Origin of the sequence: Actinospica robiniae DSM 44927 (assembly GCF_000504285.1) — a bacterium.
In the GTDB taxonomy this organism is placed as follows: domain Bacteria; phylum Actinomycetota; class Actinomycetes; order Streptomycetales; family Catenulisporaceae; genus Actinospica; species Actinospica robiniae.
Genome location: NZ_KI632511.1, coordinates 3618341 through 3676011, shown reverse-complemented (window position 1 = coordinate 3676011; position 57671 = coordinate 3618341). Strand labels below are relative to the sequence as shown.

General features: G+C 70.7%; 37 protein-coding genes (2 of these 37 running past the window's edge). 20 read left to right on the top strand and 17 right to left on the bottom strand.

Annotated elements, in window-relative coordinates; genetic code table 11:
* The 3 genes from ACTRO_RS15555 to ACTRO_RS15545 form a co-directional block, all read left to right on the top strand.
* A protein-coding gene (locus ACTRO_RS15555; protein WP_034263791.1) for a phosphotransferase family protein crosses the window boundary here: on the top strand, nt 1-501 show its 3' portion. It extends 351 nt beyond the left edge of the window; 501 of the gene's 852 nt are visible here — the last part of the coding sequence; its start codon lies beyond the left edge, outside the window; the stop codon is at nt 499-501.
* A gap of 207 nt (nt 502-708) precedes the next feature.
* The gene (locus tag ACTRO_RS15550) at nt 709-1092 is read left to right on the top strand and encodes a hypothetical protein (RefSeq protein WP_051450891.1); all 384 of its coding nucleotides are present in this window, start codon (nt 709-711) and stop codon (nt 1090-1092) included.
* A 173-nt stretch (nt 1093-1265) separates the two neighbouring features.
* Nucleotides 1266-2060: a hypothetical protein gene (locus ACTRO_RS15545; protein WP_211244266.1), complete on the top strand. Its 795-nt coding sequence runs from the start codon at nt 1266-1268 to the stop codon at nt 2058-2060.
* A 1487-nt stretch (nt 2061-3547) separates the two neighbouring features.
* Here ACTRO_RS15545 and ACTRO_RS15540 read toward each other — a convergent pair.
* Together ACTRO_RS15540 and ACTRO_RS15535 are read right to left on the bottom strand one after the other, a co-directional pair.
* Complete coding sequence (locus ACTRO_RS15540; RefSeq protein ID WP_034263789.1) at nt 3548-4345, bottom strand: aminoglycoside 3'-phosphotransferase; 798 nt, start codon at nt 4343-4345, stop codon at nt 3548-3550.
* A gap of 64 nt (nt 4346-4409) precedes the next feature.
* A complete protein-coding gene (locus ACTRO_RS15535) occupies nt 4410-5267 on the bottom strand; it encodes a hypothetical protein (RefSeq protein ID WP_157436238.1) in 858 nt (285 codons plus the stop codon).
* Between the two features lie 255 nt (nt 5268-5522).
* Here ACTRO_RS15535 and ACTRO_RS15530 point away from each other — a divergent pair, with 255 nt between their 5' ends.
* Complete coding sequence (locus tag ACTRO_RS15530) at nt 5523-5738, top strand: hypothetical protein (RefSeq protein ID WP_157436236.1); 216 nt, start codon at nt 5523-5525, stop codon at nt 5736-5738.
* Nucleotides 5739-5800: 62 nt separating this feature from the next.
* On the opposite strand, the gene ACTRO_RS47225 is transcribed toward ACTRO_RS15530, so the two are convergent.
* The 3 genes from ACTRO_RS47225 to ACTRO_RS15520 all read right to left on the bottom strand — a co-directional run bounded on the left by ACTRO_RS47225 (nt 5801) and on the right by ACTRO_RS15520 (nt 7023).
* On the bottom strand, nt 5801-5956 hold the full coding sequence (locus ACTRO_RS47225; protein WP_157436234.1) for a hypothetical protein: 156 nt from the start codon (nt 5954-5956) through the stop codon (nt 5801-5803).
* Nucleotides 5957-6044: 88 nt separating this feature from the next.
* Nucleotides 6045-6452, bottom strand: coding sequence for an Imm10 family immunity protein (locus tag ACTRO_RS43365; RefSeq protein ID WP_051450890.1), 408 nt, complete (start codon nt 6450-6452; stop codon nt 6045-6047).
* A 37-nt stretch (nt 6453-6489) separates the two neighbouring features.
* Nucleotides 6490-7023, bottom strand: a complete 534-nt coding sequence (locus tag ACTRO_RS15520; protein WP_211244265.1) for a hypothetical protein — start codon at nt 7021-7023, stop codon at nt 6490-6492.
* Between ACTRO_RS15520 and ACTRO_RS15515 the strand changes: the two genes are divergently transcribed.
* Nucleotides 7000-8175: a DUF4037 domain-containing protein gene (locus ACTRO_RS15515; RefSeq protein WP_051450889.1), complete on the top strand. Its 1176-nt coding sequence runs from the start codon at nt 7000-7002 to the stop codon at nt 8173-8175. The genes ACTRO_RS15520 and ACTRO_RS15515 overlap by 24 nt on opposite strands.
* Before the next feature lie 89 nt (nt 8176-8264).
* On the opposite strand, the gene ACTRO_RS15510 is transcribed toward ACTRO_RS15515, so the two are convergent.
* Entirely contained in the window at nt 8265-9227 is a 963-nt protein-coding gene (locus ACTRO_RS15510; RefSeq protein ID WP_157436232.1) for a hypothetical protein, read from the bottom strand.
* A gap of 143 nt (nt 9228-9370) precedes the next feature.
* Nucleotides 9371-11071, bottom strand: a complete 1701-nt coding sequence (locus ACTRO_RS15505; protein WP_051450888.1) for a SpoIIE family protein phosphatase — start codon at nt 11069-11071, stop codon at nt 9371-9373.
* A gap of 143 nt (nt 11072-11214) precedes the next feature.
* Between ACTRO_RS15505 and ACTRO_RS15500 the strand changes: the two genes are divergently transcribed.
* Both ACTRO_RS15500 and ACTRO_RS15495 read left to right on the top strand, forming a co-directional pair.
* A complete protein-coding gene (locus tag ACTRO_RS15500) occupies nt 11215-11523 on the top strand; it encodes a hypothetical protein (protein ID WP_157436230.1) in 309 nt (102 codons plus the stop codon).
* A gap of 53 nt (nt 11524-11576) precedes the next feature.
* A complete protein-coding gene (locus ACTRO_RS15495) occupies nt 11577-12170 on the top strand; it encodes a DUF4304 domain-containing protein (RefSeq protein WP_034263777.1) in 594 nt (197 codons plus the stop codon).
* Between the two features lie 20 nt (nt 12171-12190).
* Here ACTRO_RS15495 and fabG read toward each other — a convergent pair whose 3' ends face one another.
* From fabG to ACTRO_RS15450, 9 genes are read right to left on the bottom strand one after another with little or no spacing between them, the layout of a single operon-like run.
* Nucleotides 12191-12937, bottom strand: coding sequence for a 3-oxoacyl-ACP reductase FabG (gene fabG, locus ACTRO_RS15490; RefSeq protein ID WP_034263775.1), 747 nt, complete (start codon nt 12935-12937; stop codon nt 12191-12193).
* A 10-nt stretch (nt 12938-12947) separates the two neighbouring features.
* Nucleotides 12948-14459, bottom strand: coding sequence for a class I adenylate-forming enzyme family protein (locus ACTRO_RS15485; protein ID WP_034263774.1), 1512 nt, complete (start codon nt 14457-14459; stop codon nt 12948-12950).
* Nucleotides 14456-15394: a hypothetical protein gene (locus ACTRO_RS43360; RefSeq protein WP_051450887.1), complete on the bottom strand. Its 939-nt coding sequence runs from the start codon at nt 15392-15394 to the stop codon at nt 14456-14458. Before ACTRO_RS43360 ends, ACTRO_RS15485 begins: the two co-directional genes overlap by 4 nt.
* Before the next feature lie 13 nt (nt 15395-15407).
* On the bottom strand, nt 15408-16346 hold the full coding sequence (locus tag ACTRO_RS15475; RefSeq protein WP_034263773.1) for a 3-oxoacyl-[acyl-carrier-protein] synthase III C-terminal domain-containing protein: 939 nt from the start codon (nt 16344-16346) through the stop codon (nt 15408-15410).
* Nucleotides 16343-18046: a phytoene desaturase family protein gene (locus ACTRO_RS15470; protein ID WP_034263771.1), complete on the bottom strand. Its 1704-nt coding sequence runs from the start codon at nt 18044-18046 to the stop codon at nt 16343-16345. Before ACTRO_RS15470 ends, ACTRO_RS15475 begins: the two co-directional genes overlap by 4 nt.
* Nucleotides 18043-19200: an acyl-CoA dehydrogenase family protein gene (locus tag ACTRO_RS15465; protein WP_051450886.1), complete on the bottom strand. Its 1158-nt coding sequence runs from the start codon at nt 19198-19200 to the stop codon at nt 18043-18045. The genes ACTRO_RS15470 and ACTRO_RS15465 overlap by 4 nt, the downstream gene beginning before the upstream one ends.
* Before the next feature lie 2 nt (nt 19201-19202).
* A complete protein-coding gene (locus ACTRO_RS48900) occupies nt 19203-19841 on the bottom strand; it encodes an acyl-CoA dehydrogenase family protein (RefSeq protein WP_034263770.1) in 639 nt (212 codons plus the stop codon).
* Nucleotides 19842-19844: 3 nt separating this feature from the next.
* Entirely contained in the window at nt 19845-20099 is a 255-nt protein-coding gene (locus ACTRO_RS15455; protein WP_034263768.1) for an acyl carrier protein, read from the bottom strand.
* Nucleotides 20100-20118: 19 nt separating this feature from the next.
* Nucleotides 20119-21393 (bottom strand): type III PLP-dependent enzyme, encoded by a 1275-nt coding sequence (locus ACTRO_RS15450; RefSeq protein ID WP_034263767.1) that lies wholly within the window; start codon nt 21391-21393, stop codon nt 20119-20121.
* Nucleotides 21394-21619: 226 nt separating this feature from the next.
* Between ACTRO_RS15450 and ACTRO_RS15445 the strand changes: the two genes are divergently transcribed.
* From ACTRO_RS15445 to ACTRO_RS15400, 10 genes are all read left to right on the top strand, one after another.
* Complete coding sequence (locus ACTRO_RS15445) at nt 21620-22591, top strand: beta-ketoacyl-ACP synthase 3 (RefSeq protein ID WP_051450885.1); 972 nt, start codon at nt 21620-21622, stop codon at nt 22589-22591.
* 49 nt (nt 22592-22640) lie between these two features.
* A complete protein-coding gene (locus tag ACTRO_RS15440) occupies nt 22641-22886 on the top strand; it encodes an acyl carrier protein (protein WP_034263766.1) in 246 nt (81 codons plus the stop codon).
* 2 nt (nt 22887-22888) lie between these two features.
* Nucleotides 22889-24328 carry a condensation domain-containing protein gene (locus tag ACTRO_RS15435; RefSeq protein WP_034263765.1) on the top strand — a complete coding sequence of 480 codons (1440 nt, stop codon included), beginning with the start codon at nt 22889-22891 and terminating at the stop codon, nt 24326-24328.
* Nucleotides 24329-24382: 54 nt separating this feature from the next.
* The gene (sbnA, locus tag ACTRO_RS15430; RefSeq protein WP_034263763.1) at nt 24383-25375 is read left to right on the top strand and encodes a 2,3-diaminopropionate biosynthesis protein SbnA; all 993 of its coding nucleotides are present in this window, start codon (nt 24383-24385) and stop codon (nt 25373-25375) included.
* Nucleotides 25369-26379 carry a 2,3-diaminopropionate biosynthesis protein SbnB gene (sbnB, locus tag ACTRO_RS15425; RefSeq protein ID WP_034263761.1) on the top strand — a complete coding sequence of 337 codons (1011 nt, stop codon included), beginning with the start codon at nt 25369-25371 and terminating at the stop codon, nt 26377-26379. Before sbnA ends, sbnB begins: the two co-directional genes overlap by 7 nt.
* Before the next feature lie 52 nt (nt 26380-26431).
* On the top strand, nt 26432-26638 hold the full coding sequence (locus ACTRO_RS15420; protein WP_051450884.1) for an MbtH family protein: 207 nt from the start codon (nt 26432-26434) through the stop codon (nt 26636-26638).
* 68 nt (nt 26639-26706) lie between these two features.
* A complete protein-coding gene (locus tag ACTRO_RS15415) occupies nt 26707-31671 on the top strand; it encodes a non-ribosomal peptide synthetase (RefSeq protein ID WP_051450883.1) in 4965 nt (1654 codons plus the stop codon).
* Nucleotides 31668-49043: a non-ribosomal peptide synthetase gene (locus tag ACTRO_RS15410; protein WP_051450882.1), complete on the top strand. Its 17376-nt coding sequence runs from the start codon at nt 31668-31670 to the stop codon at nt 49041-49043. The genes ACTRO_RS15415 and ACTRO_RS15410 overlap by 4 nt, the downstream gene beginning before the upstream one ends.
* 13 nt (nt 49044-49056) lie before the next feature.
* Nucleotides 49057-50004: an ornithine carbamoyltransferase gene (locus ACTRO_RS15405; protein ID WP_034263758.1), complete on the top strand. Its 948-nt coding sequence runs from the start codon at nt 49057-49059 to the stop codon at nt 50002-50004.
* The gene (locus ACTRO_RS15400; protein ID WP_084316283.1) at nt 50001-51365 is read left to right on the top strand and encodes an MFS transporter; all 1365 of its coding nucleotides are present in this window, start codon (nt 50001-50003) and stop codon (nt 51363-51365) included. Before ACTRO_RS15405 ends, ACTRO_RS15400 begins: the two co-directional genes overlap by 4 nt.
* A 1841-nt stretch (nt 51366-53206) precedes the next feature.
* Here ACTRO_RS15400 and ACTRO_RS15395 read toward each other — a convergent pair.
* Nucleotides 53207-55360 (bottom strand): MMPL family transporter, encoded by a 2154-nt coding sequence (locus tag ACTRO_RS15395; RefSeq protein ID WP_034263757.1) that lies wholly within the window; start codon nt 55358-55360, stop codon nt 53207-53209.
* A gap of 133 nt (nt 55361-55493) precedes the next feature.
* Here ACTRO_RS15395 and ACTRO_RS15390 point away from each other — a divergent pair, with 133 nt between their 5' ends.
* The 3 genes from ACTRO_RS15390 to ACTRO_RS15380 all read left to right on the top strand — a co-directional run.
* A complete protein-coding gene (locus ACTRO_RS15390; RefSeq protein WP_084316282.1) occupies nt 55494-56876 on the top strand; it encodes a sensor histidine kinase in 1383 nt (460 codons plus the stop codon).
* Nucleotides 56864-57508 (top strand): response regulator transcription factor, encoded by a 645-nt coding sequence (locus ACTRO_RS15385; protein ID WP_034263754.1) that lies wholly within the window; start codon nt 56864-56866, stop codon nt 57506-57508. The genes ACTRO_RS15390 and ACTRO_RS15385 overlap by 13 nt, the downstream gene beginning before the upstream one ends.
* Before the next feature lie 62 nt (nt 57509-57570).
* Nucleotides 57571-57671 carry the 5' end (the start) of a DUF4097 family beta strand repeat-containing protein gene (locus ACTRO_RS15380; RefSeq protein ID WP_157436228.1) on the top strand. Its footprint extends 682 nt past the window's final position, so the window shows 101 of its 783 coding nt (coding positions 1-101); it begins with the start codon at nt 57571-57573; its stop codon lies beyond the right edge, outside the window.

Sequence of the window (57671 nt, the reverse complement as noted above, 5' to 3'; positions counted from 1 at the left end):
ATCCACGAAGCCGCGATCGAAGTGCCCGGATTTGAGCCTTGGATCGACCCATCGCAGCTCACCGTCCCCACCAGCGCTACGCGCCCGGCGCTGTGGCGCACCTTGGCGCGCGTCCTCAGCGAGGGGGAGAGCCCTTACACGCCGCGCTTCATTCACCGGGACTTTCAACATTTCAATCTGCTGTGGTCGCGGGGGAAGCTCACCGGCGTGGTGGACTGGGGTGGTGCCACCTCGGGTCCGTCAGACATCGATGTCGGACACTGCCGGCTGAACCTGGCCGTGCTGTTCGGTGCTGACTGGGCGGAACGGTTTCGCGCAGCCTACGAGGCTCGGGCAGGGCGAGCCGTCGACCCATGGTGGGACCTGCATGCGCTGGCCTCCTACAGCGACTCGTGGCAGCAGTTCATCCCGGTCCAGGTCAACGGGCGGGCGCGCGTCGATGTGGCCGGCATGACGGCGCGCGTAGAAGAGCTCGTGCAAGTGACATTGCGGCGCTTCTAACCCTCGGGCGGAGGGCAGGAGCGCTCGCACTGCCGTATCGGGCCGGCGCTCGCCGCTCGGGAAGATTGCGCTGTGGTCACACTGCTGCGGCTGGGGCTCCGCCTATGGCAGGCTGCTGTCATGACATCTGGCCCGCCGTTCGAACCGCCTTACCAGCAGCCTTACACATCCGGACAAAACTGGCAGCAGCCTCCGTGGGGCGAGCCTATGGACGCCATGCAGGCCAACGCGCCCGTGATGGTCACCATCGGAGACATCGCGTGCACGAACACGACGGTGATCACCCCGTCCGGCCAGGCTCCGATCGGCGGCGTCGTGTGGTCGTTCACGGATATGTCGAGGACGACGCGGAGCATCCCGACATGGGCGATCGTGTGCACCGTCATCTTCTTCTTGTTCTGCCTGCTCGGCCTGCTCTTCCTCCTCGCGAAAGAGGACCGCACTGACGGATCCGTCCAGGTCGTCGTGCAGGGCCGGGGCTTCCTGCACCAGGTGCAGCTGCCGGTCTCCTCGATCATGCAGGTCCAGGACTACGCCGCGCGAGTCAACTACGCTCGCTCGCTCTCCGCGGCGGCGGCCGGGGGCATGTGACGCCTCAACCGGGCGTTCGAACTCGGTGAGCCGGACGCCAGCTCCGGAGTCCTCGGATCGGAGGCCGTCTCCGCGGTCAGCGGGACGGCCTTCCCGTTTCCACGCGACCTGGTCGCACGGTGACGGTTCCCATGTGCCTTGACCGGTGACGCGAAGCTACCGAGAATCTGAGCGTGCGGATCCTGCGAAAGGTGCGCGCGGACCTCGGTTCCGGCGAGAACATCGAGCTCTACGCGACGGTCGTCGTATCAGTCGCCTTAGCCGTGCTCGGTGCGCTCAACGTCGTGAACGGCCAAGTCCTCGCCGCGGCGATCCTCGGCACCCTAGCGCTTCAAGCCGCCGGCATGCTCGCGAGCCGCCGTCAGATAAACGACCTGTCCAAGGCGGTGAGGGACCGAGCCGTCGAAGACGCCTCGATCGCGGACTTCCTGGCCAAGACCAAGCCGCATCTCCTCGAGGAGGTGCGCGGCGCTTCAGAGATCTCGATCGTCGGCGTGACGCTCTCGCGAACGATCCGGGATCTGTTCGACGAGCTCTCGCAACGTCTGGCCGACGGAGCCACGGTCAAGATCGCGCTGATAGACCCCCGCGCCAACGTCGCAGCGGAAGCCGCCCGGCGCAGCACGGCTCCCGACCAGGCAAATCTCTTCGAAAATCGGCTGCGGCCGTCCGTCGACCTGCTGCGACTGCTCGCAGTCGAAAATCCTTCGGGTAGCTTCGAAGCGCGGTTCCTGCCCTTCGTCCCCGCCTTCGGGCTCGTAGTGATCGATCCGCAGCGGCCGAGCGGCCGTATTTACGTCGACATATATTCGCATCGAAAGGCCAGCGGCGACGCCGTCTTCTGCCTCCGCCCCCACCGTGACATGAGCTGGTACCAACACTTCCAGGACGAGTTCGCCCGCGTGTGGCAGGCCGGCCGAGCTGCCGGAGAGCAGGACGGCTTCCCCGCCGTTCCCCACCGTCCGTGACGCTCGTCGAACCGCTGGCCGGAACTGTCTGCGCCCGCGCCGTGCGTTCGGGGCTCGGGTCGGGGTGGTCGTCGGGCTGCGGGCGGCCGCTTCGCGTCGCCCGTTTCGTCTTTCCGCCCACCCACCCGTTGCGTAGCGGGACGGGCCGGGGTTTCAAGATCAAAAGCTGCCGCTGGCGGGCCCTTCTCTCGGAGAGAGTGCCGGGTTGGTGTGGTTGCTGTCGTTGGTGGGGCGGGTTGGGGTTCGGGGTGGTGGGGTTGCGGGTGTGTGCTCTCTCCTCGGTCGGTCCCCGGAGGCAATCAGGGACCTGCCGGGAGGTCAAGCGGCGGTGGCTTGGGCTGGTGGCGGATTTTGCATGGCGCCGCTTGACCTCCCGGCAGAACCCTGATCGGGCTTCGCCTGCCCGACCGAGGAGAGAGCCCACCCCCTGGGAGAGGGTCTGAGCTGCACTCGGGCCGAGCCGGGTGGCCTGGTCGCGCCTGATGTCGAATTCTGTATCGCCGTCGTGCTGTCGGTCCCGGTTCCAGATCTCGTATAGGGTCCCGTGGGTCGGCCGCGTTCGGTGCGGAAGGATTCTGCATCACCCTGATGCGACCATCCCGATCCTCGATCCGTGCGAAGAGCTAGGTGGTTGTGCTTGATGTTGGATCCTGCATCGCACTGCTCCGGCCATCCCGATCCTCGATCCGTGCGAGGAGGTCGCTGGTCCGGTCGCGGGTGATGTCGGATTCTGCATTGCGCTCATGCTGTCGATCCCGATCCCAGATCTTGCACAGGGTCCCGTGGGTCGGCCGCGTTCGATGCGGACGATTTCTGTATCGCCCGGGTCCGATCCACCCGGTGCTCACGCACTGCACGGGATCACGCGGCCCGATCGCACCCGAGGGGAATTCCTGCACCGTTTTCGACCCCACCCCTGACGCCGTCTGCCCAGCCACGCCGTTCACCGCCCTCCCGTGACAACTCCCGATTCCCGTATGTTTCCATGCTAGACGCCGCCACCGACAAAAGCTGTGAATCCGTCTTTCACGCGATAAGCAAAAATTCTGGAGATTTCCGGGCACTCGGGCGTGCGCCCCGGCGTTGAAGAAGTAGAGAGTGCGGCCCAGAACGGTGGTGCAGGATTTTTCCGGATCGGGCGCGGCCGGGCCACGGGATGGGACTCGGCCTGAGCGCAGCTCGCACCGGACCTCAGGGGGTGTGCTCTCTCCTCGGTCGGGCAGGCGAAGCCCGATCAGGGTTCTGCCGGGAGGTCAAGCGGCGCGATGCAAGATCGAGCATCAGCGCAAACCACCGCCGCTTGAGCTCCCGGCAGGTTCCTGATTGCCTCCGGGGACCGACCGAGGAGAGAGCACGCCCCCGGCACCCGACCACGCCGAACCGCAGCCCGCCCCGTTAACGCCAGCACCCCACAGACTCCGGCACTTTCTCCGAGTGAAGGGCCCGCGCCGGAGGCGAGATCTTGAAACCCCAGCCATCAACTCGCGTTAAATGCCATACAGGAGCCGGTAGTACGCAGTCCGCGCCGGGTCCGCCTTGACCCCGTAGGCGTCGAGCAGCGTCTGTTCCCAGCCGGGACCGTAGTTCCACTGCGTGCTCCACGTGGCGATGGCCAGGTCGGCCCACCGGTCGGCGAGCCCGAGTGCGCCGAGGTCGACGTGGCCGCTGCACATCCCGTCGTCACCGATCAGAGTGTTGGGGGCGCAGGCATCACCATGGCAGACCACAAGCTGGTCGACCGACGGGGTATCGGCTAGTACCTCGAGCGCACGCTCGGGAGTGCCGACGTACTGAAGGTCCGCGTGCCAGTCCGCCGGGTCGATCTGGCCAGCCGCCGCCCGCGCCTGCACCGCCTCCAGCCGCGCTTCGGCCGACCAGTCGAACGGGCAGGAGTCGACGGGCAGTGCGTCGTGCATCGCCCGCAATCCGGCGCCGATCGCGCGCACAGCGGTATCAGGGTCGCGCTTCCAGTGCTCGTCCACCGCCATGCGTCCGTGAAGGCCGGCCGTGGCGAACCACGAGCCCGCATCTTCGGTGCCCTCGTCGAAAACGTGCGGCACCGCGGTGAACGCCGCAGCCCAACGCAACCGCGCTACCTCCGCGGACAGGTCGATCCCGCTGCCGAGCGGTGTCCACTTCACGAACTGCCGCCCCGGGCCCTCACCGACCTGGAAGGTCAAGCCGCCGACATCGTTCTTCCAGACGAGCCGGATCGGACGCCCCGCCGCGATCTCGGTGACGACCTGTGGGAAGACGATCGGGCCCTCAGACGATGTGGCAATCACCGGGCCATTCTCGCCGAACTCTTCGAGGCCCGCTCAACACGTCTTCGAGCGTTTCCTTGCCTTCTCAGCAGCCGGAGACCGGGACCGTCGTCGACTTCGAGTCTGCGCCCGCCGTTACGGTCACGGTGACTGGGCCGTGGCCGCACCACGGGTTCAGGTAGAGAGTATGGGAGATCGCGTACGAATCCCGGCCCGATTCGGTCTCGCTCGTGCTCTGCGTCGCCGCGCCCGGACCGGCGAGCGTTACGGTCACCGTGATCTGCCCGGTGCCGGAGGCGGTGACGGTGCCGTAGACCTGGACCTCGGGGTAGTCGCTGGCAGGGGTGACGGTCACCTGCAATCCGGTCACCGCAGCCGTCCGAATCGACGCCGAAGAAGGCGCGGACGTCGGCACGGGAGCGGATGAGGAGTCCGATGATCCGCCAGTGCTCGACCCGCCTGTGTCCGATCCGCCGGTGCCCGACCCAGCTGGGACGCTCGCTGACGCTACCGGCGCGCTGGCCAACCCGGCTGGAGCGGGGGACTTGGACGGGTGGGAGCTGTGCGGAGCGATGAAATCGACGACGGCGAGGACGACCACGATCAGGCAGCCGGCCACCGCGAGCACCGCGGCCCGGCCGGTACGCCACCGGGCCGGTACGCGAGTGACGAGCCCGCCCGAACCACTGCGCTGCTGGATGCGGTCGCGCGTTGTGGCCGGCCGAGACGGTGCCGGGTCGCTCTCGCCAGGCGGCGGGGCCAGCGAGATGACGGCGGCGTCGCGCAACCGATCGAGCGCGCTCAGCTGCGCAATATCCTGCTCCCAGTCCGCCGAGGCTCTGCGGCAGTGCGCCGCGAGTTCGGCCAGCGCTCGGTGCGCCCAGAAGTCGCGGGGCACCTCCGCGAGACGGGCCTCCAGTTGCGACCCCAGCTCGCGCAGCATCCCAGCCGTGGCAGCGGCAGAGCGCCCGCGTACAGGGCCGCTGCTCCACACGGCCTGCCCGGCAGCGGCCCTCAGTGTCCTGCGCGTCTCCTGCGTCATCCCCACTCGACCATCTTGACGCACGACGCGCGTGATCGACACCGTCCGGCCGGCCCTGTCATACGAATCGGCTTCAAGGGGCATGCGAACGGCGAAGACGGTCACTTTGCCTCTGTTGATCCAACGAACAGGGACCGCAGGGAAGGGGTCACGACGATGACTGTCGGCGAGCCGCATGGGATGACCTCGAAAGACCACATCGACGAAGCCAACGACCAGCTGACGAAAGCGCACGCGGCCGGGCACGGAACGACTGCCATGTACGAGCACACGCAGTTGTCCATCGCGCACGCCACCATCGCCGTCGCACTGAACACGATGGCGGTAGCACTCAATACCCTGTCGGACGACGGCGAGGAGGACGCGAGCTGATCGTGTCACCGCGCCCCGCAACCCGACGCGATCTCCTGCGGACGTGCCGGGATGAGCTCGCTCTACCGGACGAACATCCGGCTGAGGCGATTGGGCCGGAGCTCGAGCGGCGAGATGTCCTCCGGCATCTGGCGGAGCTCGCTGCCGAGCAGGGAGTCCGCGTCATCCTCCCGACCCGCCTGATCCTTCGTATCGATCTCGCCAACGACGGACGTCATTCCCCCGCACGCTCGGGGAGTCGAGCGCTTTTGTCGGCGAGGCGTGCAACGGCGAGCTGGAGCTGACTTCGGCATCCAGGCAGCCGACTCAGATCCCTGTCAGCAGCGGCCGGTGCGCAGGGTCCCCGTACATGAATACCCGTCGTAGCCCGGCCGCGAGTCTCGCTGCGTCGGAACCGGGCACGTCCAGCACAAGCGTGCTCGGATCGATGAATTCGAGCTCTTCCGCAAGGGCATCGTCGAAGCCCAGAGTCAGAACCGCTCCAGACAACTCGGCCGAGACGATACCGCCGTAGTGGACGGATTCGTCCTGGTCGACGAGGCAGTAGGTGTCCAGCCCGGTGGCGCGGTCCTGGTCGGAGGGGTCGGCCGCAGCACACATGAGCAAGAGGTACGATCCGCTGCCGTCCTCTTGTTCGAACAGTCCGACGACGAAGGCATCCCGGTTGTCGTCGATCGTGATCTTGACCACGGTGCCTGTGTGCGGTGCGGTCATGTCCCCGATCGTAGCCAGTGGCGGTGCGGGCCGTCAGTCAGTCCGCTTCGCAGAGGTCTGCTGCCTCGGTCAGCGCCCGCAACGCGTCATCGTGTTGGCGGCGGTCGAACCGGAACGGGCCGAAGCCCGTGTAGTCGCGCGTCTTGCGGTGAGGCTGTTCGATGCAGTCCCAGGTCACACGGTCGGCTGCCACGGTGATCTGGGTCATGAGGGGCCAGCATCCCACCTCGCCGCACTCACAGCCGAGCACGGGCGTCTTCGGCCATACCGCATCGGTGGAGCGTCCGCGAAAGTGCTCGTCCAGCGGGCCGATCCGGAAGAACAGTGGGATGAGGCCGCCGTATGCGTCGCCGGCCGGCTGCATCCCCGCGTCCGTCTCGAACCTGTCGATCAGCTCGTTGAGGGGCGCCCCGTCGATGTGCGGCATGATTTCGTACACGTCGCGATAGCCGTGCCGCCGGTAGTCGAATCGGATCTCGTTCCCAGTCACCCGTCGATTATCACTGCGCATGCGTGGTGCTCCGGCCGCTCGCCCTTGAGAAATGGGATGGACGTGGCGGGCCGGCTGCATGCAGGGTGGGCACCTGTGACTGCTGATCGCGAGTTCCTGCCCGGTCTGGAGCTGTGCCAGGCCCTGTACGAGGACGCAGTACGGCCGATTCTGGACAAGCATTTCCCAGGCCTGGCGCACTCGGCCGCCCGGATCGGTCACGGCTCGGAGGTACTGGGCTTCGACACGATCCGCTCCACCGACCACGACTGGGGCCCGAGCGTCCAGGTCTTCGTGCGCCCGCAGGACGCTGCGGCGGAGCCTGAGGTCCGCCGAGTGCTGGCTGAGCAGCTTCCTGCGTCTGTCCGCGGCTGGCCGGTGCACTACCAGCGCAAGGACGATCCGAACGACCCGGTGGAACATCTGGAGCTGACGGACGGTCCGAAGAATCACCACGTGTGGGTGGCCGAGCCGGCCGCCTGGCTCCGGTCGCGGCTGGGAGTCGACCCGGTGGCGGGGCCGCTCACTGTGGGCGAGTGGCTGGCGGTGCCGCAGCAGCGCTTAGCCGAAGTGACGGCTGGGGCGGTGTTCCACGATGGGCTCGGCGTGCTCGGCCCGGTCCGAAAGCAGCTGGGCTGGTATCCGGAGGATGTCTGGCGATTCCTGCTGGCCGGACAGTGGGTCAAGCTGGCGCAGGAGGAGGCGTTCGTCGGCCGGACTGCCGAGGTGGGGGACGGCTTGGGATCCCGGCTGGTCGCGGCCCGCCAGGTGCGGGAATTGATGCGGCTGGCGCTGCTGCAGGAGCGCCGGTACGCGCCGTACTCGAAGTGGCTGGGTTCGGCGTTTCGCCGGGACGTGCCGGGATCGGCGGAGTTGAGCGCGTTGCTGGAGGGCGTGCTCGCGGCCGACCGATACGCGGAGCGGGAGGCGATGCTCTGCGAAGCTTACGAGGAACTGGCCCGGCGTCAGAACGCGCTGGGGCTCACGGCCGAGCCGATCGACCCGACCCGGCGGCTCTACTACGGGCGTCCGTTCCAGGTTCTCCACGCCGAACGGTTCGCGCTGGCGCTGTGGGACTCCATCAAGGACCCGGAACTGCGGGCCCGCCAGCCCATCGGCGGGGCGGACCAGTGGGCCGACTCCACCGACTTCCTGGGAGACCTTCCGGCCGTTCGGGCAGCATCCGATGCATTAACAGGCCCGAAAACCGGCCGCTGGGCGCTGCCCGCGTAAACGGCTTGATGCTAATTGCCCGGCGCGGTGTCACATTCCGCGCCGGGCCGGAGTGGATACGCCATGGCTTGCCGAGGGTCTGGGCGGGGTCAGCTCTCCGTATGCTTGGCCCGCCGCCGCAGCACGAATGTCCCGCCGCCTGCCGCGCCGAGGAGTACCAGCGCACCCAGGACGACGAGCCAGGCCGACGAGCTGGAACTGGATGAAGCCGCGGGCTGTACGTCGCTCAGTACGGCCACAGACGGAGTGGGAGGAGGCGTCACAGCCGCGGCGGCCTCGGTGCCGGTGGCTGACGCCGACGCCGTTGCTGACACAGTTGCCGCCGCCGACGCCGTTGCCGAGACGACGGGGGAGGCGCTGGACGAGGCGCCCGTCGAGCTCGCGGCGCTCGGCGAGTTCACTGTGCTCGCGGCGGAGCCGGCGGATTTGGGCTTGGCGGTCGTCGGCTGCGCGGTGGGGGTCACCTGCGCGGCGACGGGTGAATACGTGAGGGGGGACAGGGACTTGCCTATGAGCGGGAGGTTCTCCGCACTGCAGATCTCGTTCTCCTGGATCCCGAACCAGTTCTTGTAGGTTCCGGTGGGCATGTCGCGGCTGAAGGTGACGCGCACCTTGAGATTGACCACGCTGCCGCTCGAAACGTTCTGCCACTCCGGCAGAACTGCCGCCCAGCTGTCGCCGCCGACCGTTCCGGAGGAATCGTAGGTGGTGCTCACGCTTTGCCAGCTGCCGCCGTTGACACTGTACTGATAGCTCGGCGGGGTGTAGGTCGGCTTGATGCCGTCGTTGCGTGTGTCGAGCGCGAACTCCGGTCCAAGGTAGTCGAAGTCCGTGTCCGCGGTGAAGGTGATCGACAGGACGGTGCTTCCGCCGCTGGTGGTGACCGTCGCAGGGCTGTCCGTCGCCGTGTAGACGGTCGACGAAGGCCCTGGCAATGTCGCGCACGTAGTCGCGTCCGCCATCGGTACCGCCGCTAGCGCCGGTGATGCCGTGCCGAGTGCCAGCAGCAGACTGAGTGCGGCCGCGCCGCGTAGACCTCGAGATGCCACCATGAACAGTCCCCTCCCGGACCCGAAGCAGTGTTCTGCCATTGCCGGGACACTGAGTCGGGGGAGTGGCGCGCCATCGTATCACCGTTGTGATCAGCGTATGCACAGGGCGAACCGCCCCATGACCCGACCCGGCTGACGTCGCGTCACATGGCTGCCGACGTGGAGTCGTCGTCGGCGATGCGGGCCAGCAGGACGGCGATGTCGTCCGCGGGATCGGGGACGAGGCGGGTGATGAGGTCCGAGATGAACTGGAATCCGAACGACTCCACGACTCCGGCGGAGAGCGCGTGGGCGAGTCTGTCCATCCCGACGTCGATCGAGGCCTCGCGGGACTCGATCAGGCCGTCGGTGTAGAGCACGAGGATGCTTCCCGGTTCGAGGAGCAGTTCGGAGGACTCGAACGCGGCGCCGCCGACGCCGAGCGGCAGTCCGGCCGGCAGGTCGGGGAACTCGACGATTCCATCCGGCCGCACGAGCGCGGGTGGCGGATGGCCCGCCCGCGCGATGACGCAGCGTCCGCTTTCGGGGTCGAGTACCACGTAGTTGCAGGTCGCGCCCGCCTCACCGGCCATCTCGGCCACGATGGCGTCGAGCCGGGTGAGGACCTCCGTCGGCGAGAGATCCAGGGTGGCGAGCGTGCGCGTGACCGTACGCAGCTGTCCCATCAGGGAGGCCGCTCGGATGTCGTGCCCGGTGACGTCTCCGATGATCAACGCCATCCGGCCGTCGGGCTGATGCGCGACGTCGAACCAGTCGCCGCCGATCTCGGCGGCCGTGTTGGCCGGCTCGTAGTGGTAGACGAGGTCGACACCGGGTGTCCGCGCGATGTTCTGGGGCAGCATGCTGCGTTGCAGCGCGAGCGCGGTGGAGCGTTCCCGGGTGTAGGCGCGCGCGTTGTCCAGGCAGATCGCCGAGCGGACGAGAACGTCGCGCGCGAGCGAGAGTTCCTGAGCCGAGAAGCCGGGATGCCGTGTGCGGAAGATGGCGATGATGCCCAGGACCGCGCCGCGAGCGGTGATCGGCAGGATCATGGCGGAGTGGGCGCCTGCCTCTTTCGCGGCGTTCAGGCGCCGTGCGAAGAACGGGCTGCCGGTCATCTCGCGGAACTCCTCGGTGGTCTCGGAGAGTTCCGCCACGAAGATGGGCTTGTCCTGGGACAGCCGCTGGTAGTACAGGCTCGCAGAGTCCAGGTACGCGACCGACCCTCGTAAGAACGCCTCGGGCAGCTCCCGGACCGTCGGCCAGCGGGTCGCGACGATCTCCATGCGCAGGTCGTCACCCTTCTCGAACTGCGGCTGCGGACCGCCGTCCAGCACGTAGGACAATAGGCTGATATTTGCCGCGTCGCCGATGTGCGGGATCAGGACGTCGAGGGTCTCCTGCGCGGTGCGGGTGATGTCGAGGGTGGAGCCGATCTTCTCGCTCGCCTCGTTCAACAGGGCGAGCCGTTGCCGGTCATGGCTGCGCTGCGTCACGTCGCTGGCGATCAGCGCCACGCCGACGACGTCCTCGCCCTCCTCGAGCCGGAAACCGCTGCAGCTCCACACCCGGTGCGTCCGTGAATCTCGAAAGCAGGGACCCCGCTGCTCGACCTCCACCACGCGTTCCCCGGATGCGAGAATGTGCCGGAGCATGGCCTCGACCGCGTCGGAGTCCAGGCCCGGCAGCATCTGGGCGAGTCGTCGGCCCACCCACTTTTCCGAGGGGCGGTCGGCGGTGCGCGCCATCGCGGCGTTGACCCAGAGGATCCGCAGATGGGTGTCGAGCGCCACGATGTGGAACGGGGACTGCTCGGGAATCTCCGCCAGGAAGAACTGCAACGACTCATTCCGCGCTGCGTCCATGGTTCTTCCCGGAATCTCGGCTGACGTGCACGATTCGATGCGGCGCTCGCGGCAAAGGTATATCACGCCCTTGTTCCAGTGCCGCGGAGAAACGCGGCTCGTGGTCTGGGTGCTCGACGTGAATGCAGGTATACGGTAATCCGATGAGAGTCCTGAGCCTCGACCTCCTCCCGGACGGCCGCTACCGCCTGGCCGTCGACGAGCCGCAGAGGGTGGGTAAGTCCCTCGCGCTCGCCTACCGGTTCCCCGAGGTCGTCCTGTCCGCGGCGGAGCTCCACGTTCTCTATTGTGTTGTGGCCACGCCCCGACTCATGATCACTTCTGAGCGGGCGTTCTGGGAACGATTCGGCTTCTACCGGGAGACCGCGTCGACGGCGTACTTCGGCCTCGTCCGCGTCGCCGGGGAACTGGACGCCGAGCCGTCCCCGACGGCGGGCACAATGTCAGCGTGATAGACACGGAATCGGCCGCTCGAGAGGCAGCGCAACTCTGGCTGGACACGAACATGCGTCAGCCGGCCGGTGCGTTCCACGTCAAGGCGGTCGCCGACATCGGACCGATCTGGCGGGCCATAGTCGGCTGGGAGGGCAGCGCCGGTTGGGCGAGCGCCGTGTGGGTCGACAAGGCCACGGGGGAGACGGGGATGGATTCCTCGTCGTCGAGCAAGATCGGACCATCGGCTCGGGACGGCTACACGGCCATGATGCGGTCGAGAGTGAGGCCCGAGTTGAAGCGGCTGGGGTTCACGGGATCGGGCAAGACGTTTACGCTCCCGTCGCCAGATCACTACGCCACCCTCTCGTTTCAGCAGTCGCGTGGGAATTCGTGGACCCTGGCGACGTTCACGGCGAACCTGTCGGTGATATCGCATGCGGAGTGGTCGGCCACGCAGCCCGCGGTGTCCGAGCCCGCGGATGGGCCGGACCCGGATTGCGGGTACGGGGTGGGCTGGAGTGAACGCCTCGGAGAAGTCAGCCACCACGGCTACGACTACTGGTGGTCGGTGTGGGCCGGGTTCCCCACTGATGACGTCGCGGATGACCTCATCGTGGCGATTCGAGACCATGCCCTGCCCGCGATGCTCGCGTTGCTCGCCTGACTTTCCCCAACCGGGCCCGCTTACAGGGCCAGGCCGCCGTCGACGACGAGGGTCTGGCCTGTGATGTAAGAAGCCTGTGAGGAGAGCAGGAACGAGACCGTGGCGGCGATCTCCTCGGGCCGCCCGGTCCGGCCGAGGCACACCTGGTCGATGATCATCGAGGCCTGCTTCTCCGGCAGGCCGGCGATCATGTCCGTGTCCACGTAGCCCGGAGCCACCGTGTTCGCGCGGATGCCGTAGCGGCCGACCTCCTTGGACAGCGCCTTGGTGAAGCCGATGATGCCGGCCTTGGAGGCGCAGTAGTTGGTCTGCATCGCGGTGCCGACCACGCCGGCGGCGCTGGAGAGGGTGACGATGGCCCCGGCGCGCCGCTTCATCATCGCGCGGATCACAGTGCGGCAGACGTTGTACGTCCCGCCCAGGTTGACATCGAGCACTGAGTTCCAGGCTTCGTCGCTCATCAGCGCGAGCGGCGTGTCCTTGATGATCCCGGCGGCCGTGACGACGGCGTCGATGGCTCCGAGGTCGTTCTCGGTGTCTTGGACGAAGGAGCGCACCTGCTCCAGATCGGCCACGTCGACCCGGTGCAGCAGCACCCGGGCGCCGTGTTCGCGGGCCTCCGCGGCGGACTTCTCGCCGGCGTCCTGGTCGGACTGGTAGCACAGGCTCAGGTCGTAGCCGTCCTCGGCTAGCCGGGCGGCCACGGCGCGGCCGATGCCGCGCGAGCCTCCGGTGACGAGGGCGACGGGGCGACGGTCGCTGTTCATGGTGGGCTCCCTAGTGTTGCTGCGGTGAGGTCGGTTGTCGCGGGTCGGCCAGGGTGGCCGCGAGCGCCTTGCGGTCGGTTTTTCCGTTGCCGGTCAAGGGAAGTTCGGGGAGCAGTTCGCACCGGTCCGGGACCTTGTACGGCTCCAGTTCCTCCCGCAGCCGGGCCAGCAGCTCCACCGGGTCGAGCTTGCTGACCGCGAACAGGACCGGATACGGGCGCTCGGCGGTGGGGGAGAGTACGGCTGCCGCCTCGACGCCGGGCACCCGGAGCGCCGCCGCCTCGACCTCGGTGGAGCTGACCCGGTAGCCGTGCGATTTGTAGACGTCGTCGCGTCTGCCGCTGAAGTACAGAAAGCCGTCCTCGTCGAGCCAGCCGTAGTCGCCCGAGTGCAATTCGGGGAACAGGCCGTGGATCCGCGGGAAGCGCTGTTCGGTCAGTTCCGGGCGGCGCCAGTAGCCGGCCATCACGTGCGGGCCGCGCACCACGAGTTCGCCGATGGTGCCGGGCGGCACCGGGTGGCCGTCCTCGTCGAGAACCAAGACCTCGGTGCCGGGCAGCGGCAGACCGCTGGCTCCGGGGCGGCGCAGGTCCTCGTCGGGGGGCATGATCGAGACGCGCTTGCACTCGGTGAGCCCGAACATCAGCTGCACCTTGAGCGTGGGGACGTGTTGGCGCAACGTGGCCAAGGTCTGCACGGGCATCGCCGCACCGGTGTTCGTCAGTAGACGAAGATGCAGATCGCCACCGTAGCGCTCAAGCATTTTCGCCAGGTTGTCGGCGAGCGACGGGACACCGGGCAGCACGGTTGCCCGGGAGCGGCGCAGGTTGCGCAGCAGTGCCGGGCCGACGTCCGAGGACGCGCCGAGCCATACGTGCGCGCCGCCGAGAGCCGCGAGGAACACCTGGTAGAGCCCGTAGTCGAAGGACAGGGGCAAGGGTGCGTAGACGGTGTCGTCGGGACGGTAGCCGAGGCAGCCTTGAATCGCCTGCGCGGCGAAGAGCAGTTGGGCGTGGGTGCTGACCACGGCCTTGGGCATGCCGGTGCTGCCGGAGGTGTAGATGAGGCAGATCGGGTCGACGGTCAGGACGGCGTCGGCGGAGAGGGAGACGCCGGGCGAGGGCGGGGGAGTCGTCAGATCTTCGAGGTCTGCGACGTGGATACCGCAGCTGACGGCGGTCTCCCTGGCGTCCGGGTCCGCGGTGACGACCAGGGTCGGCTCGGCGTCGTCGTACACGTGCCGCAGTCCGGCGCCGCGCACCTGCTCGTGTAAGAGCACGAAGACAGCGCCGATGCGGGAGCAGGCGTAGGTGAGCGCGACCGTGCCCGAGTGGTTCGGCATGATCACCACCACTCGGTCGCCGCGCTTCACCCCGGTCTCGGCGAGCCTGGTCGCGGCGTGCCGGCTGGCCTCGGCCAGCTCCGCGTACGTCAGTGTCCTGTCGGCGTGTGTCAACGCGGGCGCGTCCGGCCGGAGTTCGGCGGCCTCGTCGAGGATGTGGTGCAGCAGGGTGGAGGTCAAGACGGCGCCCCTTGCCCAGGCGGGTCCGCGACCGCCCGGAGGTTGAAGGAGACCAGGGCCAGGTAACGCAGCTCCTGGTCGTACTCGGCGACCACGGTGAGGCGGTCCTTGCGCTGGTCCGGCGCGGCGGCGAGCTCGGCGGCCAGTTCGGTCCAGACGCGGGTGCAGATCCGGCCGGGGGCCGCTTGGCGCACCCGCCACGGCCCGGGCAGTTCACCCGGGTCGGGCAGTTCGTCGGCGAGACGGCCGGTGCGCGGGCCGTGGCCGAGGATCAGGACCGGCTCGGCCGGCCGGAAGGGCGAACGCACAGGCCCTTGGTCCTCCGGCCAGGCCGACGGCGCGATCTTGGCCAGTTCCGTTGCCAGGACGGTACCGACCTGGTCCGGTTCGACCTCGGGCAACGTGCGCAGAGCGGTCAGCTCGGCGAGCCCCTCGGCGGTGAACAGCATGCCGACTGCGTGGTCGGTGGACGGGTCCAGATCGGCCAGAGCCGGGTCGCGGTAAGCGATCGTGCCCTGATCCAGGGCGAGCACCGCGATCCGCTGGTATCCGCCGCCGCGGGCGAGCGCTCCGGCCGCGCGCAGGGCGGCGAACGCGGTTGTGCGGCCCTGATCGGTGACGGCGAAGACCATCGGCTGGCCGGTCAGCAGCTGCTGGACGTGTCCGGCTACTGAGGTCGCCAGGTCGCAGTCGGGCAGCGCGTGCGCGATGACGACCAGGTCCGGCGGTGGTGCCGCCGGAACGTTCAGGGCCGCCAGTGCCTGGGTGACGAGGTACGGGTAGCTGTTGTGGTTGCCGGGCAGCGCCTGCTCGGTGTCCACGTGGACGCCGTACGGCGCGCAGCGCTCGGCGAAGAACGCGGCCAGGCCGTCGTACGGCGGGAACTCCGGATTGCGGCCGAGTTCCAGGTGCCGGGCTGTGGTCAGTCGTAACACGTGCCCCCCTGTCCTAGTGCTGGACCAGCAGCGCGGAGAACGTCGCACCCACCCCGGCGCTGACCATCAGATAGTGGTCTCCGGGGCGGATGAGTTCGGACTCGACCGCGCTGCGATAGTTGATGAACGGGTCCGCGCAGAAGCAGTGGCCGGTGACCGGGATGTTCTCGAGCAGTACCCGTTCCGTCGGTATATCCAGTAGTTTGCACAGCATCGTCCAGGAGTACCGGTTCACGTTGTGCGGCAGGATCAGCCGCAGGTCCTCGAGGCCGATCCCGGCTTCGGCCAGGGCCGCCGCGATGAGGTCGGCCAGCGACGGCACATAGGACTTCTCGAACGCGGCCACCGATTCGGCGGACAGCACCGTCATCTCCGAGTACTCGCCGTAGGTGGCGGTCTGGTAGGCGACCACCGTGTCCCGGCGGCTGCGGGTCCCGACCAGGCAGGCCGACGAGGATTCGCCCATCACCATCACGGCCGGCATGTACCTGGCCACGTGCGGATAGGTCTTCTCCCCGGCCAGGACCAGGACCAGGGCGTCCGGGTCGTCGAGCTCTGCCAGCAGGCTGCCGGCCAGGTGCACGGCGAGCAGCCCGGAGGCGCAGGCGTGCTGGCTGACGGTGAACGCCTGGGCGTGGCCCAGCCCCAGGTTCCGGACCGTCTCGAGCAGCGGCGCGGACGAGTACGGCCCGGTCGGCTCGAGGGTCCGCGCGTGCAGCACGTATCGGACTCGGTGCCGGTTGTCCGGCAGCGTGGCCAGCTGTCGGGCCGCCGCGGTCAACAGGTCCGCCTGCCGCGCATCCGGATCCCAGCGGACCCGGTCCAGGCCGAAGAACCGCCGGTAGCGGCGCACCTCCCGAGCGTTGAGGCCGAGCGGCTCGGCCACGTCCTCCAGGCTCAGGCTTGCCTCCGGCAGGTAGCCGGCCACTTCCACCAGACCGGCGCCGCTCATCGAGCCCGCCCCCGGCCCGCCGGGCCGGCCGCCGTGTGCCGGGCGACGCGCGAGCCGCGCGAGGCGAGCAGCGGGTCCCAGCCGGGCGGACGCTCGGGCAGCGCCGCGGCCGCGGCGATCTGCTCGCCGCGGCAGACCTCGGTCAGCAGCGGCCGGTCCAGGATCAGTCCGGCGCAGCGGACTGCGCCGGCCAGCGCGCCGCCGATGCCGAAGCCGCTGCGGGTGTCCGCGCCGACCAGGTACAGGCCGGGCAGCGCCGTGCGGTGGTCCGGGCGGCCGGCGCCAAACTGGGCTGGGATCGCGGCCAGCCCGTAGGGGGTGCCGCCGCCGGTCAGGGTGAATCTGCTCTGGGTCATCGGGGTGGACACCTCGTAGTGCAGGATGTGCTTGCGCAGCCCTTCCAGACCGAGTGCGTGTTCTGCCACGTCCACCAAGGCCTGGCCCATCCGTTCCTTCTCCCGCTGATATGCCGGATCGCGGCGGTAGTCGTGGGCCGGGGCTTCGGTACACGGCCCGCTCAGCGGCGCGCGGTCCGCCGGTATCAGGGTCATGATTTCGAGGGTGTGGTGCGGCGCCCGGTCGGCCGGACCGGCCGGTCCGCCCTTGGCGGTGCCGGAACTGAGGAACGCGAAGCGCGGCTCGAGTGTCGGCTCGCCGCGGTTGAGCGCCGCGTGGGTCTCGTAGACGTCTTCGGATCCGTGCCACCACAGGTTGCTCGCGGGCAGGTCCACCTCGGCCCGGTCGAGCGCGAGGAAGGCGACGACCAGCGGCAGTGCCATGGTCGCGGCCGATGCCCGCGCGACCGCGTCCGCGGGCAGGTGCTTTCCGCCGAGCAGGCAGAGGACGGTGTGGCGGTAGTCGGCGTCGGAGACGACGATCGGTGCCTCGATCCGCTCGCCGGTGGCCAGCCGGACCCCGGTGACCCGGTCCCGGTCCACCTCGATCGCGGCCACCTCGGCGCGGGTGCGCAGTTCGCCGCCGTGGGCGGTCAGCGCCTCGATCATGGTCGCGGCCAGCATCTGGCCGCCACCCTCGGGGTAGTAGGCGCCGAACATGTAGCTGCCCAGCATTCCGACGTGGCCGAGCACTGACATCTCGTCCGGGCCGACGCCGTAGTTGATCGTCTGCGCGGCCAGGACGGTTGCTGCGCGCGGGGACAGTCCGCAGTGCCGGATCAGCTGGCCCAGGGTCGCCCTGGCCCAGCGGATCAGCGGCGACGGCGGCAGCGGCGCGTCAGGAGTGATCATCATCGAGGTCAGAGCGCCGTGCAGCGAGGAGACGATCTCCACGTAGCGGGTCAGGCCCTCGGCCTCCGCGGGCAACGCCTCGGTCAGCCGCTTGGCGTACCGGTCCCAGCCTCGTGGCACGTCGACGCTGACCGAGGGCAGCCGGATCCGGTCGAAGCAGTCCGGATCGATCTCCCGGAAGTTGATCCGGTCGGTCAGGCCCAGACCGCGGTAGATGTGGTGCACCACGCCGTCCGGCCCGCAGTCGCCGATGTAGTGCGTGCCCACATCGAACTCGTATACGCCGCGGCGGCGGAACACCTGGGTGCTGCCGCCGGCGATCGAGTGCCGCTCCAGGACCAGGACGCCGAGCCCTTGCGCCGCCAGGTAAGCGGCGCAGGTCAGGCCGCCGATCCCGGCGCCGATCACGACGGCGTCCCAGTGTTCGTGGTCTGCGACGGAGTTAGCGGTCATCGGGTCACGGCCTCGGTGGGCGTCGGGCGCGCGGCGCCGTTCGCGTGGGCGGTCCGCACGGCCGGGCGGGCCTTGAGATAGCCCTGCGCCGTGTGCAGCCGCTGGATGTGGCTGGTGCCCTCCATGAACTCGAAGGCTGCGCTGTCGCGCCACCACTTCTCCAGCAACGGGTGCTCCAGGAACGCGCCGCGGCCCAGCAGCCGCGGCAGTCGTCGGCAGTGGTCGCGAGCCGTGCGCACCGCTGTCAGCTTGGCCAGCGCGGGCAGGTACTCCTGCCTCCGGTCGGCGTCGAGTTCGGCGGCCGCCTGGAGCACCAGGTTCCGGGCAGCTTCGGTCTCCGCCCGCGCGGCGTCCAGCTGCGCGAGGTCCGAGGCGTTCCAGGACACACGCTCGGCGCGGACGTAGGCGTGCACTGCGGCCGCCGTGCCCACGGCCATCGCCGCGACCTGTACCCGCACGGTGTTGAACGCCTGTTGGACGCCCCACATGCCGCGGCGCAGCGGTGTCAAGTGGTTGCCGAGCAGGTCCTCCGCGGCTATCGGCACTCCGTCGAAAGTCAGCTCACTGATCTGCGCGCCGCGCAGCCCGACGGTGTCCAGCGGCGCGGCGGTCAGCTGCGCCGGCCGGCTGGTCAACAGCGCGGCTCGCAGCGCCACCGGGCCGGGACCCGTGCGGGCCAGCACCACGCCGACGTCGCCGCGGTAACCGTTGCCGATGTAGCGCTTGCGTCCGTAGAGCAGGTGGCCGCCGTCGCCGTCCGGGCGAAGTTCGGTGGACAGCCGGGTCACGTCGCTGCCCGCGTCCGGCTCGGTCACGGCCAGGTAGCCCCAGGTGCGTCCGTCGGCGACCGCCGCTCGCAGCCGCTCGTTCTGCGCCTCGTCGCCGAGGATCCGAACCAGCACTCCGGCCAGAGCGGGCCCAGGGCAGGCGAGCACGGCGCCGGCGTCCCCGGCGGCGAGTTCGAGCAATGCCACAGCCTGGCCCAGATTGCCCAGGCGGACCGGGTCGTAGGTCTGCACCGCCTCCAGCGCGGGGTGGCGCAGGTCGGCGGCGGCGAGAGGTGCCGCGTCGATCTCCAGTGCCACCGAGCGCAATCCGCGGGCCAGTTCCCGGGCCTCGGCGCGGAGCGCGGTCAGGTCGATGTCGGCGGCCACGCCTACGCCTCGCCGACGACGTGATCGATGGCTGATCCGACCCAGGCGCTGTGTACGAGCTCTGCCGCGTACAGCTCCCGTGCGGCATGATCGAGCACGTATCCACTCGCGCCGAACAGGGTACTGATAGACCATGCAGTCCTGGCGAGGCAGGCGTGCAACGCCTCCGCGGCGGCCGGCGTGGTGGCGGTGCGCAACCCGTGGCGACAGAGCTCGAGGTCTGCCACAGCATCGGCGATCTGCGCGCGCAGCAACGGTTTGTCGATCAGCGCAGCTTCCTCGACCCGGCGGGCGGAGAGATGGTCGACGGCCAGGTCCAGCAGCCGTGAGGTCACGCCGAGCCGGACCGCGGCGAGCATGAGCGCCAGGTCCGGCACGTCGCGCGGATCCGACTGCGCAGCCGGATCGGCGAAACGGACGAGTTCGAGTCCTGCGGCGGCGACGAGCGGATCGGTCCGCGGTCCCGTCGCGACCGCTTCCGCGCCGCAACTCCCGCGCGGCACCAGGGCCAGACCGCTCGCGGTCCGCGGAGCGGGCACCGCGTTGCCGAGGATCCGGCGCAGCCCGGCGGCCAGGCCTTGCTCCCGGCCGAGGTCCGTCAGCTCGTCGAACAGGTCCGGCGGCGTGATCGTGGCTGGCACCGGTCAGACCGCCGCCGTCATCCGGACCACGAAGTCGGCCAGGCTGCCCACGCTCTCGAGCACGGAGGCGTCCAGCTCGTCGACGTTCGCCTCGAAGCCGACGGCGTCCTCCAGATCCATCAGCACCTCGAGCAGCGAGCTGGAGTCCAGGTTCAACTCGGCCAGCAGCGCGGTGTCCTCGCCGAAGTCCGGCAACTCCCGGCCGACGGCCTTCTCGACCACCAGCTTGATCTCTTCCACGGCGCGGTTGCGGTCCATCGCTGCTCCCCCTCGGGCATCAGGCGTCGAATTCGTGGTGGTGCTGCTTGCGCAGCAGGTCCTCGGGCAGGTCGCGGTCCCGTACCAGGTAGTCCCGGCCCTGGTGGAGCAGCACCTCGGCGGGGAAGCCGTGGCTCAGGAACAGCCCCGGGGACGCGGTGGGGCCGTAGGCGCCGGAGCGCAGGATCCCGATCAGGTCGCCCGGGCGCAGCTCGGGCAGTTCCACGTCCTTGGCGATGGTGTCGTTGGGAGTGCACAGCGGCCCGGTCAGCTGCCAGGCGCCCGTCGGCGGCTCATCCGGCCGGCTCAGCAGCCGCACCGGGAAGTTGCGCCGCACATAGGAGCCGACGCCGACCGCGGCCATGTGGTGGTGCGTGCCGCCGTCGGTCACCGCGAACTGACGGCCCATCGACTCCTTGACCCCGCGCACGGAGACCGCGTACACCCCGGCTCGGGCGGCGAGGTAGCGTCCGGACTCGAACAGCAGCCGTGTATCGGGGTGGCGCCGGCGGAACGACTCGACCAGCGGGCGCAGCCCGGCGCGCAACACGCCGAGGTCCGGGTCCTCCTCCTTTTCGAAGTAGGCCACCCCCAGCCCGCCGCCGACGTCCACCGCGCGCAGGTCGATCCCGGTGGCCTCGGCCACCCGCTCGGCCAGTTCGAGGACCCGGGCGGTGTTGTCCACCACGGCCGTGGCGTCCAGAATCCGGGTGCCCAGATACGCGTGTACGCCGATCACGTCCAGCGCCGGATACCGTTCGGCCAGCGGGCCGGCCGCCAGGACCTGCTCCTCGTCGATGCCGAACTGGCGCGGCTTGCCGCCCATGGTCAGCCGCGAGCCGTTTCCGGCCTCCCGCGGGTTGATCCGGATCAGCGCCGCTTGGCGCACGCCGCGCGCGGCGGCCAGCCGGTCCAGCTCGCCCAGTTCGTCGAAGGACTCGACGACGGCGGCGTAGATCCCGGCCTCCACGCACGCGGCCAGCTCCTGCGTGCTCTTGCCCGGGCCGAGGAAGATGACGTCCTGCGGCCGGAACCCGGCGCGCAGCGCGGTGCGCAGCTCGACCAGCGAGGAGACCTCGGCCCGCGCGCCGTGCACGGCGAGCAGCCCGGCCAGGGTGATGTTCGGATTCGCCTTGAGCGAGTAGAACACCTCCATCGCCGGGTGCAGCGCCTCGCTCAGTTCGCGCAGCGCGCCGGTGAGCGCCGAGCCGTCGTAGACATAGAGCGGCGTGCCGTATTTCTCGGCAAGGAATCGATAGGTGTCGGCGGCGACGGCCGGATCGTTCGCCCACATGCCGGGACACCTCCATGCTCGAATACGGACGGGTTTTCGGCGCGCGAAACGGCCGCGACCGGCACGCGAGCGCATGTGGTCGCGAAGCGCCGGGGCCAGCCTGGCCGCGCCGTCTATATCTTTGCCATATTCGGACCGTTATAGAGAACATATAGGCCCGGCGTGCACCGTTGCTTTTCCAGGGGACCGCGGAGGCGCGGCCACTGTGCGGAAAGGGAGGTGCGTCGTGCCGGGTATCAACGCCTCGAGCGTCACGGGTTCGACGATCACCGGGCTGGGCGCGTACCGCCCCACCCGGTTGATGGACAACACGCAGATAGGCCGGATGTGCGGGGTCGAGGCCGACTGGATCCTGGAGCGCACCGGCATCGAGACCCGGTACTACGGCGGGGAAGACGAGGACGTGGCCATGATGGCCGCGGCGGCCGGCACCAAGGCGCTGGCGATGTCCGGCGTCGACCCGGCCGAGGTGGACCTGCTCGTGCTGGCCAGCGCCACCCGCAGCCGGCGGATCCCGGGCGAGGCGGCCATGATCGCCTCGATGATCGGGGTGCCGGCTCCGGGCGCCTTCGACGTGAACGCGGTGTGCGCCGGCTTCGCCTACTCCCTCGCCCTGGCCTCCAACGCGATCCGGCTCGGCGAGGCGCGCAACGCGCTCGTGATCGGCGCGGAGAAGGTCTCCCACCTGCTCAACCCGGAGGACCCCGACACCTTCGTCATCTTCGGCGACGGGGCCGGCGCGGTCCTGCTGTCGCGGTCCGAGGACCCCGGCGTCTCGCCGGTGGTCTGGGGCAGCGACGGCGGCCGGCGCGACGTGCTGATGAGCAACTTCGTCGCCCCCGGGGTCGAGTACGTGTTCATGGACGGTCCGCTGGTCTACAAGTGGTCCACCGCGACCATGCCGAAGGTGGCCCGGCAGGCCTGCGAGGCGGCCGGGGTGACGCTCGCCGACGTGAAGTGGTTCGTGCCGCACCAGGCCAACCGCCGGATCATCGACACCCTGACCCGGATGCTCCAGTTCCCTTCGGACCAGGTCGTGCGCGACGTGGTCACCACCGGCAACACCTCCGGCGCCTCGATACCGCTCGCGCTCAACACCCTGTACGAGTCCGGCCGGACGCAGAGCGGCGATCTGGCCCTGCTCCTCGGGTTCGGCGCCGGCCTGTCCTACGCCGGCCAGGTCGTCCGGCTGCCCTGAAACCGGGCGGCCGCGCACGACGCACTTCATCGACAAGGGGAGAGAAAGCATGACTGACAAGCAGATCGAGGACGAGGTCATCCGGATCCTGCGATCCAACAACACCGACCTCGTCGACTGGGAGATAAGCCCGGAGATGAGCTTCGAGGACCTCGGTCTGGACTCGCTGAACCGGATCGACGTGCTGGCCGAGGCCGAGTCGGTCTTCGAGATGTCCGTCCCGGACGCCGAGGTCGGCAACATCCTGAAGGTGCGGGACCTGATCGCCTTCATCGCCTCCGTGCGAGTCGGCTGAGCATGGCCGAGCGCTCGGCGGCCGACGGACGGCCGCGCGCCGTCCCGGGCGACCGCGTCCGGGAGTTGTCGGTCGGTCAGCAGGCGCTGTGGCTGCTGCACCGGACCGCCCCGGAAAGCTCCGCGTACAACGACGCCGGCGCTGTGCTGTTCAACCCGGCACCGCGGCCGGATGTGCTGGAGCGCGCCGTCGAGGCGCTGGTGGGCCGGCACGAGCTGTTGCGCTCGCGCTTCGTCGACCTCGAAGACCGGCCGGTGCGCGTCGTGCATCCGGCCGGCCCGGTGCGGATCGAACAGCGGCAGGTGCCTGGCCTCGACGACGTGGAACTGGTCGCCTCGGCCCGAGACCTGGCCCGCAGCCCGTTCCGGCTCTCCGATGAAGAGCCGTTCCGGGTGTTCGTGCTGCACCGCGAGCAGGACGCCGCGGTAGTCGTGGCCGCGCACCACATCGCCACGGACGCGTACTCGATGCACCTGATCTGGCGCGACCTGCTCGAGGCCTACCGGGCGTACGACGTGGAGTCCGAGCCGGATTGGCCGGAACTGACCGGTACCTACGACGACTACGTCACCCGGGAACGTCAGCTGCTTGATTCGCCGCGGCGGGCCGAGCTCGCCGCGTACTGGCGGGATCTGGCCGCGGGTGGCCGGGCGGCGGCGTTGCCCACCGACCGGCCGCGGCCGGCGAGTTCCGCGTTCGACGGCGGCACGTGCAGCAGCGCGTTGTCCGACGAGGCCGCGCAGCGGGTCCGCGAGGCCGCCCAGTCGCTGCGGGTCACTCCGTTCAGCCTGCTGTTCGGGGTCTTGCACGCTCTGCTGCACCGATACACCGGCGAGAACGAACTGCTGGTCGGCTGTCCGACCACGGTCCGGCGCAGCCGGTCGCTGCGCGACATGGTCGGGCTGCTGGTGAACTCGATCGTGGTGCGCAGCAGTTGGAGCGAGGAGACCACCTTCGCCGAAGCGATCGGCCAGGTCGGCGGGCAGTTGGCCGCGGCCATGACCCGCTCCGGCTATCCGTACGCCCTGATGGGCCCGGCCGCCTCGGCCGGCGAACCGCTGTTCCGGATCGCGGCCACGATGGTCACCGGCCTGCGCGAGCAGTCCGCGGCGCAAGGCGCCGGCGGATCCGGCCGGATCGCCGGGCACCGCGTCACCCGGCTCGACGTGCCGCACCTAGAAGGGCAGTGCGACCTGACGGTGGAGTTCACCCAGGACGGCGACGCGCTCGCGGTGGTCTTCCGCTACGACCGCGAGCTGTTCGACGAGTCCACTATCGGCACTCTGCTCCAGCGCTACCTGAACCTGCTCGGCGCGGCCTGCGCCGACCCGGCGCGGCCGGTGTCCCGGGCCGTGCTCACCGACCCGGCCGAGCGCCGCCGGCTGGCCCTGCTCGGCGGCCGGGCGGACGCGGGGCCGGCAGAGAAGTCGCTGTTCTCGTGAATTACGTCAGTGGTCCGAAGTGCCGCCTGAGGCGGCACGACGCTAGGGGAGGCCGTGGCCGATCAGGGCATTGAGGGGATCCTCTCGACAGTGGGCAACACCCCGCTGGTAGCGCTCGCCCGCCTGTTTCCGGACGCCTCCTCGAGGGTGTTCGCGAAACTGGAGCGGTTCAATCCGGGCGGCAGCATCAAGGACCGGTCCGCGCTGAGCATGCTGCTCGGACGGGTCCGCTCGGGCGAGCTGATCCCGGGTGTGTCGGTGGTGGTCGAGTCTAGCTCCGGCAACCTGGCCATCGGCATCGCCCAGCTCTGCCGCTACTTCGACCTGCGGTTCGTCTGCGTGGTCGACGCCAAGACGACGAAGCAGAACCTTGCCATCCTCCGGGCCTACGGGGCCGAGATCGAGCTGATCACCCAGCCCGACCCGGAGACCGGCGAGTACCTGCCGATGCGGCTGCGCCGGGTGGCCGAGCTGGTCGAGGCCATCCCGCACGCCTACAACCCGAATCAGTACTCGAACCCGCTCAACCCGCGGGCGCACCGCGGCACCATGGCCGAGATCGTCGGGGCGCTGGACCGGCCGGTGGACTACCTGTTCTGCTCCACCAGCACCTTCGGCACCCTGCGCGGCTGCGCCGAGTACATCAGGGCCGAGGGACTTAAGACCCGGGTCGTCGCCGTGGACGCGGTGGGCAGCATGATCTTCGGCCAGCCCCCGGCGGTGCGGCTGATCCCGGGCCACGGCGCGTCGGTGGTGCCGCCGCTGGCGGACCCGGCGCTGGCCCAGGACGTGGTGCACGTGTCCGATCTGGAGTGCGTGGTGGCCTGCCGCCGGCTGGTGGACCGCGAGGCGATCCTGGCCGGCGGCTCCTCCGGGGCGACCGTGGCCGCCGTCGGCCGCCGGCTCGAGCAGATCCCGGACGGGTCGACCTGCGTGCTGATCTTCCCGGACGGCGGCGACCGCTACCTCAACACCATCTACTCGGACCCGTGGGTGACCACTCACTTCGGTGAGGTCTCCCACCTGTGGAAGGACCGCAGATGCTGATCCTGCGCCAGGCGGAGGTCTCCGCACTGCTGGACGGGCGCGAGCGCGAGCTCGTCGACCTGGTCCGGGAGGCCTACCGGCTCTACGACGAGGGGCAGGCCGCGGTCCCGCACTCGGTCTTCCTGCGCTTCCCGCGCAACGCGCGCAACCGGATCATCGGCCTGCCGGCCTACCTCGGCGGACCGCAGCCGGTCGCCGGGATGAAGTGGATCTCCTCCTTCCCCGGCAACCTGGACTCCGGGCTCCAGCGGGCCAGCGCCGCGATCCTGCTCAACAGCCTGGCCACCGGGCAGCCGGAGGCGCTGATCGAGGGTTCGGTGATCTCCGCCCGGCGCACCGCGGCGAGCGCCGCGCTGGCCGCCTCGGTCCTGACCACGCCGGAGCAGTCCGGCTCGGCCGCGCTGCTCGGCTGCGGCGTGATCAACTTCGAGGTGCTCAGGTTCCTCGCCGCCGTGCTGCCGAACCTCCGTGCGGCCAGCGTGTTCGACCGCGACCAGGACCGGGCGGAATCCTTCCGCCGCCGCGCCGCCGAGGAGCTGCCCGACGTCGCCGTCGAGGTCGCCCCGAGCGCCGCCGCGGCACTGCGCGGCCACCGGCTGCACTCGATCGCCACCACCGCGGCCGAACCGCACATGGGCCTGGACGACGTGCCGCCGGGCAGCGTGCTGCTGCACGTCTCGCTGCGCGACCTGTATCCGGCGGCGATCCTCAGCTCGGTCAACGTGGTCGACGACGCCGACCACGTGTGCCGCGAACGCACCTCGCTGCACCTGACCGAGCAGGTCGCGGGCAACCGCGACTTCATCCACGCCTCCCTCGGGCGGCTGGTGCGCGATCCCTCGGCCCTGCGCCGCACTCCGCAGCAGAACGTGGTCTTCTCCCCGTTCGGCCTCGGCATGCTCGACCTCGCGCTGGCGGACTACGTGCGCTGCGCGGCCCTGGACCGGGGCCTGGGCACGCGATTCGACGACTTCCTGCTCGACGGCGGCGCCCTGGTCGCCTGACCGGCGGCCAGGCAATCTACGAACCCTGCGAAACAACGGAACTGGAGTAGCGATGAGCGACGAGCGCGGCTTCCTGGTGGTGCTCAACGACGAGGAGCAGTACTCGCTGTGGTGGGCGGAGCGCGAGCTGCCGCCCGGCTGGCGGGCCGAGGGGACCAGCGGCACCCGGGAGGAGTGCCTGGCCCGGATCGGCGAGGTCTGGACCGACATGCGCCCGCTGAGCCTGCGCCGGCGGATGGCCGAGACCGCGCAGGCCTGACCGGCCGGCCCGCCTAGCGCGGGCCGGCACCTTGATCCGCACCACCCGTCACCTCGCTAGGAGTCGCGATGAGCACGATCTCGCCCGTCCTGCTGCACGACCAGGTCGCCCGGCAGGCCGCGCGCACCCCGCAGGCGGCCGCGGTCCTCGACGGCGGCCTCGTCCACAGCTACGCGCAGCTCGACGCCCGGGCCAACCGCCTGGCCAACCACCTGCGCGACCTCGGGGCCGGCCCCGAGGTGCCGGTGGCGGTGTGCCTGGAACGCGGCTTCGACCTCGTCGTCGCCCTGCTCGGGGTATGGCGGTCCGGCAGCGCGTACGTGCCGATCGACCCGGCCTATCCGGCCGCTCGGCGCGAGTGGATCCTGCAGGACACCGCCGCGAAGGTCGTGCTGGACGCGGACACGGACTGGACCGCGCTCGAGCGCTGCCCGGACAGCGATCCGCGGGTGCGGATCGAGCCGGACGCCGCCGCGTACATCGTGTACACCTCGGGCTCGACCGGCCGGCCGAAGGGCGTCGTGGTCACCCACGAGGGCATCGGCAACCGGGTGGGGTGGACCGTGCGCCGCCACGGCCTGGGCCCGGCCGACCGGGTGTTGCAGAAGACTTCGATCGGATTCGACGCTGCCTGCTGGGAATTCTTCGGCCCGCTCAGCTCCGGCGGCTGCGTGGTGCTGGCGCCGCGCGGAGCCGAGCGCGACCCGGCGGCACTGGCCCGGGCGGTGCGCGACGAGCGGATCACGGTTCTGCAGGGCGTGCCCTCGGTGTACCGGCTGCTCGCCGAGGAGCCGGCCTGGCGCGAGTGCTCGTCGCTGCGCCTGGTCTTCTCCGCCGGAGAGGCCCTGCACGCCGAGCTGTGCCAGCGGCTGCTGGCCGGCCACGACTTCGCGCTGTGGAACACCTACGGCCCGACCGAGTGCTCCATCGACGCCACCGCGCACCGGCTCGACCCGGCGCAGCTGACCGGGCCGGTGCCGATCGGCCGTCCGATCGAGAACCTGTACGTGGTGGTGCTCGACCCGGCCGGCGAGCCGGTGCCGGTCGGTATGGCCGGCGAGCTGTACCTCGGCGGCCGCGGCCTGGGGCGCGGCTATCTGAATCAGCCCGCGCTGACCGCGGACCGGTTCGTTCCGGACGAGTTCGGCGAGCCGGGCTCCCGGCTCTACCGCACCGGCGACCGGGCGCGCTGGCGGGCGGACCAGAGCCTGGAGTACCTCGGCCGGGTCGACGACCAGCTCAAGGTCAACGGCGTGCGGATCGAGCCGGGCGAGATCGAGGCGGTGCTGACCGGACACCCGCAGGTGCGCGGCGCCGCCGTGGTCGGCCTCAAGGACGAATCCGGCGCGACCCGGCTGGCCGCGTACGTACGCACCGCAGAGCCGGTGCCGCCCGGGCAGCTGCGTGAGTACCTGGTCGGACGGCTGCCTGAGGCGGTCATCCCGGCTGTCTTCCGCTCGGTCGAGCGATTCCCGCTGACGCCCAACGGCAAGGTGGACCGCGCTGCGCTGGCCGCGATCGTGGAGCCGGCCGAGCAGGGTGGATTCGTCGAGCCGAGCACCCCGGAGGAGCGGTTCGTCGCCGAGGCCTGGCAGGACCTGCTCGGGATCGAGCGGGTCGGCGCGCACGACGACTTCTTCCAGCTCGGCGGCTCCTCGCTGGTGCTCGCCCGGCTGGCCGGCCGCCTGATCGAGGGCGGCCGCGCGGCCATCGAGCCGCGCAAGCTGTTCACCGCGACCACGGTGCGCGCACAGGCCGCGCTGCTGGCGGAGAGCGCTGGGGCCGGCGACGGCGGAGAGGGCGCCGCGGCGGCGATCCCGCTGCTGCCGCGCGGCCGAGGGCTGCCGCTCTCCTTCGGTCAGCAGCGGTTGTGGTTCCTGGACCAGATGCACCCGGGCAGCCGGGAGTGGGTCGCGCCGTTGTTCCTGCGGCTGCCGGCCGACCTGGACGTGCTCACCGTGCAGCGCGCTCTGGACGCGCTCGAAGTGCGGCACGAGGCGCTGCGTACGCACTACACGACCGTCGAGGGACAGCCCTTGCAGTACCCCGGGGCACCCGGACCGGTGGAGCTGCGCGTGGTCGACCTTCCCGCGAGCAACGCCGAGCAGGTCGACGATCGGCTCGCCAAGCTGTTCGGCGAACAGTTCGATGGCGGATTCGACCTCGAACACGGCCCGCTGTGGCGGGCCATGCTGGTGCGCATTCCGGGGCAGCCGCATGTGCTGCTGATCACCTTGCACCACATCGCATCCGACGGCTGGAGCACCGTTGTGCTCAGCCGCGACCTGCGTGAACTGGCCGCCGCCGAGGTGGCCGGCCGCGTGCCGCAGCTGCCCGAACTGCCGGTGCAGTACGCGGATTTCGCGTCCTGGCAGCGTGCGCAGCTGACCGACCAGGTGCGCACCGGCGAACTGGAATACTGGCGTAAGGCCCTGGCCGACCTGCCGCGGCTCGAACTGCCCGCGGACCGGGTGCGCCCGGCCGAGCGAGACCCGGCCGGTTCCGGGGTGCGGGTGGAACTGCCGGCCGAGTTGGCCGGCGCGCTCGCCGACCTCGGCCGCGGCTGCGCGGCGACGCCGTTCATGACACTGCTCGCCGGATTCGCCGCGACTCTGGCCCGGTACACCGGCCAGTGGGACGTCCCGGTCGGCACCCCGGTGGCCGGCCGCGGCCGGCCTGAGGTGGGCGACGTCGCCGGGTTCTTCCTCAACTCCCTGGTGCTGCGCTGCGGCCTGGCCCCGGAGCTGTCCTTCACCGAGGCGGTCCGCCGGGTGCGCTCGTCCGCCGTGTCAGCGTTCGAACACCAGGCGCTGCCGTTCGAGCTGCTGGTGGACGAGCTCGTCCCGGAGCGCGACCTGTCGCGCACCCCGCTCTACCAGGTCGCCTTCGACCTGCAGGACGAGGGCGCGACCAGCGTCACCGCCGAGGACGACACCGCGATGGAGGCCTTCCAGCGCGCGTGGAAGGTGGCCAAGACCGACCTGACTCTGTTCATGTGGCGCCGGGCCGACGGCTCCCTGGCCGCAGCGTTCGAATACGCCACGACGGTCTTCGACCGGGACACCGTGCAGCGCCTGGCCGACCACTTCGTCAGGCTGCTGACTGCCGCGGTCGCCGACCCCGACACCGCTCTGGCCGATCTCGAGTACCTGGCCGACGCCGAACGCGGGCAGCTGGTGGCCGGATGGAACGAGACCGCGGCCGACTTCCCGGCCGGCACCGTGCTCGACCGGTTCGAGGCCCAGGTCGCCGCGACCCCGGACGCCGTCGCACTCGAAGCGGGCGAGCGCACGTACAGCTACGCCGAGCTCGACGCCCAGGCCGCCAGGACGGCGAACCTGCTACACAACAGCGGCCTTCGCGCCGGCGCTGTGGTCGGCGTGCTGCTGGACCGGGGCGTGGACCTGCTCGCCACGCTGCTCGGCGTGTGGAAGCTCGGCGGCGCCTATGTGCCGCTGGACCCGAGCTACCCGGCGGAGCGGATCGCCGCGATGCTCGAGGACGCCGGAGCCAGCGCCGCGGTCAGTACCGCCGCATACGCCGAGCGCCTGACGGTGCCGACGCTGATGGTGGACAAGCACGCCCAGATGATCGGCTCGACCTCGGTGCGCGCGCTGCCGCGGACCACCGACCCGGACGAGCTGGCCTACGTCATCTTCACCTCCGGGTCCACCGGCCGCCCCAAGGGCGTGCAGGTGACCCATCGAGGCCTGGCCAACCACGTCGGCTGGGCGGCGGCCGAACTCGCCAGCCGGGGCACCGGCGGCGCGCCGCTGTTCTCCTCAGTGGCCTTCGACCTGGTCGTGCCGAACCTGTGGGCGCCACTGGTCGTCGGGCAGCGGGTGCACGTCATCGCCCCGGACCTCGATCTGGCCCGGCTGGGCTCGGCGCTCAGCGCGGCCGGCCCGTTCAGCTTCATCAAGCTGACGCCCGGACACCTGCAGATCCTCGGCGAGCAGCTGGCGGATGAGGCGGCCGCGGACCTGGCCGGGGTGATCGTGGTGGCCGGCGAGGCGCTGCCCGGGTCGCTGGCCAACCGCTGGCTAGACCTGCTCGGCCCCGGACGGCTGATCAACGAGTACGGCCCGACCGAGGCGTCGGTGGGCACCTGCATCTTCCCGATCCGGGACCGGCAGCCGGAGGGCACGGTGCCGATCGGCCGGCCGCTGCCGAACATGACCATGTACGTGCTCGACTCCGCGCTGCGTCCCGTCCCGGTCGGGGTGACCGGCGAACTGTACGTCGGCGGGACCGGCGTCGCCCGCGGCTATGCCGGACGGCCGGAGCTGACCGCGGAGCGGTTCCTGCCCGACCCGTTCGGCGCGGGCGGCCGGCTCTACCGCACCGGCGACCTGGTGCGCCGGCTGGCGAGCGGCGACGTGGCCTTCCTCGGCCGGATCGACGACCAGGTCAAGATCCGCGGCTACCGGATCGAGCCGGGCGAGATCCGCGCGGTGCTCGCGGCGCACCCGGGCGTGCGCGACGCCGCGATCCTCGCCGACCAGCACCACCTGACCGCCTTCTACGTGCCCGACCAGGACGGCGCCGCCGTCGAAGGGCTCGCGGAGTACTGCGCGACCCGGCTGCCGGACTACATGGTCCCGGCCGCGTTCGTCCTGCTCGACCGGATCCCGCTCAACGCCAACGGCAAGCTGGACCGCTCCGCGCTGCCCGGGCCGCCCGAGTCCGGGGCCGGAGCCCAGGGGCAACTCGCCCCGCGCACCGTGGTCGAGGAGCGGATCGCCGAGGTCTGGACCGAGCTGCTCGGCCGGCCGGTCGGCGTTCTGGACGACTTCTTCCAGCTCGGCGGGCACTCCCTGCTCGCGATCCGGCTGATCGCCCGGCTGCAGGAGGAGTTCGACCTCGACCTGCCGATGCGGCTGATCTTCGAGCGGCCCAGCGTCGCCGGCCTCGCCGAGGCGGTCGAGGCCGAGATCCGGGCCGAAATCGCCGCGCTGCCGGAAGAGCAGCTGCGCCGCGAGACCGCCGCCGATTCCACCGCTGACACCGCGCCCAAGGAGCCAGGAGCATGACCCAGAGCGCCGCAACCGCCCCCGACCACGGATCCGGCCCCGCCGCCGACGACGCGGCCGCGGCCGACGCGGCCCGGGAGGAGCTGGTCCGGCGCCGGCTGGCCGGCGCCGGGCGGCGCGGGGGCCGCGACGGCCGCATCGCGCCGGCCGACCGCTCCCGGCCGCTGCGCCTGGCCTTCGGGCAGGAGCAGCTGTGGTTCCTCAACCGGCTGGAGCCGGACAGCGCGGAGTACCTGGTCCCGCTGGCGCTGCGGCTGACCGGTCCACTGGACCGGCCGGCCCTCGCCCGTGCCTGGGACGCGATCGTCGCCCGGCACGAGATCCTGCGCACCCGCTACACCATGGTCGAGGACGAGCCGGTGCAGCTGGTCGACCCGGCACCCGGCCCGGGCTCGGCGCTCGCGCTGGCAGAGCTCGATCTGACCGCGCTGGCCGGGCACGAGCGCGCCGAGCAGATGGAGCGGCAGCTGGCCCTGGACGCCACGACCGGGTTCGACCTGGAGCGCGACTGGCCGGTGCGCGGCCGTCTGCTGTGCCTGGCCGCGGACGAGCACGTGTTGTCAGTGGTCTTCCACCACATCGCCTGTGACGCTTGGTCCACCGAGGTTTTCCTGCGCGAGCTGTGCGAGGGTTACGCCGCGTACACCGCGGAGCCGCAGGGCCGCCCGGCCAAGCCGGCCGACACCCTGCCGATCCAGTACGCCGACTACGCCGCGTGGCAGCGAGCCACTCTGTCCGGCGGGCTGCTCGAGAAGCAGCTCGGCTACTGGCGATCCCGGCTTTGCGACCTGGCGCCGCTCGAACTGCCCGCCGACCGCCCGCGCCCGCCGGTGCGCGACTGGCACGGTTCCGCAGTGCCCTTCGAACTGCCCGAGGACCTGGCCGCGGGCTTGCGCGCCTTGGCCGAGGCCCAGAACGTCACCCTGTTCGTGGCCTTCCTGGCCTCGTTCCAGGCGCTGCTCTCCCGGTATACCGGCGCCACCGACATCCCGGTCGGCACGGTCGTCTCCGGACGCGGCCGACCGGAGTTGCAGGGCCTGATCGGCTACGGCATCAACAGCTTGGTCGTGCGCGGCCTGTGGGACGGTGACCCGAGGTTCGCCGGGCTCCTGGCCGGGGCCCGCACGGCCGTGCTGGACGCCTTCGATCATCGCGAGATCCCGTTCGCCCGCCTGGTCGACGAGCTCCAGCCGGAGCGCGACCTCTCCCGCACGCCGCTGTATCAGGTCGCGTTCACCATGCACGAGGGCCGGGCCGCTGACCTCGCGCTGCCCGGCGTGCAGGTGGAAGCGGTGCCCGCACAGTGGCGCGTCGCGAAGGTCGACCTGACTCTGCACATTGAGACCGGTGCCGACGGCCGCCTGCGCGGCCTGCTCGAGTACGCCGACGCCCTGTTCGACCGGACCACCGTCGAGCGGATGGTGCGGCACTATCTGCGACTGCTCGCTCAAGTCACCGCCGACCCGGGGACGCGGGTCTCCGACATCGCGCTCTACGACGACACCGAACTGTCCGTACTCCTTGAGACGGCCGGCACCGGGCGGGTCGAGCCGCCCACGGCGCGCCTGGACAAGCTGTTCGAGGAGCGGGTGCGTGTGTCGCCGGATGCGGTGGCGGTGGTGTTTGAGGGTGTGGGGTTGTCGTATGCGGGTTTGAATGTGCGGGCGAATCGGATTGCGCGTCGGTTGGTGGGGTTGGGTGTGGGTCGTGAGTGTGTGGTGGGGGTGTGTTTGGAGCGGGGGTTGGATTTGGTGCCGGCTTTGTTGGGGGTGTTGAAGTCGGGGGCTGGTTATTTGCCGCTTGATCCGGTGCAGCCGGTGGAGCGGTTGGGGTTCATGGTGGGGGATGCGGGTGTGTCGGTGGTGGTGACGGATTCGGTGGGTCGGGGGTGTCTGCCTGCTGATTTCGGGGGTGTGGTGGTGGTGTTGGATGAGGAGGATCTGGAGGGTTTGTCGGGTTCGGATCTGGGGGTGTCGGGGGGTCCGGATGATTTGGTGTATGTGATTTATACGTCGGGGTCGACGGGTCGGCCGAAGGGGGTGTGTTTGTCGCATGGGAATGTGGTGCGGTTGTTGTCGTCGGCTCAGGAGCATTATGGGTTTGATGAGTCGGATGTGTGGCCGTTGTTCCATTCGTATGCGTTTGACGTGTCGGTGTGGGAGTTGTGGGGTGCGTTGTTGCAGGGTGGTCGTCTGGTGGTGGTGCCGCGGGGTGTGACGCGGTCGCCGGATGATTTTCTGGATTTGCTGGTGGGGCATGGGGTGACGGTGTTGAATCAGACGCCGTCGGCGTTTCGGGGGTTGGTGCGGTTGGCGGGTGAGGGTGATCCGCGGATCGATCGGTTGTCGTTGCGGGCGGTGGTGTTCGCGGGGGAGAAGCTGGAGTTCGCCGAACTCGCCCCCTGGACCGCGCGCCGCGATCTGGCGCAGACGCGGCTGCTGAACATGTACGGCATCACCGAAACCACCGTGCACACCACCTTCCACCAGGTGACGCAGGAGGAGATCGAGACCGCTACCGGCAACCCGATCGGCCGGCCCTTGGCGGACCTGCGCGTCTACCTGCTCGATGCACGCGGCGGCCTCGTGCCGGTCGGCGTTCCGGGTGAGATCTATGTCGGTGGTCCCGGTGTGGCGCGCGGGTATCTCGGGCGTCCGGAGCTGACGGCGGAGCGGTTCGTTCCCGATCCGTTCGGCGGTGCCCCGGGTGCGCGGCTCTACCGCAGTGGTGATCTGGCTCGGCGTCTGCCGGATGGCCGGCTGGAGTTCTGTGGCCGGATCGATGACCAGGTCAAGATCCGCGGGTACCGGATCGAGCTGGGTGAGATCGAGGCGGCGCTGGCCGCGGTTCCCGGGATCCGCGACGCGGTCGTGGTGGTGCGCGAGGACACCCCCGGCGACAAACGCCTCGTCGGCTACGGCGTTCCGGCCGGCGGACAGGCGCCCGCGCCCGGCGACATCAGGGCCCTGCTCTCTCAGTCGCTGCCCGACTACATGATCCCGTCCGTGTTCGTGCCGCTGGCCGCGCTCCCGCTGACCGCCAACGGCAAGCTGGACAAGCGCGCCCTGCCCGCACCGGACCAGCGCACGCAGACCACCGCGGGCGAGTACGTCGCCCCGCGGACCCCGGTCGAGGAGCGGATCGCGGCCGTCTGGTCCGCGGTGCTGCGGGTGAACAAGGTCGGCGTGGACGACGGCTTCTTCGACCTCGGCGGCGACTCGATCCGGGCCGTGGCCCTGGTCGGCGCGCTGCGCACGGCCGGGTTCGACGTGGCGGTGCGGGACGTGTTCGAGTTCCGCACGGTCGCGCTGCTGGCCGGGTTCGTCACGGGGCGCCCGGCCCCGGCCGAGGCGGCCGCCCCGGTGGCACCGTTCGCGCTGATCAGTGCCGCCGACCGGGCCAGGCTGCCGGAGTCGGCGGTCGATGCCTACCCGCTCTCCCAGGTCCAGGCCGGCATGCTCGTGGAGATGCTGGCCGGCGACGGGCAGAACAACTATCACAACGTCACCTCCTTCCGGATCGTCGACCAGACCCCCTTCTCCGAGGCGGCGCTTCGGGCCGCTGCCGCGGTGGTCGTGGCCCGGCACGAGGTTTTGCGCACCGGGATAGACCTGAGCACCTACAGCCGGCCGCTGCAGCTGGTGCACGAGTCGGCCGTGATGCCGGTCGAGGTGCACGACTTGACCGGCCAGACTCAGTCCTCGATCACCGAGCACCTGCACGCCTACTCCAGGCGCGAAAGGGCCACCCTGTTCGACCTCGCCACGCCGACGCTGCTGCGGATCGGCGCGCACGCGTGCGACGGCGGCGTCTGGTGGATCTCGGTCACCGAGTGCCACGCGGTGCTCGAGGGCTGGAGCCACCACTCGCTGCTGATGGAGCTGCTCGCCTGCTACCGCCGGATCCGGGACGGGCTCGAGCCGGAGCCGGTGGCACTGCCGGAGGTGCGGTTCGCCGACTTCATCGCCGCCGAACTCGAGTCCCTGGAATCCGCGCAGGATCAGGAGTACTGGGGCGGCATCGTGGCCGACTACCCCCGGTTCGCCCTGCCGACGGGATGGGGAACGACCGACCCGGACGCGCCGCGCGGCACCTATGTGGTCGCAGCGCCCTACCACGATTTGCAGGACGGTCTGCGCGCCCTGGCCGCCAAGGCCCGGGTCTCGATGAAGGCCGTGGTGCTCGCCGCGCACCTCAAGGTACTGAGTCAGCTCACTGATGAGGCGGAGTTCTCGGCCGGTCTGGTCTGCGACGCCCGCCCCGAGATCGCCGGCGCCGACCGGGTGTACGGCATGTACCTGAACACGGTGCCGTTCGCGGTCGACCGCGAGGCGCGCACCTGGCGCGAGCTGGTGCAGCAGGTGTTCGACCGCGAAGTCCGGCTCTGGCCGCACCGGCGTTTCCCGCTGCCGGCGATCCAGCGCCTGGCCGGCGGCACCAAGCTGATCGAGGTCTACTTCAACTACCAGGACTTCAACCAGGTCGACACCAACCTGGTGGACTATCAGGCCAGCATCGACGAGAGCCCGACCGAGTTCCCGCTGACCGTCTCCAGCCGCGCCGGCGCCTTCATGCTCACGGCCAATCCGCGCTCGCTGAGCCTGGACAACGCCCAGCGGATCGCGGCGATGTACCGCGCCGTGGTCGAGGCGATGGTCGCGGACTCCGAAGGCGACGCCCGCGCGGTCTACCTGCCCGAGGGCGAACGCGAGCTGCTGCGCGCGCTGGCCGGCGGCGAGGTGGAACTGCCGGTCACCCAGGGCATCCACGAGGCTTTCGAGGCGGCCGCGGCCCGCTACCCGGACGCCGTCGCAGTGGCCTTCGAACAGGAGGAGCTCGACTACCGCGAGCTGAACGAGCGGGCCAACCGGCTCGCGCACCGGTTGCGCGAGCTCGGCGCCGGCCCGGAGCGACTGGTCGGGGTCTGTCTCGAGCGCGGGCCGGACCTGGTGCCCACGCTGCTGGGCGTGCTCAAGTCAGGGGCCGGATACCTGCCGCTGGACCCGGCACTGCCCGCGGACCGGCTGGCGTTCATGCTCGGAGACGCGCAGGCGCCGGTCGTGGTCACCAGCGGCAGGCACGCCGCCGGGATCGCAGAGTTCTACCAGGGCGCGCTGGTCGATCTGGATCGTGACGCCGAGGAGCTGCGTGCCCGCCCCGACGAGAACCCGCCGTCGCTCAGCGGCCCGGGCAACCTCGCCTACGTGATCTACACCTCCGGCTCGACCGGCCGGCCCAAGGGCGTGAGCGTCACCCATGCCAACGTTCTGCGTCTGATGGCCGCAGGCGACCGGCACTACCACTTCACGCCCGAAGACGTCTGGCCGCTGTTCCACTCCTTCGCCTTCGACGTCTCGGTCTGGGAGCTGTGGGGCTCGCTGCTCTACGGCGGCCGGCTGGTCGTCGTTCCGCAGCAGGTCACGCGTTCCCCGGAGGACTTCCTCGACCTGCTGGTCGAGCACGGCGTCACGGTGCTCAACCAGACCCCGTCGGCCTTCAAGGGCCTGATCCGGCTCGCCGCCGACGGCGATCCGCGGATCGGCCGGCTGCGGCTGCGCGCCGTGGTCTTCGCCGGGGAGAAGCTCGAGTTCGACGATCTGCATCCGTGGACCGACCGGCTCGGCCTGCAGGCGCCGGAACTGCTGAACATGTACGGCATCACCGAGACCACGGTGCACACCACCTTCCACCGGCTGGCCGCGGCCGATCTGGCGGCCGGGGCCGGCAACCAGGTCGGGCGCCCGCTGGCCGACCTGACCGTGCACATCCTGGACCGCGAGGGGTACCCGGCCCCGCTCGGCGTGCCCGGGGAGATCCACGTCGGCGGCCCCGGGGTGACCCGCGGCTACCTCAACCGGCCGGAGCTGACCGCGCAGCGGTTCGTGCCCGACCCGTTCGGCGCCCCCGGCAGCAGGCTCTACCGCAGCGGGGACCTGGCCCGGCGGCTGCCCGACGGCACCCTGGAGTTCTACGGCCGGATCGACGACCAGGTGAAGATCCGCGGCTTCCGGATCGAGCTGGGCGAGATCACCGCGGTCCTGGCCGACCACCCGGGCGTGCGCGACGCGGTCGTGCTGGTGCGCGAGGACCAGCCCGGCGACCGGCGCCTGGTGGCCTACTGCGTGCCCGCCGGCGCCGAGCCGGTCCCGGCCGGCGAGCTGGCCGAGCACTGCGCCGGCCGGCTGCCCGGGTACATGGTGCCGGCCGCGTTCGTCGCCCTGCCGGTGCTGCCGCTGACCGTGAACGGCAAACTGGATCGCAGGGCCCTGCCGGCCCCGGACCGATCCGCCCTGCGCGCCGACCAGCACTACCTCGCCCCGCGCACGCCGGTCGAGGAGCGGATCGCGGCGGTGTGGGCCGAAGTGCTGGGCGTGGCGCGGGTCGGGGTCACGGACGGTTTCTTCGACCTCGGCGGCGACTCGATCCGGGCGGTGACGCTCGTCGGCGCGACCCGCGCGGCCGGGTTCGACGTGGCCGTGCGGGACGTGTTCGAGTACCAGACGGTCGAGCGCCTGGCCGAGCTGCTGACCGGCCGTCCGGCCCCGGCCGGCCCGGCCGAGCCGGTGGCCAGGTTCGCGCTGATCGACTCGCAGGACCGTGCGAAGCTGCCGGCCGACGCGGTCGACGCCTACCCGCTGTCGCAGGCGCAGGTCGGCATGCTGGTCGCGATGCTGGCCCAGGACGGGCAGAACGCGTACCACAATGTCAACTCCTTCATGATTCCGGACGAGCGCGGATTCGACCTGGCGGCGCTCGAGGCGGCGGCCCGGGTGCTCACCGAGCGGCACGAGATCCTGCGCACCTCCGCCGAACTGGTCGGCTACTCGGTGCCGATGCAGGTGGTGCACGCCGAGGCCCGGATCCCGGTGGCGGTGCACGATCTGCGCGGGCTCGGCGACATGGAGCGGCGCGCCCGGGTGGCCGAGTTCGTCGCGGCCGAACGCGACCGGCTGTTCGACCTGGGCACCGCGCCGCTGCTGCGCTTCACCGTGCACCTGGTCGACGGCGGTTGGCGGATGTCCTTCACCCAGTCGCACGCCATCACCGAGGGGTGGAGCTACCACTCCATGCTGATGGAGTTGCTGACCTGCTACCGGGAGGTCCTCGACGGCGTCGAGCCCGGCGCGGCTGAGCCCGGCGCGGCCGAGACCGAAGCCGCCGAACCGGCCGCGCCCGCGGTCCGCTACGCCGACTTCATCGCGGCCGAACTCGAGTCCCTGGCTGGCGAGGAGGACCGCGCTTACTGGCGCGCGCTGGTCGAATCGCACCCGAAGTTCGCCCTGCCGTCCGGCTGGTGCGACGAGCCGGCCCCCGCGCCGGACGCCCCGCGCGAAGCGATCCGCGGCGGAGTCTCGCTGCGGCCGTTCGACGCGGCGCTGCGCGCCCTGGCCGCCGACTGCCGGGTCTCGCTCAAGGCGGTGCTGCTCGCGGTGCACCTGAAGGTGCTCAGCCAGCTGACCGAGCAGGAGTCGTTCTCGGCCGGCCTGGTGTGCGACGCGCGGCCCGAAGTGCTGGGCGCGGACCGGGTCTACGGCATGCACCTCAACACCCTGCCGTTCGGCCACGACCGCGGCGCACGCACCTGGCGCGACCTGGTGCGGCAGGTGTTCGCCCGCGAGGTCGAACTCTGGCCGCACCGCCGCTTCCCGCTGCCCGCGGTCCAGCGCGAGGCCGGCCGGGAGAGCCTGATCGACGTCATCTTCACCTACCTCGACTTCCACATCGTCGACACCGAACAGGTCGACTCGGACGAGACGATCAGCGACAGCCCGACCGAGTTCGGCCTGTCGGTCACCACCATCGGCGGCTACCTCGGACTGAGCAGCAGCACCCGGTACTTCAACCGGGTCAACATGAACCGGCTCTCGGCGATGTACGAGGCCGTGCTGACCGCGATGACCGCCGATCCGGACGGCGACGCGCGCGCCACCTGCCTGCCCGCGGGCGAACGAGACCTGCTGCTCGGCGAGGTCAACCGGGTCGTCCCGGCCGCCCCGGTGCGCCCGCCGCACGAGCTGTTCCAGGAGCACGCCGCCGCCCGCCCGGGCGCCACCGCACTCGTTTTCGGCGACACCCGGCTGACCTACGCGGAGCTCAACGCCCGGGCCAACCGGCTCGCGCACAACCTGCGGGCCCGCGGCGTCGGACCGGAGCGGCTGGTCGGCGTCCACCTCGAGCGCGGTGTCGAGGTCGTGGTCAGCATCCTGGCGATCCTCAAGGCCGGCGGCGCCTACCTGCCGCTGGACCCGGCCTACCCGGCGGATCGGCGTGCCTACATGCTCGCCGAGTCCGGTGCCGGCTGGCTGATCAGCGACAGTGCTCTGATGGCCGACGCGGGACAGGGATCTGATACGTCCGAGCCGTCGGGCGCCGCAGGCCCCGGCTACGAGCTGATCCTGTTGGACCAGGAAGACTTCTCGGACCATCCCGGCATCGACCCGCAGCCGAGTGCGAGCGCCGGGAACCTGATGTACGTCATCTTCACCTCCGGCTCGACCGGTCGGCCCAAGGGCGTATGCGTCACCCACGCGAACGTGCACCGGCTGTTCACCAGCACCAGCGACGACTACGGGTTCGACGAGCACGATGTCTGGACCCTGTTCCACTCCTACGCCTTCGACGTCTCGGTCTGGGAGCTGTGGGGCGCGCTGATGCACGGCGGCACCCTGGTCGTCGTGCCCTTCGACGTCGCCCGCTCGCCTGAGGACTTCCTCGAGCTGATGGTCGAGCACCGCGCCACCATCCTGTGCCAGACCCCGTCGGCGTTCCGTTCGCTGGCCGCCGCGGCGGCTCAGGGCGATGCCCGGCTGGAGCGTCTGGACCTGCGCGCGGTCGTCTTCGCCGGCGAGAAGCTGGAACCGGCCGAACTGGCCCCGTGGGCCGGGCGGCTCGGCCTGGACCGGCCCCAGCTGATCAACATGTACGGCATCACCGAGACCACCGTGCACACCACCTACTACCGACTCGACGAGAGCGACTTCGCCTCTGGCGCGCCCAGCCGGGTCGGCCGGAAGATCGACGACTTGACGCTCCACCTGCTGAGCCCGGAAGGCGACCTGGTGCCGCTGGGTGTGCCCGGCGAGATCTTCGTCGGCGGGCCCGGGGTGACCCGCGGCTACCTGAACCGGCCGGAGCTGACCGCGCAGCGGTTCGTACCCGACCCGTTCGCCGCCGGACAGCGGCTCTACCGCAGCGGCGACCTGGCCCGGCGGCGCGCGGACGGCGGCCTCGACTTCCTCGGCCGGATCGACGACCAGGTCAAGATCCGCGGCTACCGGATCGAGCTCGGCGAGATCAGCGCGGTCCTGGCCGCGCAGCCGGGCGTCCGCGAGGCGGTGGCGGTGGCGCGCGGGGAGAGCCTGGTCGGCTACTACGTGCCGGCCGAGGGGTGTGACCCGGACATCGCCGTGCTGCGCAGCGCGCTCGGCGTGCGGCTGCCGGACTACATGGTGCCCGCGTTCTTCGTCCGGCTCGAGGCGATCCCCCTGGGCAGCACCGGCAAGCTCGACCGGCGCGCCCTGCCCGCCCCGGACCTGGCCGCGCTCGGCGATCAGGTCGGCCGACGCGAGCCGGCCACCGCCACCGAGCGGCGCCTGGCCGAGATCTACGCCGAAGTGCTCGGCCTGGAGCGGGTCGGCGTGGACGCCGGCTTCTTCGAACTCGGCGGCGACTCGCTGCGCGCGGTCGCACTGGTCGGCGCGCTGCGGCTGGCCGGCTTCGACCTCGGGGTACGGGACGTGTTCCAGTACCAGAGCGTGGCCCGGCTCGCCGAGCTGCTCGACGCCCGCCCGGCCTCGGCGGCCGGCGACGCCGCGCGCTTCGTTCCGGTCGCTCCCTTCGCCCTGATCGACGAGGCTGATCGCAGGCTGCTGCCACCAGGCGTGACCGACGCCTATCCGGCCGCGCAGGCGCAGCTCGGCATGGCGGTCGCGGCGCAGAACGCGACCGGGCGCACGCTCTACCACATCGTCTCCTCCTTCCGGATCCGCGACGACCGCCCCTTCGCAGAGGCCGCACTGCGCGCCGCCGTGCAGGAACTCGTCGACCGGCACGAGACGCTTCGCACGTCCTTCGCGACCGCCGGATACTCAGTGCCGCTCCAGCTGGTGCACGGCGAGGTCTCGGCCGCCGTCGTGGTCCACCCGGACATGGGCGGCCATGAGGAGTTCGTGGCCGCCGAACGTTCGAACGCGTTCGCCCTCGACCAGGCCCCGCCGCTGCTGCGCGTCGCCGCGCACGTCGAGACCGACGAGGCGTGGTGGCTGACCATCGCGGTGAGCCACCTCGTCACGGGCGGCTGGGATTTCAATACCCTGCTGATGGAGTTCGTCCGCACCTACCGCGCACACCGCGACGGGACCGCGGCCGAGCAGCCCGAGGCGGCCGGGACCGGCGTGCGCTACGCCGACTTCATCGCGGCCGAAGTCGCCTCGCTGGAGTCGGCCGAGGACCAGAGCTACTGGCGGGCGATCGCCGAAGGCTATCCGGCCTTCGTCCTACCCGAGGGCTGGGGCGAGGCGCACGCTGCGGCGGAGGCCGCACACGCCCGCGTCGCCTACCACGACCTCGACGCTGCCCTGCGCTCGTTCGCCGCGGCCGAACGCGTCTCGGTCAAGTCCGTGCTGCACGCTGCGCACCTGAAGGTGCTCGGCCAGCTGACGTCGGAGCGTTCCTTCTCCAGCGGCCTGGTGTGCGACGCGCGGCCCGAGGTGCTCGGCGCCGACAAGGTCAACGGAATGTACATCAATACCCTGCCCTTTGCCGTCGAGCGCACCGCGGCGACCTGGCGGGAGCTCGTCCACCAGGCCTTCGACCGCGAGGTCGAGCTCTGGCCGCACCGTAGCCACCCGCTGCCGGCGATCCGCCGGGCCACCGGCCTCGGCCCGCTCGACGTGGTCTTCGACTTCACCGACTTCCACCAGGTGGACCTCGGCGCGGTGGACATCCAGGCCAGCGACGAGCAGGGCGCTACCGAGTTCGGGCTCAGCGTGAGCACCGCGGGCGGCTTCGTCAATCTGGCCGCCGATGGCAGGGTGATGAGTCAGTCCGGCCTGGACCGGGTGGCCGGCATGTACCGCGCCGTCCTGGAGGCGATCGCCGCTGATGCGGACGGCGACGCCCGAGCCGTGTACCTGCCCGCCGGGGAGCTCGAGCGGATCCTGGGCGAGTGGGCCTACGCCCCGAACCACGCGGTGACCGGCGCGGGCGAGCCCCGGCTCGCCCACGAGGCCTTCGAAGCCCGGGCGGCCGCCGACCCGGACGCGGTCGCCGTGGTCGACGACGGATCCCGGCTCGGCTATGGCGAGCTCAACGCCCGTGCCAACCGGTTGGCCCACCACCTGCGCGCCCTCGGCGTCGGGCCCGAGGTCCTGGTCGGAGTGTGCGCCGAGCGCTCGGTGGAGCAGGTGATCGCGCTGCTGGCGGTGATCAAGGCCGGCGGCGGCTACGTGCCGCTCGACCCGACACTGCCCGCCGAACGCCTGGCCTTCATCCTCGAGCAGATCGAGGCCCCCATCGTGCTCTGCGATCCGTCCGGGCGCTCGGCCCTGCCGGCCGGCCCGGCACGGCTGATCGCGCTCGCGGACCCGGCGCCCTGGGCCGAGATGCCGGCCACCGACCCGGTCCGCACGGCCGACCCGGCCGGCACCTGCTACGTCGTCTACACCTCGGGATCGACCGGACGCCCCAAGGGCGTGGTCAACTCGCATGCCGCCCTGGCCAACCGGATCGACTACGTGGCCCGGGAGGTCTATCGGCTCGAGCCGGGCTCGGCCCAGCTGGTCAAGACCGAGATCGGCTTCGACGTCGCCGTCGGCGAGGTGCTCGCCGCGCTGTCCGTCGGCGCCCGGCTGGTGCTGGCCGCGCCGGGCGGGCATCGGGACCCGCGCTACCTGCGCGACCTGATCGCAGCCGAGGGAGTCACCGCCGTCGACGCGGTGCCGACCCTGCTGGCGCCGCTGCTGGCGGCCGGCCTGGCCGAGTGCACCGGACTGCGCAGCCTGTGCTTCGGCGGCGAGGAGTTCCCGGTGGACCTCGCCCGGACGCTGACCGCCGCGTTGCCCGACTGCGCCGTGTTCAACGCCTACGGGCCCGCGGAGGCGTCGATCGACGTCACCGCCTGGCAGTGCACTGCCGAGGAACTGGCAGGGCTCTCCCGCGTCCCGCTCGGCCGGGCGCACCCGAACGTGCGGCTCTACGTCCTCGACGAGGACATGCGCCCGGTGCCGGCCGGAGTGCGCGGCGAACTGTACCTCGGCGGCGTCGGCCTGGCCCGCGGCTACTACGGCTCGCCGGAACTGACCGCCGCCGCGTTCGTGCCCGACCCGTTCGCGCCCGAACCGCAGGCGGGCTCGCCGGACGGCCCCGGCGCTCGGCTCTACCGGACCGGCGACGCAGTGTGCTGGCGCCCGGACGGCACCCTGGACTTCCTCGGCCGTGTCGACGCTCAGGTGAAACTGCACGGCGTGCGGATCGAACCGGGCGAGATCGAGGCGGCCCTGCGCGGCTGCCCCGGCGTCACCGACGCGGTCGTCGTGGTCCGCACCGACAAGGGCCGTCGCAGCCTGGTCGGCTACTACGTGCCGCGGCCCGGAGACGCGACGCCCGCGCCGGCGCAGCTGCGCTCGCTGCTCGCCGTGGCGCTGCCGGCCGCGTTCGTCCCGGCCGCCCTGGTCGCGCTCAATGTCCTGCCGCTCGGCCCGACCGGCAAGGTGGACCGCGGCCTGCTGCCCGCCCCGCAGCCCTCTGACTTCCCGGTGGGCCAGTACGTCGCCCCGCGCGACCCGCGAGAGGAGCAGGTCGCCGCGATCTGGCGCGAGGTGCTCGGCGTGGACCGCGTCGGCGTCGAGGACAGCTTCTTCGACCTCGGCGGTGATTCGCTGCGCGCCATCGCCTTGGTCGGCGCGCTGCACTCGGCCGGATACGCCACCTCGGTCCGGGAGGTGTTCGCGCTGCGCACGGTCGCGGAACTCGCCGCCGCGCTCACCCCGCTCGCCTCGGCCGGCGCCGCTGCGCGTGCCGCCGCGGTCGAGCCGTTCGCGCTGCTTTCCGTGGCGGACCGGGCGGCCCTGCCGCCGGGTCTGGCCGACGCCTACCCGCTGTCCCAGATCCAGCTCGGCATGGTGTTCGAGCTGATGGCCGGCGAGGGTCCGGGCGCGTACCAGAGCGTGCTGTCCCAGCAGATCCGGGACACCCGGCCGTTCGAACCGGAGGCGTTCGCCGCCGCGGTCCGCGCGATCGTCGACCGGCACGAGATCCTGCGCACCTCCTTCGCGCTGAGCGGCTACGCCACGCCCTTGCAGCTCGTGCACGAGGCGGCCGAACCGCGGATCGTGGTCGAGGACGGGAGGGGCCTGCCGCCACAGGAGCAGTCCGCGGCGCTGGCCGCGTACGTGGCCGCCGAGCGCGCCGACCGCTTCGAGATCGGCAACGCGCCGCTGGTGCGTGTCGCGGCGCACCTGGCCTCCGATGACACCTGGTGGCTGACGTTCACGATCTTCCACGCCGTGACCGAGGGCTGGAGCAGTGCCCTGCTGCTCGAGGAGGTCATCAAGGCCTACCAGCGGATCCGTGACGGTCAGGCCCCTGATCTGCCTGCGCTGCCGGACGTGCGGTACGCCGACTTCATCGCCGGGGAGCTCGAGGCGCTGGCCTCACCGGAGGACCAGGCGTACTGGACCGGCGTCGTGTCCGGCGCCGCCCGGTTCACACTGCCCGGGTGGGGCGAGCAGGGCACTGCGACTCCGCTGCACGGGGAGGTCGACCTGCGCGACCTCGACGAGCGGCTGCGCGAGCTCGCCACCGCCGGCCGGGTCTCGCTCAAGGCCGTGCTGCACGCCGCGCACCTCAAGGTACTGAGTCAGCTGACGGGAGAGGTCGCGTTCCACGCGGGCCTGGTCTGCGACGCGCGGCCGGAACGGGCCGGGGCGGACCGGATCCAGGGTATGTTCCTCAACACCCTGCCCTTCGTCTACCAGCGGTCCGCGCGCACCTGGCGCGATCTGATCCGCGACGTGTTCGACCAGGAGGTCGAGCTCTGGCCGCACCGCCGCTACCCGATGCCCGCGATTCAGCGCGGCAACCGGCAGCGGCTGATCGAGGTGCTGTTCAACTACCAGGACTTCTCCGGTGCCGCGCGGGCCGCGACGGGCGCGGTCGGCGGCGGCGATTCCGGCCGTGTCGCCGGGATCGGCGCCACCGAGGTGAGCCTGGGCGAAGGCGACAGCGAGTTCGCCCTGTCCGTCATCAGCGTCGGCGGCCGCCTCGACCTGACCACGACCACCGCCGCGCTCAGCCGCGCGAACCTCGACCGGTTGGCCGGCATGTACCGCGCGGTGCTGGAGGCGATGGCCGCCGACCCCGACGGCGACGCGCAGGCGACGTATCTGCCCGCCGGCGAACGCGATCGGCTGATCAGCGGCGGGGCCTCGCAGCCGGCCGTGGCCAAGGTGACCCACCGTTTGCACGAGCTGTTCGAGGAGCGGGTGCGTGTGTCGCCGGATGCGGTGGCGGTGGTGTTTGAGGGTGTGGGGTTGTCGTATGCGGGTTTGAATGTGCGGGCGAATCGGATTGCGCGTCGGTTGGTGGGGTTGGGTGTGGGTCGTGAGTGTGTGGTGGGGGTGTGTTTGGAGCGGGGGTTGGATTTGGTGCCGGCTTTGTTGGGGGTGTTGAAGTCGGGGGCTGGTTATTTGCCGCTTGATCCGGTGCAGCCGGTGGAGCGGTTGGGGTTCATGGTGGGGGATGCGGGTGTGTCGGTGGTGGTGACGGATTCGGTGGGTCGGGGGTGTCTGCCTGCTGATTTCGGGGGTGTGGTGGTGGTGTTGGATGAGGAGGATCTGGAGGGTTTGTCGGGTTCGGATCTGGGGGTGTCGGGGGGTCCGGATGATTTGGTGTATGTGATTTATACGTCGGGGTCGACGGGTCGGCCGAAGGGGGTGTGTTTGTCGCATGGGAATGTGGTGCGGTTGTTGTCGTCGGCTCAGGAGCATTATGGGTTTGATGAGTCGGATGTGTGGCCGTTGTTCCATTCGTATGCGTTTGACGTGTCGGTGTGGGAGTTGTGGGGTGCGTTGTTGCAGGGTGGTCGTCTGGTGGTGGTGCCGCGGGGTGTGACGCGGTCGCCGGATGATTTTCTGGATTTGCTGGTGGGGCATGGGGTGACGGTGTTGAATCAGACGCCGTCGGCGTTTCGGGGGTTGGTGCGGTTGGCGGGTGAGGGTGATCCGCGGATCGATCGGTTGTCGTTGCGGGCGGTGGTGTTCGCGGGGGAGAAGCTGGAGTTCGCCGAACTCGCCCCCTGGGTCGCCCGGCACAGCCTCGCCAGGGTCGCCCTGGTCAACATGTACGGGATTACCGAAACGACGGTGCACACCACCTATCACCGGATCGTGCGCGCCGACCTGGCGCCGAACGCCGGCAACCCGATCGGCCGGCCCCTGGCGGACCTGCGCGTCTACCTGCTCGACGGGCAGGGCAACCTGGTGCCCGAGGGCGTGCCGGGTGAGATCTATGTCGGTGGTCCCGGTGTGGCGCGCGGTTATCTCGGGCGTCCGGAGCTGACGGCGGAGCGGTTCGTTCCCGATCCGTTCGGCGGTGCCCCCGGTTCCCGGCTGTATCGCAGTGGTGATCTGGCTCGGCGTCTGCCGGATGGCCGGCTGGAGTTCTGCGGCCGGATCGATGACCAGGTCAAGATTCGCGGGTACCGGATCGAGTTGGGTGAGATCGAGGCGGCTCTGGCCGCGGTGCCCGGGATCCGCGACGCGGTCGTCGTGGTGCGCGAGGACACCCCCGGCGACAAACGACTCGTGGCCTACCTGACCACCTCGTCCGCAGCAGCCCCCGCACCTGACCCCGACTCAGCGGATTCCGCTGCGGATCACGCCGCAGACGATCCCCTGAGCCCGTCCGCCTTGCGGGCCACGCTTGCCAGGACCCTGCCGGAGTACATGCTGCCGACCGCCTTCGTCACCCTGCCTGCTCTGCCGCTCACGCCCAACGGCAAACTCGACAAGCGGGCCCTGCCCGACCCCGGCGACAGCGCCACCGCCCGGGTCGAGTACGTCGCTCCGAGTACGCCGGTGGAGTGCGCGCTGGCCGAGATCTGGGGCCGGGTCCTGGGAATCGGCCGGGTCGGCGCGCAAGACCGCTTCTTCGACCTCGGCGGCGACTCGATCCGGCTGATCCAGGTAATCGCCGACGCACAGCAGGCCGGCCTGGCTCTGTCGCTGCGGATGTTCTACGAAGACCTCACCCTGGAGCAGTTCGCCGCCCGCGTGCCGCAGCCGGGAACCGAACCCGGGGCGGCCGACCCGGCCGCCCTCGCCGACGCGGCCGCACCGGAAGCCGCGGCCGTCCCAAGTACGCGCGGTCGCGGGCTGCGAATCCCGTCCCCGGCGGCCACCATGGCCGAGCACCACGTTCCGGGCGTGGCGATCGCGCTCATCGAGGGCGGCGAGATCGCGGAAGCGCGCGCCTTCGGGGTGCTGCGGGCCGACGGCGCCGAACCGGCGACCGCGGACACGGTCTTCCAGGTGGGCTCGGTCAGCAAGTTCGTCTCCGTCCTCGGCGCGCTCAGCCTCGTCCGGGACGGCCGGCTGGAGTTCGACCGGAACATCAACGACTACCTGACCTCGTGGCGGGTGCCCGGGCGTCGGGCGGTGAGCCTGCGCCGGCTGCTCGGCCACCTGTCCGGTCTGACCCCGGTGGAGAACACCGTGTTCGCGCCGGACGAGCCCCTGCCCGGCCTGCCCGACCTGCTCGACGGGCGTCCGCCGTTCCGGACCCCGCCGGTCCGGGTCGACCGGGCCCCGGGCACCGCCTTCGAGAACGCCAACGTCAACTACGCGGTCCTGCAGCAGCTGATCGAGGACCGGACCGGCACGCCGTTCGCCGACCTGATCCGCGAGCTCGTCCTGGATCCGCTGGGCATGGCCGGAAGCGGCTTCGAGCCGGACTTCCCGAGCCGGTGCGGCCGGCCGGTCGCGGCCGGGCACGACGAGGCCGGCGTCCCGGTGCCCGGCGGCTGGCGGGTGCGCCCGGACACGGCCGCGGCAGGGCTGTGGACCACCGCGCCGGACCTGGCCCGGGCCGTGATCGAGGTGCGCTCGGCCTACCTCGGGGACGGCGGCAGGGTGCTCACCCGCGAACTGGCCGCCGAGATGCTCACCCCGCATCCGGGGGCGCATTACGGCCTGGGCACGGTCGTGGACGACGACGGCGCAGACCTCGAATACGGCCACGGCGGCGAGATGCCCGGCTACCGCGCCACCGTCTCCGCGCTGCTGCGGGCCGGCGACGGCGTGGTCGCCCTGACCAACGGCCGCTCCGGCCGCGAAATCGCCCGGTTCCTGGCCGCGCGGCTGCGGACCCACTGAAGAGAGGCAAGGCATGGCAGTGCGAACACGAAGCCTGATATCGATCGACGACCTGTCCGACACTGACCTGCGCCGGATCGTGGAGCGCGGCCGCCGGTTCGCCGACGGCGAACGGGCCGCGCCCCTGGCCGGAAAGGTGGTCGGCACCTACTTCGCCAAGACCTCCACCCGGACCAGGACCGCGTTCTCCAGCGGCGCGCTGCGCCTCGGCGCCGGCGTGGTCCCGTACGGGCCCGGCGATCTGCAGACCAACACCGGCGAGACCTACGAGGACACCGGCCGGGTGTTCGCGCGGATGCTCGACGTCCTGGTCGCGCGGACCGCCGGCGACCCGGCGCAGCTGCGCGGCTGGGCGGCCGAGGGCGGCATGTCGGTGGTCAACGCGATGACCGCGGACGAGCACCCGACCCAGGCGCTGGCGGACCTGACCACGCTGCTCGGGCACTTCGGCCGGCTGGAGGACCTGCGGCTGCTCTACATCGGCGAGGGCAACAACACCGCGGCGGCCCTCGCACTGGCCCTGACCCGGATCGAAGGCTTCGAATTCGAGGTGCGCACTCCGCCCGGATACGGCCTGGACCCGGCGATCGCGGCCCGCGCCCGGAACCAGGCGGAGGCGTCCAAGGGGGCCTTCGCCGAGAGACACGACATGGACGAGCTGCCCGAGGCGCTGGACGTCATCTACACGACCCGCTGGCAGACCACCGGGACCACGAAGCCGGACCCGAACTGGCGGGAGATATTCGCCCCCTTCCAGGTCGTCCGGGACCTGTGGCAGACCAGCCCGGAGGCGGTGTTCATGCACGACCTGCCGGCGCATCGCGGCGAGGAGGTCACCTCGGAGGTGCTCGACGGGCCGCAGAGCATCGCGTTCCAGCAGGCCGCGAACAAGATGTACAGCGCCATGGCGGTGCTCGAGTGGTGCCAGGGAACCGATACCGAGGTGGACCAGCGGACATGACGACCGTCGACAAGTCAGATCAGCAGCTGCGCCTCTCCGCGCCCGAGTCCGATCCGCTCGCGGATCTGGTTCCGGATCCCGTGTCGGACGCCGAGATCGAGGCCGTGGCCGAAGACGCCGGCGCCGCCGCCGAGGCCGAGGTGCCCCTGGGCAAGAATCGCGACTTCCTGCTGCTGTGGGTCGGCGCCGGGGTCGCCTACATCGGCTCCCGGGTCAGCGCCATCGCCTACACGCTGCTGGTCTTCTGGAACACCGGCTCCGCCGCCCAGGCCAGCTTCGTGTCCACCGCGGCGCTGTTGCCCAGCCTGTTCATGCAGCTGCCCGCCGGACTGCTGGTGGACCGCTGGGGCCGGCGCAAGGTGATGATCGGCTGCGACATCGGCCGGATCATCGCGATCGGCAGCGTCATCGCCGCCGTGGCCCTCGGGCACGTCTGGCTGCCGCAGCTGATGGTCGTCGCCTTCGTCGAGGGCAGCCTGACCATCCTCTACCTGCTCGCCGAACGCGCCGCGGTCTTCACCGTGGTCGAGGAGGAGCAGATCGGCTCGGCGATGTCCCGCAACGAGGCGCGCAACCAGGCGGCCGGCCTCGTCGGCCAGCCGCTGGGCACGCTGCTGTTCGCGGTCTTCCGCTGGGTCCCGTTCGCCTCGACCGTGATCGCCCACTTCATCTCGCTCGGCACGCTGATGTTCATCCGGCGCGACCTGAGCGTGACCCGCAGCGAGAACAAGCGCACGCCGGTGGGCGACCTGGCCGAGGGCTTCAAGTTCGTCTGGTCGCAGCTCTACCTCCGCAGGGCCCTGATGCTGATCGCGGCCAGCAACATCCTGTTCCAGATCCTCGCGCTCGGCCTGATCGTGATCATCCACCGCCACGGCGGCTCGGCCACCACCATCGGCCTGGTCATCGCGGCCAGCGGCGTCGGCGGCATGTTCGGCGCCCTGCACAGCGGGATCTTCATGCGCCGCTTCGGCATCCGCCGGATCATCATGGGCGTGAACCTGGCCTGGGCGCTGCTGATGACCAGCATCGCCTTCGAGCAGACCCCGGTCGGTCTGGCCGTGATCTTCACCCTGATGCTCTACGGCGGCGGCGTGGCCAACGTCGCGGGCATCGTCTACACGATGCGCACCACGCCGGGGAACATGCAGGGCCGGGTGGGCTCGATCGCCAACCTGCTCGCCTCCGGCGGCAACTCCCTCGGCGCCCTCGTCGCGGGCGTGCTGCTCGACTCGTACACGTCGAAGACGGTCATGTTCATCGTCGGAGCGGTGATGGCCGCGCTCGCGGTCCTCGCCTTCGCCTGGTTCGGCGGACGCAAGGCCGCCGCGCTCGAGAAGGAACTGCACCTCGCGGACTGACGGCACAGCGTGGCGGTACGGATCACGGCGGCCGGGACGGTAGACGTCCCGGCCGCCGTGTCTTTCTGCCCGCCGGTGGCCGCAGCCGCAGCGGTGGCCTTAGCCGTGGCCTTTAGAGCGATTTGATGATCGGCTGAGTGCTCGTGGAGCGTCGCGGCCTGTCGGGTCGGGGTGGTCGTTGTGGTGTGGGCGGCCGCTTCGCTCCGCCCTCGGTTTCGTTTGCCCGCCCTGCCCACCCGTTGCTTTGGCGGGGTGGGCTGGGGTTTCAAGATTTCGCCTCCGGCGGGGGCCCTTCTCTCGGAGAGAGTGCCGGTTCGCGTGGGTGCTGGCGTTGGCGGGGCGGGCTGGGGTTCGGGGTGGTCGGGTGTCGGGGGTGTGCTGAGACGAAAGTCCCACGGAGGCCCAGTTCAGAGCATGATCTATTAATTATGCAGCATAAGGACTTTCCCACCGACAGGGTGAGGCCACGAGCCCCCGAGCCCTCTCTCCTTGGTCGGTCCCCGGAGGCAATCAGGAACCTGCCGGGAGCTCAAGCGGCGGTGGCCCTCGTTGGTGCTGGATCTTGCATCGCGCCGCTTGACCTCCCGGCAGAACCCTGATCGGGCTTCGCCTGCCCGACCGAGGAGAGAACACACCCCCTGAGGGTCTAGTGCGAGCTGCGCTCGGGCCCAGACCCATCCCGTGGCCCGGCCACGCTCGATGCGGAAGGATTCTGCATCGCTGTGATCCGGCCGTCCCGGTCCTCGATCCGCGCGGAGGGTCGGTGCTCGGGTCGCGCTGATGTCAGATCCTGCATGGCCTCGGCGTGATCGACTCCGATCCCGGATCTCGCGGCGCAATCCTGCAGGCCGGCCGTGCCCGGTGCGGAAGGTTTCTGCATCGCCCCGGTCGGTTCCGCCCGGTGCTCACGCACTGCGCAGGATCGTGCGACTCGGTCGCACGCCGAGGGGAAATCCTGCACCGTTCTCGGCCACGTCCCGCCGCCATCAGCGCAGCCATCGCGTTCACCGCCCCTTCCGTCACAAGCCCTGACCCTCGTACCCTTCCATGCTAGATGCCACTACCGACAAAAACGGCGAATCCGTCCTTTCGCTGGATAAGCAAAAATCATGGAGATTTCCGGGCACTCGGGCGGGCTCTCGGGCGTTGAAGGAGTAGAGAAGAAGACGGCGGCCCAGACAGAACGGCGATGCAGAATCCTTCCGCATCGAGCGTGGCCGGGCCGCGGGACGTGACTCGGCCCGAGCGCGGCTCAGACTCGTACCCTCAGGGGGTGGGTTCTCTCCTCGGTCGGGCAGGCGAAGCCCGATCAGGAACCTGCCGGGAGGTCAAGCGGCGCGATGCAAGATCGAGCATGAGCGGAAATCTCCGCCGCTTGAGCTCTCGGCAGGTTCCTGATTGCCTCCGGGGACCGGCCGGGGAGAGAACCCACCCCCGGCACCCGACCACCCCGAACCTCAGCCGGCCCCGCCAACGCCAGCACCCACGCGAACCCGGCACTCTCTCCGAGGGAAGGGCCTGCCAGCGGCGTTTTTCGTCTTGAAACTGCAGGTCGCCCCGTCAACGCAACGGGTGGGCGGGTGGTCAGACGAAACGGGCGACGCGAAGCGGCCGCCCTCACCCTGACCTGACACGTCATCCCACGCCCCACCAGCGCTCAGCCGATCATCAAATCGCAATAAGCCGTGGCTGTCTCCGTACCCACAGCCGCAGCCGTATCCGCGGCCGTAGCCGTACCCATGGCCGCGGTTCACGGGTGGTGCGCGCACACGAATGGGCCGCCGTCGGAAGTCCTCCGACGGCGGCCCGTGAAGCGTTTCGCGTTGGTCAGGTTGGTCAGGTCAGGAGGAACTGTCCGCCAGCGCCGGCTCTCCGGCCGGCGCGGCCGGCTCCTCGGTCAGGCCGCGCCGTTCGTGGAAGCGGCGCAGCGGGCCGGGAGCCCACCAGGCGGCGCTGCCGAGCAGCGTCATCACCGCCGGCACCAGGAGGCAGCGCACGACGGTGGCGTCGATGAGTACTGCGACGAACAGGCCGAGGCCGATCTCCTGGATCTGCCCCGTCTTCGCGGTGGCGAAGAACGCGAACACGATCAGCATCAGCAGCGCCGCGGAGGTGATCACCCGGCCGCTGCGCTGCAGGCCCCGGCGTACCGCCGTGTCCGGATCGGCGCCCTCGGCCCGGTATTCGCGGATCCGGCTGAGCAGGAAGACCTCGTAGTCCATGGACAGGCCGAATCCGAAGGTGAACACGATCACGATCATGTACGGGTTCAGCCCGCCGACCACCAGCATGCCGAGCGGACCGGCCAGATGCCCGTGCTGGAAGACCGCCACCAGCACGCCGAAGGACGCGGAGAGCGAGAGCGCGTTCATCAGCAGGGCCTTGATCGGGATGATCAGCGAGCCGGACATCAGGAACAGCAGGATCACCATGGCCAGCACGGTGATGCCGGCCGCCAGCGGCAGCCCCGACTCCAAGCGGTCGTTCAGATCGATCAGGTTGGCCGCGTCGCCGGCCACCCAGGACTGGACGCCGGCCGGACGGTCCGCCCTGAGCCGTTCCACCAGCGCCCGCGCGGCCGCGGTCTGGTCGTCGCCCTTGACCGCCAGGATCACCGTGGACAGGTGCGGGTTCACCGCCGTCGCCGGTTCCACCCGCAGCACCTCAGGGTCGCTGCGCCACTGGGCCGCGTAGGCGTTCAGCGACGCCGTGTCGGTGCGGGCGACGACCTCCACGCCGGGCTGCGAGGTCAGGCCGAACTCGCCCGACAGCTCGTTGGCCACCTGCACCGACTCCAGGCTCTGCGGCAGGGCCTCGAGCTGCGGGACCTTGATCACGGTGCCCAGCAGCGGCGAGGCGATCGCCAGCAGCAGCGCCAGGCACGCGATCGTCATGATCAGCGGCCGGCGCTGGGTGATCCGGGCGAGTCCGGCGAAGAAGCCGTGCTCGGCCGGGTCGTCGACGCCCGCGGCCGCCGCCGCGGCGGCCTGCCGGGCGATCTGCTTTTGCGAGGGCTTGACCCGCGCGCCGCACAGGCCGAGCATCGCCGGGGTGAGCGTCAGGGAGGCCAGGATCGCCACGGCGACCGTGCTGATCGCGGCCACGCCCATGATCCTGAGCGGTCCGATGTCGAAGGCCAGCAGGCTGGTCAGCGCCGCGGCCACGGTCAGGCCGCTGAACAGGATGGTGCGTCCGGCGCTGCGCCAGGTGCGGGCGACCGCCTCGGCCCGGTCGTCGGTGCGGGTCAGCTCCTCGCGGTAGCGGACCACGAGCAGCAGCCCGTAGTCGATCGACAGGGCCAGGCCCAGCAGGCTGACCACCGTGACCGCGTTCCCGTCGAGCTGGAACAGGCCGGACAGGCACATCAGGATGCCGAACCCGCCGGCCACGGTGCCCAGCGCGGCGAGCACCGGCAGCGAGGCGGCGACCACCCCGCCGAAGATGAACACGAGCACGACGAGGGTCACCGGCAGGGACAGCTCCTCGGCGCGGGTCAGGTCGCTCTGGATCGCGTCGTTGGCCTCGTCGCTGATCAGGTCGCCGCCGCCGATCAGCACCGTGGATCCGGGCAGCGCGGTCGAGAGCTGCTGCATCCGGGCGCGCGAGTCGGTGTAGGGCAGGTACTGCGAGTCCGCCTTGTCCAGCACGACGGTCAGCGACAGGGCCTTGCCGTCCTGGGCGATCGTCGGGCCGGTCACCGACTTGACCCCGGTGATCGCCCGCGTGTCGGACTCGGCCGAGGACAGCGCCTGCTGCGTGGCCGGCGCGTTCGGGTCGACCCCGTTGACCAGCACGTAGTAGGTGATGCCGTAGTCCACGCCGTTCTGGATCGCGTCGCTGGCCTGCGCCGACTCGGTGCCCGAGAGCGTCGTGCCGTTGCTCAGATCGCTGAAGACCGGGCCGATGGCGGCCCCGCCTCCGGCCATCACGACCAGCCAGACGATCAAGATCCACCGGTACCGGCGGAAGCAGAACAGTCCCATTCGTGTAAGCATGCTGTTCAGGATCCGGCAGCCGACCCCCTCCGGTCAGTACCGCCCGATGCCGTTTCCAGCTGTACCTAGGTACAGCTGGAAACGGGAGTCTGCCGGATTTCCGGCCCTGACACGGTTCACTAGGGTTGTGCCCATGACGCCGACCGGGACCCCAGAGGGCTGCGACGACGGTCCGCGGCCCGATCCGCGGCCGGAGCCGGAGCAGTCCGCCGAAGAACAGCACCAGCGGCAGGCACCCGCCCGGGGCGCGAGCCCGCGGCACCTCGCCTCCACGGCGTTACGCGCTCCGCTCACGGCCGCCGCATGGCGCGAGACCTTCTTCATCGCCTCGGGTCTCCCCGTGGCCCTGGTGACCTCCACGACCGTCCTGACGCTCGCCTCCGTCGCGCTGGCCCTCCTGCCCACGACCGTCCTGGCGCTGCCCTTCCTCGCCGCGCTCTACTGGTGCGGGCGCCGGTTCACCGGATGGCAGCTGGCGCGCTTCCGCGCGTTGCTCGGGGTCGACATCCCGCCCCCGCCGCCGGCCGAGCGGCAGCCCGTCTGGTGGCGGTCCGTCTGGGTCGCGACGAAGTCCGCCGGCAACTGGCGCCGCCTCGCCTACCACGCCCTGTCGCTGCTGGTCGACGGGCTCGGCTGCACGATCGTGCTGGGTCTGTGGCTCGCCGGGGTGGTGTTCGGCACGATCGCGCTGTGGTCGTGGGCGTGGCCGGCCGGGTACGGGTTGTTCGGCTACTCGGTGCACGGCGTGGGCCGGATCGTGGCGCTGACCGTGTGCGGGCTGGCAGCCCTCCTGCTGGCGCCGTGGGCCGCGCAGGCCGCCGTCCGGCTCAACGTGGCGCTGGCGCACGGGCTGCTCTCGCTCAGCGGCAAGGACCAGCTGACCCGCCGGGTCGAGACGCTCACCCAGAGCCGCACCGAGATGATCGACGCCGCGGACGCCGAGCGCCGCCGGATCGAACGCGATCTGCACGACGGCGCGCAACAGCGCCTGGTCTCCCTGGCCCTGAATCTGGGCATGACGCGCACCACCCTGACCGAGGTGCCCGAGTCGGTGCGCACCGCGATCGAGCAGGCCCACGACGAGGCCAAGCTGGCCCTCGAGGAGCTGCGCGACTTCGTCCGCGGGCTGCACCCGGCAGTGCTCGACGAGATGGGCCTGGACGCGGCCCTGTCCGGGATCACCGCCCGTTCCCCGGTGCCGGTGCGCCTGCTGGTGGAGCTGCCCGAACGGCCGCCGCGCGCGGTGGAGACGGTCGCCTACTTCGTGGTCTCCGAAGCCCTGACCAACGTGGCGAAGCACGCCCAGGCCCGCCGGGTCGACATCGTGGTCGAACAGGACGGCGGCCTGCTGCGGGTGATCGTGTCCGATGACGGCCGCGGCGGCGCGGACCCGAGCCGCGGATCCGGACTGCGCGGCCTGGGCCAGCGGGTGCGCTCCCTGGACGGGACCATGTCCGTCGACAGTCCGGCCGGCGGCCCGACACTCCTGGTGGTGGAACTGCCGTGCGCATCGTGATCGCGGAGGACTCGGTCCTGCTGCGGGCAGGGCTCGAGCGGCTGCTGGACTGGGCCGGATTCGAGGTGGTCGGCTGCGCCGGGGACGCCGAACGGCTGCTGGCCCTGGTCGAAGAGCACCAGCCGGACCTGGCCATAGTCGACATCCGGATGCCGCCCACCTTCACCGACGAGGGGATGCGCGCGACCCTGACGCTGCGTCAGCGGTGGCCGGAGGTGGCGGTGCTGGTGCTGTCTCAGTACGTGGAGGAGCGCCACGCCACCGACCTGCTGACCCGGGACACCGCCGGGGTCGGCTACCTGCTCAAGGACCGGGTCGCGGACGTGGAGTCGTTCATCGAGACCCTGCGCCGGCTCGGCGACGGCGGCACCGCGCTGGACCCCGAAGTGGTGGCCCAGCTGCTGGTGCGCAGCAAGGCCCGCAATCCGCTGGGCGAGCTGACCGAGCGCGAGCTCGGCGTGCTCTCGCTGATGGCGGAGGGCCGGTCCAACTACGGCATCGCGAGCAAGCTGGTGATCAGCGAGAGCGCGGTGGCCAAGCACGTCAAGAGCATCTTCATGAAGCTCGACCTCACCATGACCGACACCGACCATCGCCGGGTCCTGGCCGTCCTGCAGTTCCTGGCCCCGTAGCCCGGCCCCGAACCCCGGGGCGGGAAGTACCGCGCAGCATGCTCGAAATCGAAGGAGCAGCGATGTCTGTACACGTTTCCGGACCGCCGTCCGGGCGCAGGCGCCGGGGGGCCGCGGTGTGCGGCGCGGCGGCACTGGGCCTGCTCGCCGCCGGTGCGGCCGG

What these genes read in the sequence shown, in the direction of transcription:
- ACTRO_RS15550 (WP_051450891.1), top strand. Translation starts at nt 709, where the DNA reads ATGGACGCCATGCAGGCCAACGCGCCCGTGATGGTCACCATCGGAGAC.
- ACTRO_RS15535 (WP_157436238.1), bottom strand. Translation starts at nt 5,267, where the DNA reads ATGCTGCGCGAGCTGGGGTCGCAACTGGAGGCCCGTCTCGCGGAGGTG.
- ACTRO_RS15530 (WP_157436236.1), top strand. Translation starts at nt 5,523, where the DNA reads ATGACTGTCGGCGAGCCGCATGGGATGACCTCGAAAGACCACATCGAC.
- ACTRO_RS47225 (WP_157436234.1), bottom strand. Translation starts at nt 5,956, where the DNA reads ATGACGTCCGTCGTTGGCGAGATCGATACGAAGGATCAGGCGGGTCGG.
- ACTRO_RS43365 (WP_051450890.1), bottom strand. Translation starts at nt 6,452, where the DNA reads ATGACCGCACCGCACACAGGCACCGTGGTCAAGATCACGATCGACGAC.
- ACTRO_RS15515 (WP_051450889.1), top strand. Translation starts at nt 7,000, where the DNA reads ATGGACGTGGCGGGCCGGCTGCATGCAGGGTGGGCACCTGTGACTGCT.
- ACTRO_RS15520 (WP_211244265.1), bottom strand. Translation starts at nt 7,023, where the DNA reads ATGCAGCCGGCCCGCCACGTCCATCCCATTTCTCAAGGGCGAGCGGCC.
- ACTRO_RS15510 (WP_157436232.1), bottom strand. Translation starts at nt 9,227, where the DNA reads ATGGTGGCATCTCGAGGTCTACGCGGCGCGGCCGCACTCAGTCTGCTG.
- ACTRO_RS15505 (WP_051450888.1), bottom strand. Translation starts at nt 11,071, where the DNA reads ATGGACGCAGCGCGGAATGAGTCGTTGCAGTTCTTCCTGGCGGAGATT.
- ACTRO_RS15500 (WP_157436230.1), top strand. Translation starts at nt 11,215, where the DNA reads ATGAGAGTCCTGAGCCTCGACCTCCTCCCGGACGGCCGCTACCGCCTG.
- ACTRO_RS15495 (WP_034263777.1), top strand. Translation starts at nt 11,577, where the DNA reads ATGCGTCAGCCGGCCGGTGCGTTCCACGTCAAGGCGGTCGCCGACATC.
- fabG (WP_034263775.1), bottom strand. Translation starts at nt 12,937, where the DNA reads ATGAACAGCGACCGTCGCCCCGTCGCCCTCGTCACCGGAGGCTCGCGC.
- ACTRO_RS15475 (WP_034263773.1), bottom strand. Translation starts at nt 16,346, where the DNA reads ATGAGCGGCGCCGGTCTGGTGGAAGTGGCCGGCTACCTGCCGGAGGCA.
- ACTRO_RS15470 (WP_034263771.1), bottom strand. Translation starts at nt 18,046, where the DNA reads ATGACCGCTAACTCCGTCGCAGACCACGAACACTGGGACGCCGTCGTG.
- ACTRO_RS15455 (WP_034263768.1), bottom strand. Translation starts at nt 20,099, where the DNA reads ATGGACCGCAACCGCGCCGTGGAAGAGATCAAGCTGGTGGTCGAGAAG.
- ACTRO_RS15450 (WP_034263767.1), bottom strand. Translation starts at nt 21,393, where the DNA reads ATGTGGGCGAACGATCCGGCCGTCGCCGCCGACACCTATCGATTCCTT.
- ACTRO_RS15440 (WP_034263766.1), top strand. Translation starts at nt 22,641, where the DNA reads ATGACTGACAAGCAGATCGAGGACGAGGTCATCCGGATCCTGCGATCC.
- ACTRO_RS15435 (WP_034263765.1), top strand. Translation starts at nt 22,889, where the DNA reads ATGGCCGAGCGCTCGGCGGCCGACGGACGGCCGCGCGCCGTCCCGGGC.
- sbnB (WP_034263761.1), top strand. Translation starts at nt 25,369, where the DNA reads ATGCTGATCCTGCGCCAGGCGGAGGTCTCCGCACTGCTGGACGGGCGC.
- ACTRO_RS15420 (WP_051450884.1), top strand. Translation starts at nt 26,432, where the DNA reads ATGAGCGACGAGCGCGGCTTCCTGGTGGTGCTCAACGACGAGGAGCAG.
- ACTRO_RS15415 (WP_051450883.1), top strand. Translation starts at nt 26,707, where the DNA reads ATGAGCACGATCTCGCCCGTCCTGCTGCACGACCAGGTCGCCCGGCAG.
- ACTRO_RS15410 (WP_051450882.1), top strand. Translation starts at nt 31,668, where the DNA reads ATGACCCAGAGCGCCGCAACCGCCCCCGACCACGGATCCGGCCCCGCC.
- ACTRO_RS15405 (WP_034263758.1), top strand. Translation starts at nt 49,057, where the DNA reads ATGGCAGTGCGAACACGAAGCCTGATATCGATCGACGACCTGTCCGAC.
- ACTRO_RS15400 (WP_084316283.1), top strand. Translation starts at nt 50,001, where the DNA reads ATGACGACCGTCGACAAGTCAGATCAGCAGCTGCGCCTCTCCGCGCCC.
- ACTRO_RS15395 (WP_034263757.1), bottom strand. Translation starts at nt 55,360, where the DNA reads ATGCTTACACGAATGGGACTGTTCTGCTTCCGCCGGTACCGGTGGATC.
- ACTRO_RS15390 (WP_084316282.1), top strand. Translation starts at nt 55,494, where the DNA reads ATGACGCCGACCGGGACCCCAGAGGGCTGCGACGACGGTCCGCGGCCC.